Here is a 55786-nt window from a genome sequence, read left to right as displayed (position 1 = left end):
CCCAGGCCGATAGAGCGGACTTGTCGCCAGCAATCCGTCGGCACGGGCGAGCACCTGTCCCATCGCGGCCGTATCGATCGGCTGTTCGGACAGGACCGTCGTCCGCCCGAAATCGGCGCGATAGGGAAAGGCGAGCGCGGCGGGGACATGGAGCACCCCGGCGACGACGACCGCGCCGCCACAGGCGATCCGGGTCGTCCATCGACGAAGGGCCGCAAAACGCGTCATGGTCAGAGATCGACCCCGGCGGCGATAGCTTCGAGCTTGCGGATACGCTCCTTCAGGTCCGCCATCTCGATCCGCGACGCGGCCGAGGCGGCGGGCGGGTAGGGCATGTCGTGGCTGCGTTCGAACTCGCGGTTCTTCAGCTGCAACCAGCCGCGCCAGCCCGCCAGGCCGGCGGTGACGATCATCGCCAGGCCGGCCAGGCCGGCGGTCGCGATCACGATGTAGAGATTGGTGTCGGTCATGATCCGGGCTCCCTGTCCGTATCAATGGTGGCTTAACGGTCGCGCAGCCGCTCGATCTCGCGGTCGAGATCGATGCTCTTGCGTTCGTCGGTGATGACGCGTTCCAGGACCTGGATACGCTCCTTGAGCTGCTGCACCTCGGCACGCAGCGCCTGGGTGTCGCGCGAGGCGTCGCCGCGCAGATGCTCGACCATGTCGAGGCCGGGCGAACGGCGATGCTTGGCCTTGAAGATGCTGGCGACCATGACGATCGCAACGATCAGAACGGTCATGAACTGTCCGCCGGACATAGCGGTAACTCCCCTCTAGATACTTATGTCAGTGTTCGATGCGGACGGGCGTTTCGCCGGGTATGCGCAGGCCGTCGATCTCGTCGCTCAGGGCCAGGCCGCGATCGGTGATGATCCGCTCCAGCACCCGGACCCGCTGTTCGAGCCGTTCGGTCTGGGCGGCATATTGTGCCGCCTTTTCCGCGACCATCGAGGCTTCGGTGGCCAGCTGCTTTTCGCGATACTTGAACCAGGGCCGGACAAAGACGCCGCCGATGATGGCGACCAGGCCGCAGCTGATGCCCATGACGGGGATCAGAAGAGCGATGTTGTTCATCATTCCCCTCCCTCAGCGATCGCGCAGCGCGTCGATTTCGCGCGCGGTCCGCTCGGCGGGGTCGGTGGCGATGCGCTCCAGCACCGCGATCCGCTCTTCCAGTCGAGAGACCTGGCCGACCAGCTTCTGGTTCTCGGCGGTCAGCAGTTCGACCTTGCGGCTCTCTCCAAGGTCGCCCTTGTGAGTCATGCCGCCCCATTCATTTTCCAGGCTATAGCCGTGCTTCGCACGGATCCAGGTGGTGACCACCCACGCGATCATCGAGATCGAGATGATGGCCAGGACGAAACCGGGTCCTCCCGAAGACATAATCCATACTCCCATAGGATAGTTGATATGTGGCCCCGGCGATCAGCGCAGGCTGTCGATCTCGTCGGCGAGCTGGCGATTGCGGCTGGTATAGTGCAGCTCGATATCGGCGAGGCGACGGTCGAGATCGCGGAACTTCGAGCGGACCTCGGCGGTCGAGCGGCGCGGATTGCTGCGCACGCCCTGCCAGAACTTCGCATCCTCGTCCGACTGGTAGAGGCCGATCGGCTTGGCCGTCGCCATCCAGGCGATCAGCATATAGGCGAGCGGGACCCAAGGCATGCCGACCCCGGTCAGGGTGAGCAGGACCGCAGCGACGCGGACCCACATCACATCGACGCCGGTATAGTCGGCGATGCCCGAGCAGACGCCCTTGAACTTGGCATTCTGCTTGTCGAGGTAGAAATTGGTGCGGCTGGCGGTCATCTCAATTCCTCCGATCGAGGCTGTAGTCGGTCTGGCCCAGGCGCGGTTCGGGGCGCCATTCGGACTGAAGACCCGGCTTGAAGTTGGGATTGTCGGCGGCGACGATCCGTTCGACGGTGTTCACCCGGTCCTCCAGGCGGCGCGCGAGCAGGTGAAGCTCGTCGAGCAGCTGCTCGTCCTCATGGGTGATCTTGGGCGCCTGCTTCCACTTCGTCATATAGTGCAGGATCAGCCAGGGCAGCGCGATGAAGATCGTGGTGATCGCGATGCCGGGGGTGATGATATCCTCCATCTCACTCCCCCTTGTTCAGGCGCGCCTTGAGCGCGGCGAGTTCGGCGTCGACCCGGTCCGAGGCGCGCAGTTCGGCGATCTCGTCCTCGAGCGTCTTGGGGTTCGCGCCCAGGCCCAGCGCTTCCGCGCGGCCCTCGGCCTCGTCCACCTTGCGCTCCAGCATGTCGAAGCGGCTGAACGCGTCATGGGTCTTCGGGCCGTTCCACATCTCGCGCAGGCGATAGCGGTTGTTGGCGCTTTCCAGACGGGTCTGGACCGCATTCTGCTTGGTCCGCGCCTCGCGCAGCTTGTTCTGCAGCTTGGCGATGTCCTCTTCCGACGCGCGCAGCGCATCGTCGAGCACCTGGACTTCGGCCTTCAGCTGGTCGGCCATGTCGGCGGCCTTCTGACGCTCGATCAGCGCGGCCTTGGCCAGGTCCTCGCGATCCTTCGACAGCGCCAGCTCGGCCTTTTCGGTCCAGCTGTCCTGAAGCTGGTCCAGCTTCATGATGTGGCGGCGGATTTCCTTCTGGTCGGCGATCGTGCGGGCGGCGGAGGCGCGCACCTCGACAAGCGTTTCCTCCATTTCGAGGATGATCATGCGGATCATCTTCGCGGGGTCTTCCGCCTTGTCCAGCAGGTCGGCGAAATTGGCGGCGACGATGTCGCGGGTGCGGGAGAAAATGCCCATCGGATACTCCTTGATGGCGGCTATTCGGGGATTATGCGGTCGGTGCCTCGATCGCCGCAACCGGGGTCGTGCTGGTGGCGACATGCGCGGGGGCGAGGGCGCCCATCAGGCAGGTGGCGCTCATCACGACGGTGCAGGCGATGGCGGCGATCTGGCGGGTGAAGGTGGTGGCGAACATGGTGGAAACTCCCTGAATTCTTTTGTTTCGGTCCGCTCGTCGGCGGGATGCCAGATGCTTTGCAGGAGGCGTGCCAGTTTCACAAATGGCGGAAATCCAGGGGTTTTTGCAATAGTTGCGGAGAAACAACGATTGCACTCTTGCCAAGCGTTGGGAAAATCCGCCACCTGTTGGGAATGGAGCGAACGAGTCAGGTCATCGGCCAATCGGGGGCCTTTCTGGACGCGCTGGAACGGGCCAGCCGCGCTGCCGCGCTCGACCGTCCCGTGCTGGTCATCGGCGAGCGCGGGACCGGCAAGGAACTGGTCGCCGAGCGCCTCCATCGCCTGAGCGGACGCTGGGACCAGCCTTTGGTGATCATGAACTGCGCCGCATTGCCGGAGACGCTGATCGAGGCCGAGCTGTTCGGCCATGAGGCGGGCGCCTTCACCGGCGCTACCAAGGCGCGGGCGGGGCGGTTCGAGGAGGCGAGCGGGGGCACCCTGTTCCTCGACGAGCTGGGCACGTTGTCGATGGCGGCGCAGGACCGGCTGCTGCGCGCGGTGGAATATGGCGAGGTGACGCGGATCGGCTCGTCACGGCCCCTGCGGGTCGATGTGCGTATCGTGGCGGCGACCAACGAGCATTTGCCCGACAAGGTCGCCGCGCATCAGTTTCGCGCCGATCTGCTCGACCGGCTGTGCTTCGAGGTGGTCACGCTGCCGCCGCTTCGCGCGCGCAAGAGCGATATCATGGTGCTGGCCAATCATTTCGGGCGGCGCATGGCGGCTGAGATCGGCTGGAACGAGTGGCCCGGTTTCGGGGCGGCGGCGACGGATGCACTGATGGAGCATCGTTGGCCCGGCAATGTCCGCGAACTGCGCAACGTGGTCGAGCGTGCCGTCTATCGCTGGGACCGCGAGGGGCCGGTCGATGCGATCGAGATCGATCCGTTCCGCTCGCCCTATCGCCCGCAGGGCCAGTCGCCTGCCGCCGCGCGGAGTGAGCAGGGGAATGCGCCCGCCTCCGCCGAGCCGGTGAGCGACGGCGACGAGGTGGCGGCCTGCGACGTTGGCCCATCCGACTTCAAGTCGCGCGTCGCCCGGTTCGAGCGGGAATTGTTGACCAAGGCCCTGGCCGACAATCGCTTCAACCAGCGGACCACGGCCGAGGCGTTGGGCCTGTCATATGACCAGCTTCGTCATGCGCTTCGTCGTCACGATCTGATCGGAACGGTTGCGTAACCGCGCCGGGGGAGCCATTTGAGGCGCCCGGCGTTGCCACAGGCAAACCCCAAAGGAGCAATCACGATGGCTTTCGAACTGCCGCCCCTTCCGTACGACTATGACACGCTGGAGCCGGTCATCTCCAAGGAGACGATGACCTTCCACCATGACAAGCATCATGCCGCCTACACCAACAAGCTGAACGAGGCGGTGGCAGCCGACACGTCGCTTCAGGGCAAGTCGATCGAGGACATCCTGGCGAACATCTCGTCGGCCCCGGCCGCCGTCCGCAACAATGGCGGCGGTTTCTGGAACCATGACTTCTTCTGGAAGATCATGACCAAGCCCGGCACGACCCAGCCTTCGGGCAAGCTGGCCGAAGCAATCGAGGCGTTCGGCGGTCTCGACAAGTTGAAGGACGAGTTCAACACCAAGGGCGCAGGTCAGTTCGGTTCGGGCTGGGCATGGGTGATCGCGGATGCCGAGGGCAAGCTGAAGGTCACCTCGACCCCGAACCAGGACAACCCCCTGATGGACGTCGTCGCCGACAAGGGCACGCCGATCCTGGGTAACGACGTGTGGGAGCACGCCTATTACCTGACGTACATGAACGACCGTCCGGGCTATCTGAAGGCCTGGTGGGACGTCGTGAACTGGGACGAGGCTGGTCGCCGGTACGAGGCGGCGGTCGCGTAATTCCTACGCCGATCCGTTTCAGATAAGGGAAAGGGCAGCTCCACTGGAGCCGCCCTTTTCTTATTCCTATTCCTCCCCTTGCAGGGGGGGATTTAGGGTTCACTCCACCGGCGGTTCGTCGACCTTCGCGCCTTCCGCATTCAGCCCATGGCGCAACAGCATCGGGATATTCGCGATCGCAAAGGCGATGGTCAGCGGCATCGCGCCCCACAGCTTGAAGCCGACCCAGAAATCCCAGGTCGAATTGCGCCACACCGCTTCGTTCAGCACCGCCATGAAGGCGAAGAAACAGGCCCAGTTGCGCGTCAGCTTGCGCCAGCCCAACTCGGTCAGCCCCGGATAGACATTGCCCAGCACCATCTGGATCAGCGGCCGTCCGGTCGCCAGCCCGAAGAACAGCAGTGCCGAGAACATTGCATAGACGATGGTCGGCTTCATTTTGATGAAGCGCTCGTCGTGGAAATACAGGGTCAGGCCGCCGAACACGACGACCAGCACGCCCGACAGCCACAGCATCGGGGAGATGCGACCGAGCTTCACCTTGCTGACGATCATCGCTACCACGGTCGCGGCCATGAAGACACCGGTTGCGACCAGCACGCGGGTCAGCGGGCCGATCGGCGCCAGGAAATTGACCGCGAAGAACAGGATCAGCGGGCCGTACTCGATGCCCGCCTTCAACCCTGCGCTGGCTTCCTTCTGGGGCGCGCTCATTTGCGGCCCCCTTCGATGCCTGCGATGATCCGGCTGACTTCATTGGCGTCGAAGGGGCGCAGGTCGGTCATGCCCTCGCCGACGCCGATGGCGTGGATGGGCAGGCCGTATTTCTCCGCCGCCGCGACCAGCACGCCGCCGCGCGCGGTGCCGTCCAGCTTGGTCATGACGAGGCCCGTGACGCCCGCCACATCCTTGAACACCTCGATCTGGTTGAGCGCGTTCTGGCCGGTGGTGGCATCCAGCACCAGCAATATGTCATGCGGCGCCTCGGGGTTCAGGCGGCCGAGCACGCGGCGGATCTTGGACAGCTCGTCCATCAGCTCGCGCTTGTTCTGGAGGCGCCCGGCGGTGTCGACGATCAGCACGTCGATGCCGGTCGCAGTCGCCTGCTTCACCGCCTCATAGACGATGCCCGCGGCGTCGCCGCCTTCCTTGCCCGAGACGATCGGCACGCCGACCCGCTCGGCCCAGGTGGCAAGCTGGCCGATGGCGGCGGCGCGGAAGGTGTCGCCCGCCGCCAGCATCACGCCGTAATCCTGCTCCATGAACAGATGCGCCAGCTTGGCGATAGTCGTCGTCTTGCCCGACCCGTTGACACCGATCACCAGGATCACCTGCGGCCGGGGAAAGGCGTCGATCTCCAGCGGGGTGGCGACCTTGGCCAACGCCTTCTCGACTTCCTCGGCGACGACCAGGCGGATGCCCAGATCCTCCATGTTCCGCTCGAAGCTGCCCTCGGCCAGGCGGGTGCGGATATGACCCGCCGTTTCGGGGCCGAGGTCGGAGGCGATCAGCGCTTCCTCGATCTCGTCCAGCGTGCCCTCGTCGAGCCGCGCGGTGCCCAGGCCCGCCAGATTGCCGACCAGCCGGTCCGAGGTGCGACGGAAACCGCCGAGCAGCTTGTCGTGCCAGGAGGAGGAAGAACTCATGCCAATTGTCCGATCAGATGGGTTTCGGTCGCCGCCGTGACCCGAACGCGGGCGATGCTGCCCGGTTCGGCGGCGGGGGAAAAATGAATGTCGGCGAAGTCGGGCGCGTGGCCGCGAGTGCCGGGGCGCTCGACCAGCACGTCGCGGGTCGCACCGATCTGCGTGGCCAGCCAGTCGCGGCGGCGACGCGCGGCGGCATCGCGCAGGCGGGCGGCGCGTTCGCGACGGAGCGGGTGCGGCACCTGCGGCATCCGGGCGGCGGGCGTGCCGTCGCGCGCCGAAAAGGGAAAGATATGGGCGTGGACGATATGGGCATCGTCGATCAGCGCCAGCGTGTCCGCCGCCATCGCCTCATCCTCGGTCGGGAAGCCCGCGATCAGGTCGGCGCCGATCGCGATCTCCGGCCGCGCGGTCAGCAGCCGCTCGACGATGGCGACCGATTGCACGCGGCTGTGTCGGCGCTTCATCCGCTTGAGGATCAGGTCGTTGCCCGCCTGGAGCGACAGGTGGAGATGCGGCATCACCCGTGCCTCGCCCGTCACCAGTTCGAACAAACGGCCGTCGATCTCGATCGAGTCGAGCGACGACAGCCGCAGCCGGGGGAGGGTAGGGACATGGGTCAGGATACGCTCGACCAGCAGGCCCAAACTCGGCTGGCCCGGCAGGTCATGGCCATAGCTGGTCAGGTCGACGCCGGTAAGTACGACCTCCCGATGCCCCAGTTCGACCGCGCGCGCGATGCGATCGATCACCAGCCCGGCGGGCACCGAACGGCTGGGGCCGCGCCCGGTCGGGATGATGCAGAAGGTGCAAGCGTGGTCGCAGCCATTCTGGACCTCGACGAACGCTCGTGCATGGCCCGCAAAGGCCGACACCAGATGCGGCGCGGTCTCGACCACGCGCGACATATCGGTGACCAGCATCGGCTCGGCCGAGGCCCAGCTTTCGGGGCGCAGCTTGTCGACATTGCCCAGCACGCGCGCGACCTCGGGCATGGCGGCGAAGCTGGCCGGATCGATCTGCGCGGCGCATCCCGTCACGACGATCTGGGCGTCTGGCCGCGCCTTGGCCGCGCGGCGGATGGCGACGCGGGTTTGCTTCACTGCTTCGTTGGTCACGGCGCAGCTGTTGACGACGACCAAGTCCTCCCGCCCGGCGGCCAGCGCGCGGATCGTTTCGCTCTCGGCGATGTTGAGGCGGCAGCCCAGACTGATGATCTCGGGCCCGGATGGGGACGACATGGCTGCTGATCTAGGGATGGATGAACGACGTGTCCACGCGGAGGCGCGGGACATAATCGACTTCTGGTTCGCCCTGCCACCCGAAAAGCATTTTGCCAAGGACGACGCGCTCGACCGCGAGATCGCCGAGCGGTTCGGTGTGCTGCGCGATCAGGTGCTGGCGACCGAGGCGATCGGCTGGGGGGACGATCCCGACACGCTGCTGGCGGCGATCCTGCTGCTCGACCAGTTTTCGCGCAACCTGCATCGCGGCTCGGCGCAGGCCTATGCCGCCGATCCGCTGGCGCTGGAACTGTGCCTGGGCGCGATCGATGCGGGATGGGAGGATCGCTATCTCCCTGAGCGGCTGGCCTTTGTCTATATGCCGCTGATGCATGCCGAGTCCCGTGCGATGCAGGATTTGAGCGTTGCGAAATTTACCGAACTGGGACGCGCGGAGAACCTTTCCTTCGCCCGCGATCATCGCGACGTCATCCGGCTTTACGGGCGTTATCCCAGTCGCAATGCGGCGCTGGGTCGGGCCTCGACCGAGGCGGAACGCGACTATCTCAGCCAGCCAGACGCGGGATGGTGAATGAAGAGGGCGAGATGCCCGCGAGCAGCCGCTTTTCCGCCAGCATCTGACGCACCTGCGCCAGATCGAGCGGCGGACCATAGAGTGAGCCCTGTCCGTGCGAGCAGCCGATGTCGCGCAGCCGCATCTCGATATCCAGGTCGCGCACGCCCTTGGCGGCGATCGGCAAGTGCAGACTGTCGCCCAGATGGACGATCGCGGTGACGATGGCGCAGCAATCCGGGTCGGCCGCCATGTTGCGGATGAAGTTCGGATCGATCCGTACCCGGTCGAAGGGCAGGGCACGCAAATGCGCCAGGCTGGAATAACCGCGCCCGAACGCATCGAGCGCCAGGGCGATGCCCTGGTTCTTCAGGCTGATGACGATCGACTGCGCCAGCGCCAGATTGGCGAACAGCGCATTCTCGGTAATCTCGATTTCCAGCCGGTGCGCGGGGAAACCGCACTCGGTCAGCGTCTTGATGACCTTCTGCGCCAGCCAGGCATCCTGGAATTGCGAAGCGGCGAGCGGGATCGACAGGGTGATCGACGGGTCCCAGTCGCGTGCGGTGGCCATCGCCTGCCGCATCAGCGACAAGGAAACCTCGCCCGACAGGCCGCAGGCTTCGGCGACGGGCATGAAGCGTTCGGCGGTCATGGGACCCAGGCTGGGATGATCCCAATAACCCGACACCTCGAACCCGGTCAGGCGCGCGGTGCCCAGATCGACCTGCGCCTCGAACCGGGGCTGGATATCGCCATTCGCCAGGGCGGCGCGCAGGTCGGTGATGATGGCGTTACGCTCGGCCATCGCCTCTTCCATCGCGGGGGCGAACCAGAGCGGCTTGCCGTCGCTGCGCGCCTTGGCGGCGATCAGCGCCAGATCGGCCTGGCGGACCAGCCGGTCGACCGTCGCGGCGCCGTCGTCGATGCGGGTCAGCGCAATGGCGGCGCGCGGCGTCAGTTCCTGATCGACCAGCTTCACCGGCTGGCCGAGTCGCACCGCCAGCCGTTCGGCCAGCCGTTCGATCCGGTCGCGGCCGCGCGGGTCGAAGGGGATGAGGCAGCCGAAGCAATCGCTTTCGAACCGTGCGACGATCGCCTCGGACGGCGCTTCGTCGCGGATGGTCTTCGCAACATGGCGGAGCAGCAGGTCGCCCGCTTCATGGCCCAGCGACCCGGCGATGGCGCGGAAACGATCGATATCGACGAGCATCAGCGCAATGCCGCGCTGGCGGCGCTGCACATTCTCGATCATCGCCTGCCCGACATCGTGGAAATAGCGGCGATTCGTCAGCCCGGTCAGTGGGTCGATCTGCTCGACATCGGGCGAGCGGGCCGAAGACGCGGGAAGGCGCCAATGGACGAGGACGGCAGCGACGGCCGTCGCGGACAGCAAAAGTTTCGCCGGAAGGGTCAGGCCCAGCTGGATCAGGACGATCGCCGCCGCCAGCAACGCGATGCCAATCGCCACCGCCGCGCCCGTAAGGCCCGCAGAAGCAGGGATATTGGCAACAGGCTGGCGCGACCCGGACATGGCATAGCGGTCGCATGTCAGGAGTGTACAATAGGTTAACGCGTGCGCCGGATCGGGGCTGGTTGCGTTCGACTTGCACCCGTCGTCATTTTCTCATAAGAGCGCACCCAAGTTCCGTTTCGGAATGTGAAGGTGAAGCGCCCAAGGGTGCACGCTGGCCGGCGAGGTTTCGCCCGCCGGCGCTTTTGCGTTTGGCGGTGCGACACGGGTTTTTGGGCCGGACTCTCCGGCTCGGGTTTGACGAGGTGAGGCGATGTTCGACAGCTTGAGCGATCGGCTTGGCGGCGTATTCGACCGCCTTCGCGGCCGTGGCGCGCTGACCGAGGCGGATGTCCGCACCGCGATGCGCGAAGTGCGCGTGGCATTGCTGGAAGCCGATGTGGCGCTGCCCGTCGCGCGCGACTTCGTCGACAAGGTCACCGAACAGGCGATCGGCCAGAACGTCCTTCGTTCGATCACGCCGGGCCAGCAGGTCGTCAAGATCGTCCATGACGCGCTGGTCGCGATGCTGGGCGCCGATGCCAGCGAGCTGCTGCTCGACGTCGCGCCGCCCGCCGTCGTGATGATGGTTGGTCTTCAGGGCTCGGGTAAGACCACGACCACCGCCAAGATCGCCCGCCGCCTGTCGAGCGGTGCGATGGGCCGTGATCGCAAGAAGGTGCTGATGGCGTCGCTCGACGTCAATCGCCCCGCCGCGCAGGAGCAGCTGGCGACGCTGGGCACACAGGTCGAGGTGTCGACCCTGCCGATCATCGCGGGTCAGCAGCCGGTCGAGATCGCGCGCCGCGCGCTCCAGGCTGCCAAGCTCCAGGGCTATGACGTGCTGATGCTCGACACCGCCGGTCGTCTGCACGTCGACCAGGCGCTGATGGACGAGATGAAGGCGGTGGCGGAGATCGCCCAGCCGCAGGAAATCCTGCTCGTCGTCGACTCGCTGACCGGCCAGGACGCGGTGAACGTCGCGACCAGCTTCTCGGAGCAGGTGCCGCTGACCGGCGTGGTGCTGACCCGTATGGACGGCGATGCGCGCGGTGGTGCGGCGCTGTCGATGCGCGCGGTCACCGGCAAGCCCATCAAGTTCGCCGGTGTCGGCGAAAAGATGGACGCGCTGGAGGCCTTCCATCCGGAGCGTGTCGCGGGCCGCATCCTCGGCATGGGCGACGTCGTGTCGCTGGTCGAGCGCGCCGCCGAGACGATCCAGCAGGAAGATGCCGAGCGCATGGCCATGAAAATGGCCAAGGGTCAGTTCGATCTGAACGACCTGCGCGGCCAGCTGGCCCAGATGCGCCGCATGGGCGGGCTGGGTGCGCTGGCAGGCATGATGCCGGGCATGAAGAAGGCGCAGAACGCGCTGAACGATGCCGGTGGCGACAAGATCCTGCTTCGCATGGACGCGATCATCACCTCGATGACCGTCAAGGAGCGGGCCAAGCCCGAGCTGGTCAACGCCAAGCGCAAGATCCGCATCGCCAAGGGTTCCGGCACCACGGTGCAGGACGTGAACAAGCTCCTGAAGATGCATCAGGAGATGGCCACGGCGATGAAGAAGATCAAGAAGATGGGCGGCATCAAGGGCATGATGGCCATGCTCGGCAAGGGCGGCCTTGGCGGCCTGGGCAATGCACTGGGCGGTCCGCAGATGGGCGAGATGCTCAACAAGGCAGGTGGCGGTAGCGGCCTGCCGGGCATCGGGGGCATGGGTGCGGGCGGCGGCAAGCTGCCCGAGGGCATGCCGAAACTGCCCCCCGGCTTAGAAAATCTTCTGAAGAAGAAATAACCCCCGCGCCGGACGGAATGGCCGGTAATTTTGAACGTTTAACTCCAAGGACTATATAATGGCTCTCAGCATTCGTCTGTCGCGTGGTGGCTCCAAGAAGCGCCCTTACTACCGCATCGTGGTGGCCGACGCCCGTGCGCCGCGCGACGGCAAGTTCATCGAGAAGATCGGCAACTACAACCCGCTCCTCGCCAAGGACAATGACCAGCGCGTGCAGCTCGACGCCGAGCGTGCGAAGCACTGGCTCGCCAATGGCGCGCAGCCGACCGACCGCGTCGCCCGCTTCCTGGACGCCGCCGGCGTTCGTGAGCGCGCTGCTCGCAACAACCCGAACAAGGCGAAGCCGGGCGAAAAGGCCACCGAGCGCGCCGAAGAGCGTGCCGAGAAGCTGAAGGCCGCTCAGGAAGCCGCCAACGCTCCGGCCGAAGAGACCGCCGAGGCCTAATGGCTTTCGGCTTTGCGCTGCCTCGGTCGATCGCGATCGGGGCAGGGCAAGGCACCGGATACGGGGTCATGCGTTTCCAAAGCTAATGGCTTCAGGAGATATGCGCATGACCCCGCCGACCGAACCCGATCCCCGGACCGCACCCGACGACCATGACGACGCGACCAACCAAGGCGTCTCTGCGCCAGACCCCGCCGAAGGCGGAGACGACGCCCCCAACGGGGACGGCAACTCGCCCAACGGGTGAGCCGCACGTCACGCTGGCCGTCATCATCGGCGCGCACGGCATTACGGGCGAGGTTCGGCTCAAGGTCTTTGCCGACGACCTGTCGGACTATCGCTCGTTCAATGACGGCGCGCTGACGCTGAAGTCGGCGCGTGACGGTTCGAACGGCGTCATCGCACGTTTCGCCGAAATCACCGACCGCAACGCCGCCGAGGCGCTTCGTGGCACGGAGCTGACGGTACCGCGCTCCGCCCTGCCTCCGCTGGAGGAGGGCGAATATTATCATGCCGACATTATCGGCCTGTCTGCGATCGCCAGCGATGGCGAGGAACTGGGCCAAGTCGCGCTGATCGAGAATTTCGGCGCGGGCGACGTGCTCGAGATCGAACGTCCCGATGGCCGCCGGTTCATGGTGCCGATGAACGCGCAGGCCGTGCCCGAATGGGATCAGGACCGCCTGATCGTGGAACGGGCCTTTATCGCCTGATCGGCGAATGCTCGTTCAGCAGGTTGCGGATCGTCGTGGCCGCGACCCCGGCCTCGCCCATGGCGTGGCTGATCTGATCCAGCCCCTTTACCACATCTCCTGCCGCGAACAGGCCGGGGACCGACGTCCGCTGGTGATCGTCGACTTCCAGGCATCCGCTCGGGTCCGCCTTCGCACCTGCCGATACCGCCAGTTCCGACCGGATACGCGAGCCCATCGCCGGATAGACGCTGTCGAAGCGCATCCGCCCGTTCGCCGTGTCGAGCGCGATTTGCTCGCCTTCGATCGCCCAGCCGCCGCAGGGGCCGTCCACGCGTGCCACGCCCGCTTCGTCCAGCGCTTTGGCACATGCCGGGTCGAGGTTATGCGCGGCATCGGGCGCGATCAGCGTTACGTCGCGGGTAAAGCCGCGCAGGAACAGCGCTTCGCGCATGCCATGGTCGCTGGTGCCGATGACGCCGACACGCTTGTCGGTGACCTCATAGCCGTCACAGACCGGGCAATAGCGGATAAGCCCACGCTCCAATGCGGGGTCGTGCACCTCGGGCAGGAGCTTGCGGGGGCGGTGATTGACCACGCCCGTGGCGAGCAGGACGGTTCGGGTGCGATACTCGGCCTCATCGGTGACGACGCGGAAGTGACCATTTTCGGGGTGGATCGCCAAGACCCGGTGCGGCGTGCAATGCGCACCGTAGCGACGCGCCTGATCGTGCATACGTGACAGCAAGGCCTTGCCGCTGATCCCTTCCGGGAAACCGGCATGATTGTGCGTACAGGGAATCATCGCGGCCCGGCTCGATCCGCTGTCGAACATATGGATGCGCAGGTGATAGCGCGCCAGATAGATCGCGGCCGTCAGTCCGGCGGGGCCCGCCCCAATGATGATGCAATCGTCCATGGCGGGGGCAAAGCCTCAATCAGCGCAACGTTCCTTGGCGTCGCGCAGCGCATCATGTATATACGCGATGTATATACGGAGGCTTTATGGGCAAGGATTATCAGGCAAAGGTCTTCCGCTCGGGCAATTCGCTCGCACTGCGCTTGCCCGCTGCGCTGGGGCTGACAGAGGGGACGGAGATGACGCTACGCGAAGAGCAGGGGCGTTACGTGTTCGAGCCCGTTCAGACGCCGCCGAAGACGATCGATCTGACCGGCATCGCAGGCTCTATGCCGTGGCTGAAGGCGATCGAACGGGAAGAACGCGAGTTCGACGATCCCGAGCGGCCCTGGCACCTGCTGAACGATAAGGACGCATAAAGCAGTGCGCTACCTGATCGACACCAATTGCTGCATTTTCCTGTTTGCCGGAGAATATCCGGCACTGCTGGAACGTGTTGCTGCGACACCCGTGGGAGAGATCGGATTGTCCAGCATCGTTTTCGCCGAATTGGCGCTGGGTGTTCGTCACGGCAAGCCGCCGCTGGAACGGCAACTGGAGCAGTTGGCGACGCAGATGCCGATCCTGCCGTTCGACGAGGCGGCGGCGCGCTGCTATGCGACCCTTCCGTTTCGACGGGGACGGTTCGACCGGCTGCTCGGTGCCCATGCCCTCAGCCTGGGCAGTACCGTCATCACCGACAACGAAGCCGACTTCGCCGACATCCCCGGCCTGACTATCGAGAACTGGACGCTGTGACCTTTCGCGCGACGATATTGACGCTCTATCCCGAGATGTTTCCCGGTCCGCTGGGCCATTCGCTGGCGGGGCGGGCGCTGCGCGAGGATCGCTGGGGGCTGGAGACGGTCCAGATCCGCGACTTCGCGACCGACAAGCATCGTTCGGTCGACGATACCCCGGCGGGGGGCGGCGCGGGCATGGTGTTGCGCGCCGATGTGCTGGCGGCGGCGGTGGATTCGGTGGCGGACGATCGACCGGTGCTGGCGATGACGCCGCGCGGGCGGCCGCTCACCCAGCCGCGCGTTCGCGAAATCGCGGCGGGGCCGGGCGTCACCATATTGTGCGGCCGGTTCGAGGGGTTCGACGAACGCCTGTTCGAGGCGCGGGGCATCGAACAGGTGTCGATCGGCGACTATATCCTGTCGGGCGGCGAGATGGGGGCGCTGGTGCTGCTCGACGCTTGCGTTCGGCTGCTTCCCGGCGTAATGGGCGCGGCTTCCAGTGGAGTCGAGGAAAGCTTCGAAAGCGGCCTCCTCGAATATCCGCAATATACCCGACCTGCTGAGTGGGAAGGGCGCACGATCCCTGAAGTGCTGCGATCGGGGGATCATGCGAAAATCGCAAAATGGCGTCATGCCAGGGCTTGCGAGGATACACGGTCAAGGCGGCCGGACCTTTGGGAACGTCATGAGGGCGTTCGGGTCGGTCGCCCTCTGGCGCGCGGCGACGATTGAGGAATAGTGTCATGAACGTGATCCAGCAGATCGAAGCTGAGCAGATCGCCAAGTTCAACGAGACGAAGAAGATCCCGGAATTCCGCCCCGGCGACACGCTGAAGGTCGGTGTGAAGGTCGTCGAAGGCGAGCGCACCCGCGTCCAGTTCTATGAGGGCGTCTGCATCGCCCGCTCGAACAAGGGCATGGGCTCGTCGTTCACGGTCCGCAAGATCTCCTTCGGTGAGGGCGTGGAGCGCGTCTTCCCGCTCTACTCGCCGAACGTCGACTCGATCGAAGTGGTTCGTCGCGGCGCCGTGCGTCGTGCGAAGCTCTATTACCTGCGTGGTCGCACCGGCAAGTCGGCGCGTATCGCCGAGCGTCGCGATCCGCGTCCGGCCAAGGGCACCGCAGCCGCCGAGTAATCGGCGCGGCGGACCGTCCAACGGTTCGACAGGGAAGGGGCGGTGGCACCAAGCGGTGCCGCCGCCCTTTTTCTATGCATTACCCCAATCTCCGTTCAGCCTGAGCGAAGTCGAAGGCCACGTCCCAGCAGTAGTCGCGAGCGGGCCGGACGCTAATTGGATAGGTCATCCCTTGGCCTTCGACTTCGCTCAGGCCGAACGGAGGATGGGACGTTATCCCCCGAAATTGTACAGCCACATCTTGGGCTCCTTGGTCGGCTGCGGCTTGCCGTCCAGTCGCTTGGCGTTGATCAGGGTGACGGGTTTGAAGATCATCTGCCCCTTCATCGCGTCCTGCCCACCGCCCGAGGGCTTGGCGAGGATCTTCTTCACCGTGTCCATCCCCGCGACCACGCTTCCGAACGCGGCATAGCCATCATAGCCCGGTCGCGCGTCCATGCCGGGCGTCGGCCCAACGGTGATGAAGAAATTGCCGCCCGCCGAGGACGGCGTCGTCCCCCGCGCCATCGAGATCGTGGCGTCGAGATGCTTGATCCCGGTCTGGCTCGTCTTCTCCAGCGGGAAGGGGGGCAGGATGCGCCGCGCATCGGTGCGAATGCCGCCCTGTACGAAGCCCTTTTTCGGGTCGCGCTTGTCCCGTGCCGCGCGGTAGAAGCTGGTGCCGTCGAACCGGCCGTCATCGACATAGGCGAGGAAGTTCCTGCTCGTGGCAGGCGCATGGCGCGTATCGAGCGCGACGACGATCGGCCCTTCCGACGTGTTGAGCTGAACCCGGATGGTGCCGGGGCGGGGGACATTCTGGTTGGCGGGGGCGGCTGCGACCAGCAGGGCGAGAAACGGCAACGCATACTTCATAGCGCCCATCCTAGCGGGTGCGAAGGCCGATGTCATTTGCCCGAAGCCCTGCATCACGGCGCTGGCGACATCGCCCCCCAGCCGTTCAGCGCAGGCACCAGGTCGTCCGGCAAGGCCCTCAGCCGTGCGGCGAGGATCGGGGCAAGGAGCGGATGGCCGCGAACCTCGTCCATGAAGCGTGCATCATACCCCCGGCGCCGGAATGCGGGTTGCAGCTCCACCAGCGCCTCTCCGCCATAAGGATCGTCGCGCAGCATCTCCGCATAGCTTTGTGCGGTGAGGGCGACGTCGCGCGTGCAAAGCCCCAGTTGCTTGCGCAGCTTCACGGTCGGATCGATCCGGACACGCCGGTCCTGCGGCTCGGTGATCGGGTAGAGCGGGGCGGCGGCAGCCTTGGCCTCCGCCGTCCGGCCCAGTTGCTGAAGCGCACAGGCGCGTATCCAGGCGAACTGGCGGTCGCTGCCCTTGACCCGAACGTCGCCTGAGAAGATGCCGCCGGGGGCCTGGAAGCGCGCCTCGACCGCATCGATCGCCGCCAGCGCCTCGGCGGGGCGGTGCAGGTCGAGCAGTACCGATGCCCGGCTGGCCTCGAGGTTGAGCTTCACACGGTCGTTCCCCAATGGCGGGATAGCGGCTTCCAGAACGTCCAGCGTGCCCTGGCTGTCGCCGCGAACGTCCCGGGCCTTGGCCAGCCATTGCGACATCGCCGCCCAATGGATCGACCAGAACGAGTTGCCCTGTTGTGGTTCGGCAATGCGGGCGTCTTCCATTAACCGGGTCGCCTCCGCGACCTGTCCTGCCGCCAGCAGGGCATCGGCCAATTGGAAAGTCGGACGAAGACGCGGGCGGACGACCGAGGCGATGGCGCTATCCGCCTGTTTGGTACGCCCCTTTGCGAAGACGGCTCTCGCATCCGCGACCAGGGCCTCGCGCAAGCCGGTAAGCGAGGGGCCTGCCCATGTCAGCAGTTGTGGCCAGATGGCGGCGAGACGACGGTCGGCCAGCACGGCAAGGGCGTCGTCGATAGTGTCGATATCGACCACGCTTTCGCCTTCGGCCGCGCGGATCGTCACCGTCGCATGAGTCGGCGATAGCGGGCGGAATGTCGCCTCACCGGCAAAGGCCTGCACAGTTGGCGCTATCGGCGCAGGGTTTTGCACGATTGCCGCCGCCGACAGAAAAAATGCGATCATCATGGCCCATCTCCCCCTGGGTCGGAGGATGGCCCGATCGCCGTCGGCAGCGCAACCCCGGCTGACGTGCGATCCCTCAGAGCAGGATGACATTATATGGAGTCAATGTGAGCCCCTCCCCTTCAGGGGAGGGGTTGGGGTGGGGCCTTTCCACGAACGCCGCGCTTGCGGAAGCGCCCCACTCCCGGCCCCTCTCCTGAAGGGAGGGGTAGGTCCTTCGGGTCATTAGAGTCTAAAAGCAAAGAGGCCGCCGATCCTGCGACCGGCGACCCCTTTGGTGATCCTCGCGACCCGACCTTACTGGTCGAGGAAGCTGCGCATCTTGCGGCTGCGGCTCGGATGCTTCAGCTTGCGGAGCGCCTTCGCCTCGATCTGGCGAATGCGTTCGCGAGTGACCGAGAATTGCTGGCCGACCTCTTCCAGCGTGTGATCGGTGTTCATGCCGATGCCGAAGCGCATACGTAGCACGCGCTCTTCGCGCGGGGTCAGCGAGGCGAGGACGCGGGTAACCGTTTCCTTAAGGTTCGCCTGGATCGCCGCGTCGACCGGGATGACCGCGTTCTTGTCCTCGATGAAGTCGCCGAGGTGCGAATCCTCCTCGTCGCCGATCGGCGTTTCGAGGCTGATCGGCTCCTTGGCGATCTTCATCACCTTGCGCACCTTCTCCAGCGGCATGGAGAGGCGCTCGGCCATCTCTTCCGGGGTCGGCTCGCGGCCCTGCTCGTGCAGGAACTGGCGGCTGGTACGGACCAGCTTGTTGATCGTCTCGATCATATGAACCGGGATACGGATGGTCCGCGCCTGGTCGGCGATCGAGCGGGTGATCGCCTGACGAATCCACCAGGTCGCATAGGTCGAGAATTTGTAACCACGGCGATATTCGAACTTATCGACCGCCTTCATCAGGCCGATATTGCCCTCCTGGATAAGGTCCAGGAATTGCAGGCCGCGATTGGTGTATTTCTTGGCGATGGAGATGACGAGGCGCAGATTGGCCTCGACCATTTCCTTCTTGGCGATACGCGCCTCGCGCTCGCCCTTCTGCACCATGTTCACGATGCGGCGGAATTCGGTCAGCGCCATGCCGGTCTGCTGCGAGATGTCGGCGATTTCACTGCGGATGCGGTCGACGGTGGCGGCTTCGTTGGTGGCGAAGTTGCCCCACTTCTTGTCGACGCCGCGCACGGTATCGAGCCAGTTCTCGTCCAGCTCGTGACCCAGATAGCGGTCGAGGAAGTCCTTGCGGTTGACCTTGTGCCGCTCGGCCAGGCGCAGCATCTGGCCGCCCAGGGCGGTCAGGCGGCGGTTATAGGCATAAAGCTGGTCGACCAGGAATTCGATCTTGGCGTTGTGGAACTGGACGCTCTCGACCTCGGCGGTCAGTTCTTCGCGAAGCTTGTGGTACTTGCGCTCCTCCGCCGACGACAGCTCGCCGCCCAGCGCCATGGACTCCAGGCGCTGCTGCTGGATTTTCGAGAATTTCTTGTAGATCGCGGTGATGTTGGCGAACTTCTCCAAAGCCTGAGGCTTGAGCGTCTCCTCCATCTGGGCGAGGGACAGGGTATTGTCCTCTTCCTCGTCCTCGGCGCGGGGCCCGCGACGTTCGCCGCCCTCGCCATCCTCGTCATCGACCGAGGGTTCCTCGGGCTCTTCTTCTTCTTTGAACTGCGGACCGGCGTTCTTGGCGCTGATCTCGCCATTGTCGTCCTCGTCCTCCTCGCCCAGATTTTCCGGACCGGCGTCCTTGGACAGCATGGCGTCGAGATCGAGGATCTCGCGAAGCTGCATCGTGCCTTCGTTCAGCGCGGTCGACCAGTCGATGATCGCGTTGAACGTGATCGGGCTTTCGCACAGCCCCAGGATCATCGTGTCGCGACCCGCCTCGATCCGCTTGGCGATGGCGATCTCGCCCTCGCGGCTCAGCAGTTCGACCGCGCCCATCTCGCGCAGGTACATGCGGACCGGATCGTCGGTGCGATCGACGGTTTCCTTCTTCTTCGCCTCGGGCTGCGGGCCGCCATCGGATTCGGCGTCCGTGGTCTCGGCGTCGTCGGCCTCTTCCTCGGACTCGCCGTCCTCGCCCTGTTCCTCATTCTCGACGATATTGACGCCCATCTCGTTCAGGGCGGCCATGATATCCTCGAGCTGATCGGAGGACATCTGGTCCTGCGGCAGCGCTTCGTTCAGCTGGTCGTACGTAATGTAGCCGCGCTTCTTGGCGCGCGCGATCAGCTTCTTGATCGACGCCTCGTTCAGGTCGATCAGCGGCGCATCGCCCGTTTCCGTGGTATCGGTCGTATCCGCCGCCATATTCGCCTTCGCCATCAAATGCCCTCAGGGTTCCGTGCCCGGCCTCTGTCACACCGCTCGCAGGTGATGCAAGCGGGTGAGGGGGCCATGCGTAATTTTCCAGTGCGGGCGTAGGTCGCCCAATATGCCCCGGATATGGGGCGGGAGAGGTGCTGTATCAAGCGGCCTCCCCGGCTTGCTTCTCGGCCAGATCGCGCGCCGCCTCCAGCCAGCGATAGAGTTCGTCGCGCGATTGCGCATGTGCCGCATGGCACCGCGTCTGCTCGGCGAAGCGATCCTCGGTCATGTCGGTCTGGAACGCCTGCACCGCGCGTTCGCGGTTCGCGCGCGTCTCGCTTTCCTCCAGCATGACCTCGATGATCTTTTCCAGGTCGCGGACCGCAATGGCCGGGTCGCTGGCCTTGCTGAAGAAGCTGAACGCGAGGTCGCGGGTATAGTCGCGCGCGTCGATCGGGTGGACGTCGGTCGTCGCCATGATCTGTTCGATCAGGCTTTCCGCTTCGGCGGCGTCCTTGCGGGACAGATGCGGATCGTTGACCGCCGCGTCGAGCAGGTGATGCCGCCAGTCGTTGAGATAGCGGTCGCCCATGTCCAACCGGCTGATTTCGTCCATGTACCGGCACAGGACATGCGGATAGCGCATCAGGCCCAGCAGCACCGCGCGCTTCAGGCTGTATTCGACGCCCCGCCCGACATGGCGATTGGCTTCGGCCACCGCCTGATGCACCGCCGCCGCATTGACCCGCCGGATGCCGAAGATGTCGAAATAGCGCGACATCATCGCGCGCTTGTACTCGTAGGCCAGATCCTTGTGCGGGATCTGCTGCGCCAGTTCCTCCAGTCGCTGCTTCAGCGCGGCGCGGCCCTCGGGCGTGTCGGTCTGCGCCTGGGCGATCTCGGACTGCCAGAGCAGGTCGCTGAGCGGCGTGGCGCGGGAGAGCACCGCCTCGAAGCCCGCCGCACCCTTTTCCTGGACCAGATCGTCGGGGTCCTGCCCTTGCGGCAAGGTGACGAAGGACAGGCTCTTGCCCGGCTGGAGCAGCGGCAGCGCGCGGTGCGCGGCGCGGATCGCGGCCTTCTGGCCCGCCGCATCGCCGTCGAAGCAGAGCGTCGGCACATCGACCATGCGCCACAGCCGTTCCAGCTGATGCTCGGTCAGCGCGGTGCCGAGCGGCGCGACGGCTTCCTCGATCCCGGCCTGGGCGAGGGCGATCACGTCCATATAACCCTCGACCACCAGCACGCGGCCGGACTTGCGCACGGCGGGTGCCGCGCGGTCGAGATTGTAGAGCGTGCGCCCCTTGTCGAAGAGCGGCGTGTCGGGGGAGTTCAGATATTTCGGCTCGCCGTCGCCGATGATCCGGCCACCGAACGCGATCACCCGGCCGCGCGCGTCGCGGATCGGGATCATCAAGCGGCCGCGGAACCGGTCATACGGGTCCTTGCCGTCGACCTTGATCAGCAGCCCGCACTCGATCAGCGCCGGGTCGCCATACTCCTTGAGCGCGGTCTTCAGCTTGCCCCGGCTGTCGGGCGCGAAGCCCAGCCCGAAGGCGCGCGCCGTCTCCGGTGTGACCCGGCGGCGGGTCAGCAACTCGCGCGCATCACCGCCCGACAGGCCGCCCAGCTGTTCGGAAAACCATGCGGCGGCATCGGCCATCGCGTCGTGCAGGCCCTTGGCGCGCTCGGCCTTTTGCGCGGCGCGGCGGTCCTGCTCGGGCATGTCGAGCCCGGCGACCTGTGCCAGTTCCTTGACGGCATCGATGAAGGGCAGGCCGCGCTGGTCGGTCATCCAGCGAATGGCATCGCCATGCGCCGAACAGCCGAAACAGTGGTAAAAGCCCTTATCGTCGTTGACGTAGAAGCTGGGCGTCTTTTCGTTATGGAAAGGGCAGCAGCCCTTATATTCCCGGCCGGCCTTTTGCAGCTTCACCGTCTTGCCGATCAGCGCCGACAGACTGGTCCGAGCGCGTAGCTCGTCAAGGAATTGCGGGGTCAGGCTCATGGCGTCCGCGTGATTATAATTGGTAGCGGGAGATGGGGTTTTTGGCAAGGGGTGGGGTGGGGTGGATGGTCCGGGTTTGCCCTCCCCTCGATCCCCTCCCGCCTGCGGGAGGGGAAGCGCATTTGGTGGAGGACAGTCCTCTCGGCCGGGCGCTACGGGCTCCCCTCCCGCAGGCGGGAGGGGCTGGGGGAGGGCCTTTCCGCAAGCGTGCGCTCGATGATTGCAACGACGCCCTCCAGATTGCCCAGAACGTCGTTGTTCCAGAAGCGGATGACCCGCCAGCCTTGCGCTTTGAGATAGTGGGTGCGGGCGTCGTCGTAAGCTTCGTGTTCGGCATGCTGGCCGCCATCGACTTCAACGATTAGCTTTTCCGACCGGGCGGCGAAGTCGGCAATGTACGGACCGACTGGCACTTGGCGGTTGAAGCGGGCGCCTGCGACCTGACGTCTCGATAGCACGCGCCATAACCGTCGTTCCGCATCGGTCGGATTGAGGCGCAGTTCCCGTGCTTTCCGCGTAGGGCGGTTTTCGCGGAAAGGTCGGGGCCCCTCCCCTCGGTCCCCTCCCGCCTGCGGGAGGGGATGCGCTTTTGGTGGAGGGCAATCCTCGCCATCAGGCGCAACAGGCGCCCCTCCCGCAGGCGGGAGGGGTTGGGGGAGGGGGCTACGCTTGCGATCGAAACCCCGCACCAGCCCCACTCCCTAACCTTACGCCAGCGAAGCCTTCACCAACCCGCTGGCCTTGCTCATATCCAGCACCGCCGCATGCCGAGCCTTCAACTCGGCCATCACCCGGCCCATGTCCTTCATGCCGCTCGCCCCGATCTCCGCCTTGATCGCCTCGATCGCGGCCTTGGTTTCGTCCTCGGTCAGCGTCTGCGGCAGGAAGCGTTCGATTACCGCGACCTCGGCCTTTTCGGCGTCGGCCAGTTCCTGGCGGCCGCCCTGTTCGTACATGGCGATCGATTCGCGGCGCTGCTTGACCATCTTTTGCAGCACTTCGATCACGACCATGTCGTCGTCGGCGGGCGCATCGCCGGTACGGAGTTCGATGTCGCGGTTCTTGATGGCGGCCTGGATCAGGCTGATCGCCGCGCGGCTTTCCTTGTCGCCCGCTTTCATGGCGGCCACCTGCGCGGCCTTGATGTCGTCGCGAATCATGTTTTTTCCGTCTTGTCTGAAAGGCGGGGACGTTAGCCGATGGAACCAATTCCGTGAACCGGTTGACGCGAACGCCCGATGGCCCTAGCGGACGCCACTTAGCGACATTGCAGACATTTTAGCAGGAGTGCCCGCCGATCATGGCCGACGCCAAGCCATTCGCCATGCCCGAAAAGCCTGAAGGCGCCACGGGCGTTCTCGTTCTGGCGAACGGAGACGTGTTATGGGGGCGCGGTTTCGGCGTCGAGGGTGATGCCGTCGGAGAGGTGTGTTTCCACACCGCGATGACCGGCTATCAGGAGATCATGACCGACCCGTCCTTCGCCGGGCAGATCATCACCTTTACTTTCCCGCATATCGGCAACGTGGGCGCGAACCCCGACGATATCGAGGCGGACGCGCCGCACGCGCTGGGCATGATCGTCCGCGAGGATCCGACCGCCCCGTCCAACTTCCGCGCGATGGAGAACCTCGCCGGATGGATGGCGCGGCACAACCGCATCGGCCTGGCGGGCATCGACACCCGCGCGCTGACCCGCCGCATCCGGGCCGCCGGCGCGCCCAACGGCGTGATCGCGCATTCGGCTGCGGGCGAGTTCGACATCGCTGCGCTCCTCGAAAAGGCGAAGGCTTGGCCGGGGCTGGAGGGCATGGACCTCGCCAAGGACGTGTCGACCGAGCTGCATTATGGCTGGGGCGAGACGCGCGAGGGCGGCCTGTGGCGGCTGGGCTTCGGCTATGCCGGTGCCGAGGGCGAAGATCGCCCGCACGTCGTCGCGATCGATTATGGCAGCAAGCACAACATCTTCCGCAACCTGGTTCAGGCCGGGGCGAAGGTGTCGGTGGTCCCCGCCACTGCGTCCTATGAGGATGTGATGGCGCTGAACCCGGACGGCATCTTCCTGTCCAACGGTCCCGGCGATCCGGCGGCGACGGGCAAATATGCGGTGCCGGTGATCCGCCAGCTGCTCGACACCGGCAAGCCGCTGTTCGGCATCTGCCTGGGCCACCAGCTTCTGGGCCTGGCGGTCGGTGCCAAGACGACCAAGATGCATCAGGGCCACCGCGGCGCGAACCACCCGGTCAAGCGCCTGTCCGACGGTCTGGTCGAGATCACCAGCATGAACCACGGCTTCGCGGTCGAGCGCGAGACGCTCCCTGCGAACGCGCGCGAGACGCATGTGTCGCTGTTCGACGGGTCGAATGCGGGTCTGGAACTGACCGACCGCCCGGCCTTCTCGGTCCAGTACCACCCCGAAGCCTCGCCGGGGCCGCAGGACAGCTTCTATCTGTTCGAGCGGTTCGTGGGGTCGCTTCGGTAATGAAGCGGGCGGCTCCCCTCGCGATGTTGGCGGCATTCGCCCTGTTGACAGGGTGTACGGCGCAATCCGGGGGGAAGCCGTTTCTAACTAAAAAAGCTTTCTCGCGTGCCGCGGGTCGGTGTCACGTCGTCTCCAAGGGGGTTTCCCGCCCTAGGAACGGCCAAATTCCCTATGCAAGTTATCGCATTCCGGGGCCGGGCGGCAAAGCCCGATCGGACGAGGGGGAAAGCCGAGCTTGCCTGACGGACGCGCTTCGCGGCTATCGGTACGATTATCTGGGCGAGGAAATTCCTGAGCCCGGCAGTGATGATAGCCCTTATCCAGCATCCCTTTTGAATGGTCATCGCCCAAATGCCAAAACGCACTGACATCTCCTCCATCCTCGTCATCGGCGCTGGTCCGATCGTCATCGGTCAGGCGTGCGAGTTCGACTATTCGGGCACGCAGGCGATCAAGGCCCTGAAGGAAGAGGGCTATCGCATCGTCCTGGTCAATTCGAACCCGGCGACGATCATGACCGATCCCGAGCTGGCCGACGCGACCTATGTCGAGCCGATCACGCCCGCAGTCGTCGCCAAGATCATCGAGAAGGAGCGCCCCGACGCGGTCCTGCCGACCATGGGCGGCCAGACCGCGCTGAACACCGCGCTGGCGCTGTTCCATGACGGCACGCTGGAGAAATTCGGCGTCCAGATGATCGGCGCCGATGCCGAGGCGATCGACAAGGCCGAGGACCGTCAGAAGTTCAAGGTCGCCATGGAGAAGATCGGGCTGGAATCCGCCCGCTCGGCCATCGCGCATACCGAGGCGGAGGCACTGGCGGGGCTGGAGAAGGTCGGCTTGCCCGCCATCATCCGTCCCAGCTTCACGCTGGGCGGCACCGGCGGCGGTGTGGCGTACAACCGCGAGGAGTTCATCGCGATCGTCCGCGCCGGGCTCGACGCCTCGCCGACGACCGAGGTGCTGATCGAGGAATCGCTCCTCGGTTGGAAGGAATATGAGATGGAGGTCGTGCGCGATCGCAACGACAATTCCATCATCATCTGCTCGATCGAGAATATCGATCCGATGGGCGTCCATACCGGCGACTCGATCACCGTCGCGCCCGCGCTGACCCTGACCGACAAGGAATATCAGATCATGCGCAACGCCAGCCTGGCGGTGCTGCGTGAGATCGGCGTGGAAACGGGCGGCTCGAACGTGCAGTTCGCGGTCAATCCGAAGGACGGCCGCCTGATCGTCATCGAGATGAACCCGCGCGTGTCGCGTTCTTCCGCGCTGGCGTCGAAGGCGACCGGCTTCCCGATCGCCAAGGTCGCGGCCAAGCTGGCGGTCGGCTATACGCTGGACGAGATCGAGAACGACATCACCGGCGCGACCCCGGCCTCGTTCGAGCCGACGATCGACTATGTCGTCACCAAGATCCCGCGCTTCGCCTTCGAGAAGTTCAAGGGTTCGGAGCCGGTGCTGTCGACCGCGATGAAGTCGGTCGGCGAGGTCATGGCGATCGGCCGCAACATCCACGAGTCGATGCAGAAGGCGCTGCGCGGTCTGGAGACGGGTCTCAGCGGCTTCAACGATGTGGAGCATCTGGTCGGTGCCCCGCGTGCCGAGATCGAGGCAGCGCTGGCCAAGGCGACCCCCGATCGGCTGCTGGTCGCGGCGCAGGCGCTGCGTGAAGGTTTCACCGTCGCCGAGGTCCATGCGATCGCGAAGTACGATCCCTGGTTCCTGAAGCGGATCGCCGAGATCGTCGCCGCCGAGGCCGAAGTCATGGCAAACGGCCTGCCGCAGGACGCGGCGGGTATGCGCCGCCTGAAGGCGATGGGCTTCTCCGACAAGCGGCTCGCTTATCTGGCGCTGCAATCGGCGAACCTGCGCGGCATGGATCGCGGCATCGCGCGTGGCTCGGGCCTGATCCACGAGGTCGTCAAGATGATGACCGGCGGCGTGACCGAACAGGAGGTGCGCGAGCATCGCCAGAAGCTGGGCGTGCGTCCGGTCTTCAAGCGGATCGACACCTGCGCCGCCGAGTTCGACGCGAAGACGCCGTATATGTACTCGACCTATGAAGCCCCGACCTTCGGCGAGCCCGAGGACGAGGCGGTGCCCAGCGATCGGAAGAAGATCGTCATCCTGGGCGGCGGTCCGAACCGGATCGGGCAGGGCATCGAGTTCGACTATTGCTGCTGCCACGCCTGCTTCGCGCTGGCGGATGCGGGCTATGAGACGATCATGGTCAACTGCAACCCGGAAACGGTCAGCACCGACTATGACACCTCGGACCGGCTCTATTTCGAGCCGCTGACCGCCGAGGACGTGCTGGCCATTCTCGATGTCGAGAAGTCGAAGGGCGAGCTGGTCGGCGTGATCGTGCAGTTCGGCGGCCAGACCCCGCTGAACCTCGCCCGGGCGCTGGAATCGGCGGGTATCCCGATCCTGGGCACCAGCCCCGACGCGATCGACCTGGCCGAAGACCGCGAGCAGTTCGCGGCGCTGGTCGACAAGCTGAAGCTGCACCAGCCCAAGAACGGCATTGCGCGCAGCCGCGAGGAAGCGCTGATCGTTGCCGAGCGCGTCGGCTATCCGGTGCTGATGCGCCCCAGCTTCGTGCTGGGCGGCCGCGCCATGGAGATCGTCGACGGCCCGCAGCAGCTGGAGGATTATATCCAGACGGCGGTGCAGGTGTCGGGCGATGCGCCGGTGCTGATCGACCAGTATCTGCGCGACGCGATCGAGGTGGACGTGGACGCGATCTGCGACGGCGACCAGGTCGTCGTGGCGGGCGTGCTCCAGCATATCGAGGAAGCGGGCGTCCATTCGGGCGACTCGGCCTGCTCGCTGCCGCCCTACAGCCTGTCGGCCGAGATCATCGCCGAGATCGAGCGTCAGGCGGAAGCGCTTGCGCGCGGCCTGAACGTGCGCGGCCTGATGAACATCCAGTTCGCGGTGAAGGACGGCCCAGAAGGCACTCGGGTCTACCTCATCGAGGTCAATCCGCGCGCCAGCCGCACCGTGCCCTTCGTCGCCAAGGCGATCGGCACGCCCATCGCCAAGATCGCCGCGCGCGTCATGGCGGGCGAGAAGCTGGCCGACCTGCCGCAGATCGATCGCCACATCGATTATTATGCGGTCAAGGAAGCGGTCTTCCCCTTCGCGCGCTTCCCCGGTGTCGATCCGGTCCTGTCGCCCGAAATGAAGTCGACCGGCGAGGTCATGGGTATCGACCCCGACTTCACCACCGCCTTCGCCAAGTCGCAGCTGGGGGCGGGCACCGTCCTGCCGACCGAAGGCGCGGTCTTCATCAGCGTGAAGGACGGCGACAAGGAACAGATCGTTCCCGCCGCCCGGATGCTGTCGGAAGCGGGCTTCGCGATCGTCGCGACCGGCGGCACCGCCGATTATCTCGACCGTGCAGGTGTGACGGTCGAGAAGATCAACAAGGTGGCGCAAGGGCGGCCGCATATCGTCGACCGGATCAAGGACGGCGGCATCACCCTGATCTTCAACACGACCGAGGGGTGGCAGAGCCTGAAGGACTCCAAGCCGATCCGCGAAGCCGCGCTCGGCCAGAAGATTCCCTACTTCACCACGGCGCCCGCCAGCGTCGAGGCGGCGAAGGCGATTGCGGCGTCGGCGACCCGTGGTCTTGAAGTACGTCCCCTGCAATCCTACTATTCGCGTTCGCACAACTGATCCCGACATGAGAACATGATGTGCTGGCGGACCGCTCTCCCGGTTTGGGAGGGCGGTCCGTACCGGGAATGCGTAAGAATTGGGGACTAGGAATATGGCGACCGTCGAAAAGATGCCGATGCTCCAGGAGGGCTATGACAAGCTCACCCAGGACCTGCGGCGTCTGAAAGAAGAGCGGCCGCTGATCGTCGACGCGATCGAGGAAGCGCGTGCACACGGCGACCTGTCCGAAAACGCCGAATATCATGCGGCCAAGGAACGGCAGGGTCAGGTCGAGGCGACGATCGCCGACATCGAGGACAAACTGAGCCGTGCGCAGATCATCGACCCGAAGGATCTGTCGGGCGACAAGATCGTGTTCGGTGCGACCGTCACGCTGCTCGACGAGGACGACAAGCCGGTCAAGTATCAGATCGTCGGCCAGACCGAGGCGGACGCCAAGACCGGTCGGATCAGCTACAACTCGCCGCTCGGCCGTGCGTTGATCGGGCGCAAGCTGGACGAAGAGGTCGAGGTGACGGTGCCGTCGGGCGACCGTTATTACGTCGTCAGCAAGATCGAGTTCATCTGACCCGATGAACTGGACAGCGGCACGGGCCACGACGGCCATCGCGGTCGTCACGGCGGCCGTGTCGCTGATCCTCATCGCCACCGGCATGGTGCCGGATGCGGCGGTGGCGGGCGGGTTCATACCCCTGCGCTTCGAGGGGGCGGTCCTTCCGCCCGATTTCGGCTTTGCGGTGCCGACGCTGCTGACCCCGCTCAGCGCGACCCTTATCCATGGCGGGTTCGCGCATATCGCCTTCAATCTGGTGATGCTGGTCTATTGCGGTGCGCAGACCGAGCGCGCGTTGGGGCCGCGAGGCATCGCGGTGCTGTACGTCGTGGGTGCCTATGCCGCCGCGATGGCGCAATATTTTCCCGATCCCGCTTCGCCCATGCCGATGATCGGTGCAAGCGGCGCAATCTCGGCCATCGTCGGGGCCTATGCGCTGCTGTTCGGACGGCGGCGCGCGACCCGGGGTATCGCCGGACTGTCGGCGGAATTCACCCATGTCCTGTGGCTGGCGGCCGGATGGATCGGCATTCAGCTGCTGCTCGGCTATGCGGGCATGGGAATGGGTGCGATCGCGGTCGCCGCGCATATCGGCGGGTTCATCGCCGGGCTGGTCTTTGCCAAGCCGTTGCTGCTGTGGCGCTATCGCAACGCTTGAAGCGAGGGGGACTTTATCCCACCCTCCGTTCCGCCTGAGCGAAGTCGAAGGCCACGCCTGAACCTCGCCCAGCATCGGCGCCATCCCGTGCACTTCGACTTCGCTCAGTGCGAACGGGGTTCTGGAAGGTAGGGCGGAATAGACTTCCGCCCCCAACCCAATCAGTCGAGCGTCGGCTCGAGCAGGCGGTGCAGGTGCACCACCACGAACTTCATCTCGGCATCGTCGACGGTGCGCTGCGCGGCGGCGCGCCAGGCCTTTTCGGCGCTGGCATAGTCGGGAAATACGCCGACCACTTCCAGCCCGGCGGGATCGACGAAATCAAGGGTCTGCGGGTCGCTGACGCGGCCGCCGAACACGAGGTGCAGCTTGCTCATGGTGTCTCCTGAGGATTTGCCCTTTCCCCTAGCGGCAAGCGTCGCGCGATTGAAGACGGTCTTTCGCACTTGCAACGCTTTGTCATGGTCGTTGGGTCATGGTCGTTGGGTCATGGTCATTGGCAGCCGCCGCCGATCCATCCTAGGGGATAGGCCATGACCGATATGCACAATCCCTCTTACGACATCGTTATCGTCGGCACCGGCCATGCGGGGGCGCAGGCTGCCATCGCGTTGCGTCAGGAAGGGTTCGAGGGCACGATCGCGATGATCGGCGAAGAGGACTGGCCGCCCTATGAGCGCCCGCCGCTGTCCAAGGAGTATCTGGCCGGGGACAAGCCGTTCGAGCGTATCCTGATCCGCCCCGAGCGTTTCTGGGAAGAGCGCGCGATCACGTTGCGGTTGGGCGAGCAGGTCGTCGCGGTCGATGCCGAGGCGCGGTGCCTGACCACGGCGGCGGGCATCGTGATCGACTATGGCACGCTGATCTGGGCGGCGGGTGGCCATGCCCGGCGGCTGAGCTGTGACGGCCACCAGCTGACCGGCGTGCACGGTGTCCGCAGCCGCGCCGATGTCGACCGGCTGATCGCCGAACTGCCGGATGTGGCGCAGGTGGTGGTGATCGGCGGCGGCTATATCGGCCTGGAGGCCGCCGCCGTGCTGACCAAGTTTGGCAAGGCAATCACCATCGTCGAGGCGCAGGACCGGGTGCTCGCGCGCGTTGCGGGCGAGGCCCTGTCGCGCTTCTACGAAGCCGAACACCGTGCGCATGGCGTGACGGTGCGGCTTAGCGAGAGCGTGGCGTGTATCGAGGGAGAGGAGCGGATCAGCGGCGTCCGGCTGGCCGACGGTACGGTGCTGGCCGCCCAGATGGCGATCGTCGGCATCGGCATCGTGCCCGCGGTGCAGCCGCTGATCGCGGCTGGAGCGGCGGGCGATAATGGCGTGGCGGTCGATGCGCAGGGGCGCACCAGCCTGCCGCACATCTATGCGGTCGGCGATTGCGCGGCCCATGCCAACGACTTTGCCGACGGTGCCGTCATCCGGCTGGAATCGGTGCAGAACGCCCATGATCAGGCGACGGTGGCGGCGCGCACGATCATGGGGCGCGAGGTCGCCTATCATGCCGTGCCCTGGTTCTGGTCGAACCAATATGACCTGAAGCTGCAAACGGTCGGTCTGTCGATGGGGCATGACCAGGCGATCTTGCGTGGCGATCCGGCCTCACGCAGCTTCTCGGTCGTCTATCTGCGGCAGGGCCGGGTGATCGCGCTCGATTGCGTCAATGCGATGCGCGACTTCGTGCAGGGCAAGGCGCTGGTTGCCGATGGCGCCACCGTGCCGGTCGAGGCGCTGGCCGATGCCGGTCGCCCGCTCAAGACACTGTGGCCGCTGGCCGCGCAATGATCTTTTGAAACAAGCGCTTGCATCACGGCCCCGCGCTATGTCAGACTTAATGCAAAGGTTTGCAGGAGAGGTGTGATGCGCTGGCGGAATGCGATTCTGGCAGGGGTGGGTCTGGCTGCGCTGGCGGCGCCGGTTTCGGCGAAGGTGACCGCACCGACGGGGGCGAAGGTGTTCCGCCTCGATGGCGGTGGCGTCACCTATGCCATGGGGGTGGATGAGAAGGGCTATCTCCAGCCGCTCTATTGGGGATCGGCGCTGGCGGAGGGCGATCCGCTGATCTCGGGCGATCCGGTCAAGACGGGCGACCCGATCGTCCTGAAGGCGCCGGGCGAATTGTCCGGCTTCGACCCCGCCGGATCGGTCACGCTTCAGGAATATCCGGGGCAGGGCGAGGGGCTGGTCAGCGAGCCGGGCGTCAAGGCGCTGTTCGCCGACGGCAATCGCGATCTTGTCCTGAAATATCGCAACCACAAGGCCAGCGGAGAGACGCTGACCGTCGAGCTGGCCGATATCCGGCGGCCGCTATTCGTCACCCTGACCTATACGATCGACCCCGCGACGGGCATCATCGCGCGCTCGGCCAAGGTTCGGAACGGCGATGCCAGGCCGGTGCGTGTCGACCAGTTGGCGGCGGCGGTCCTCTCGCTGCCGGTCGGCGACGATTACCGGCTTCATTATCTGACCGGCCGCCACGCCGCCGAATGGACCCAGAAGACGGTGCCGGTCGAGGCCGCCGCGACCGTGCTGGAAAGCCGTCGCGGATCGACCGGCCATGGCAACAACCCCTGGTTCGCAATCGGCCGCGAAGGGCTGACCAGCGAGGAGCATGGGCCGGTCTGGTATGGTGCGCTCGCCTGGTCGGGCTCGTTCCGGATCAGCGTGGCGTCCGACAATCTGGGCCGGGTGCGGATCGCGGGCGGATACAATCCTTACGACTTTTCCTGGACGCTGAAGCCGGGCGAGACACTCGACACGCCGGTCTTCTATGCGGGCTATTCCGGCGACGGGCTGGGCGGGGCCTCGCGCACCTTCCACAAGTTCGAGGTCGCCAACATCCTGCCGCACGGGACAAGGGCGCGGCTGCGCCCGGTCCTCTACAATAGCTGGGAGGCGACCGCCTTCGACGTGACCGAGGCGGGGCAGATGGCGCTGGCCGAAAAGGCGGCGAAGATCGGCGTCGAGCGGTTCGTGGTCGATGACGGCTGGTTCGGCGCACGCAACAACGATAAGGCGGGACTGGGCGACTGGACCGTCAACCCGACCAAATTCCCCAACGGGCTGAAGCCCCTGATCGACCGGGTGAAGGGGCTGGGCATGGACTTCGGCCTATGGGTCGAGCCGGAGATGGTGAATGTCGACAGCGACCTGTACCGCGCGCATCCCGACTGGGTGCTGAACTTCCCCGACCGCCCGCGCACCGAGGGGCGCAACCAGCTGGTCCTGAACCTCGCGCGCACCGATGTTCGCGATCACCTGCTGACCGTGCTCGACAAGCTGGTCAGCGACAACGACATCGCCTTCCTGAAATGGGACTATAACCGCAACTGGACCGAGGCGGGCTGGCCCGAACGGCCGGTCGCCGACCAGCAGCGCGTCTATGTCGATTATGTCCGCAACCTCTATTTCATCCTGTCCGAGCTGCGGCGGCGGCATCCGAAGCTGGAGATCGAGGCGTGTTCCGGCGGCGGTGGTCGCGTGGACCTGGGCATCATCGGGCTGACCGATGAGGTCTGGCCCTCGGACAATACCGATCCGGCCGACCGGCTGACCATCCAGGACGGTTTCACCCGCGCCTATCCGGTGGCGGTGATGATGGCCTGGGTCACGGACAGCCCCAATTGGGCGAACACGCGCGTGACCAGCCTGGATTATCGTTTCCTGTCGTCGATGCAGGGCGGGCTGGGGATCGGCGCGAACCTAGACAAATGGGCGGACGCGGACTTCGCCACCGCGCGCAAATGGGTCGCGGCCTATAAGACCATTCGCGAGACGGTGCAGCGCGGCGCGCTCTATCGCTTGGAGTCGCCCAGCGGCGACGATGCGACCTCGGCGACCATGTATGTCGGGCAGGACAAAAGGCAGGCGGTGATGTTCCAGATGCTGCATTCGTCGATGTGGCGCGACAATCCCGCCGCCATCCACGCGCAGGGGCTGGACCCGGCACGGGTCTATACGGTGCGGATGCTCGACGGATCGGCCCGACCTGCGGGTGTGCCGGAGCGGGCATCGGGGGCCTATTGGATGAACCGGGGTTTGCGCGCGCCGCTGAAGGGGGATTTTGTCGGCACGGCCTTTGTGTTCGAGGCGGTGGGATAGGCTTGACGCTGGCGGGGAACCGGGTGACCCTGACCTGGGTCAACGGGGGGTGAGTCATGAGGCGAACGATCGCGGCAGTGCTGGCGGCGGCATGTCTGGTGTCTTGCGATCAGGCGCCCATTCGCAAGACAACCGAGAAGCTCGAGGCCTTCGACGTCCAAGAGCCGGACTCGGCTCCCGCGACGGCGGCCGCCGGATCGCAGATCGCCTATAGCTATACCGTTTCCTATGTTTTCGATCGCCCGACGGTTGCGAAGGTGCAGGGCGACCAGCTCGCATTGTGTCGCCGTCTCGGCAATGCCCGCTGTCTGGTGGTGCGCTCGACCCTGCACGCGCCCGGCGTCGGTGGCGATGCGGCCGCTGCCGGTGCCGCTACCGTCGATGAGGCGATGCTACTGGTCGATGCGCGCCTCGCGACGCAATTTAACCGGCGCCTCGACGCTTTGGCGAGGGCGGGCGGCGCACGGCTGTCCGAGCGAGAATCCACGGCGGAGGATGTGACGCGGCAGGTGATCGACGCGAATGCCAAGGTCCGCGCCAAACAGGCGTTGGCTGAGCGATTGCTGACGATCATCCGCTCGGCCAAGGGCAATGTCGGTGAACTGGTGCAGGCCGAACGGGCCTATGCGACCACGCAGGAAGAGCTGGATGCGGCGCGGCAGGAACAGGCCAGCCTGGCGCAGCGCGTCGCCATGTCGCCGGTGACGATCAACTATCTTTACAATGATCTGTCGGAATCGCGGAGCGTCATCGTCAAAAGCCTTCGTTCGGCGGGCGACACGCTGGCGAACAGCCTGGCAGCGATGATCGCGGTCATCGTGGCCGCGCTGTCTTGGCTGGCGGTGGGCGGGGGACTGTGGCTGCTTATGCGTCGTATCGCGCACAAGCGGGGCTGGCGTCGTCCGCGATGGGGGCGGAAGGCGTCCGGGGACATGTCGCCCCCCATGGGCGAATAAGACTTTCGACTGATCGGAGGGGGCGAGATGAACGCGACGGGATGGAGTGTGGTGGCCTGTCTATTGGTGGCGGGTTGTGCCACCACGCCCCCGGAAAAGCCGGTGCTGACCAACCGTGCGCTCGCTCGTGCGGCGACGAAATGCCATGTGAGGTCGCTCGGCGTCCATTATTCGCGAACCGGCAAGCTGCCTTACGGCGACTATCTGGTGCCATTGGCGGAGCGTGACGCTGCGCCCGACGATCAGCCCAGTTTCCATTGCATGTCCGAAGCACTGAAGGGCTATCGCCGCGATTATCTGGGGCTGGTCGTTAAGGACCCCGTTGTCCAACCCCGGAAGTAGCAGCGTTTATTCTTGATGCCGGACGGTCGGGCGGCCGTCGCGGCGCTGCCCTGGCTTTGCGCGCGTTCACGGGTAGGATAGACGAGGAGCGAGCCGATGATCCCGGTCGAGCAGGTTGCGTCAATTCCCGATGCCGCGCCCGTGAAGCGGGAAGCCTCCGCAATGGCAGGCCCGGTCGTCCTGACCCGACGCCCTTGCACTATCGGGCCGACCGATGCCGATGTCGTGGTGTGCGGGCGAACGGAAGACGCGCGGTTCCGTCTTGGGCCGGTGCCGCCGCCACCGCCCGCCGACGGCATGTTGTCCCGCCCCTTGCGTATCCAGATTGCGCCGGGCGTTTCGTTCGGTTTTCAAAAGGGCGGCGGCTTCGGCCTGCGGACCGAGTTCGGGCCGGGCCGGAAGACCGGCGAAGGCGAGTAACGGCATTCCCGGCGAGGAGAGGGTTGGCGACGACCGGTGCCGCCGTCAGCTCGTGACATGCGACACCCCTTCGACATGTCTCAAAAGGGTCAGCACGCCAGCGCGCGTTCCGTATCCTCTCGGGCCTGCTCGACCAGCACGATGGTCGCGGCGCGTGCCGCCGACGCATTGGCGTCGGCGATGGCGGCGAACAACTGGCGGTGTTCGGGCATGGAGTCGCGGGGCAGCTTGGCGCTGCGGTGCTTGTAGAGCGTGGTCCAGCGGACCGCCGCGCCGATGCTGCCCGACAGGCTGATCAGCAGTTCGTTGCCCGTCGCCTCCAGGATGATGTTGTGGAACAGCTGGTCGGCGGCGCGGCCCTGTTCGGTATGGAGGCCGTGTTCGCCCATCGCTTCCAGCGCGGCCCCCATGCGCGACAGCTGGCGCGTGTCGCGCTTGAGGGCAGCCAGTTCGGCGGCGGCGGGCTCGACGATCAGGCGGAGCTGGAACAGGCTGGTGACGAAACCGGCGGGCGGCTCGCCCTCGAACATCCAGGCGAGCAGTTCGGGATCGAGCAGGTTCCATTCCAGCCGCTCGCGCACCCGCGTGCCCGCCTTGGGCTTGCTGACCACCAGCCCCTTGGCGGACAGCATCCGCAGTGCCTCGCGCACCACGGAGCGTGATATGCCGCGTTGTTCGGCGATCTCGACTTCGCCGGGCAGGGTCGATCCGGTGGGGATGCGGCCGGTCACGATGGCGACACCGATGTCCCGCGCCAAGGCACTATGGGCGGGGCCGCGCCGCTTCAAGGTCGTCACTCGGTAGGGTCCTCCCCGGATCGCGGGGCCGCACCCCGTTGTTGTCTGACCATATTATGGGGCGATGCGCCGAAAGGGAAGCGCAAGGCGAGACATGTGCCTTGGTTGCGCTCCAAATGATACCATGTATCATGAACGCTGCCAGTTGCTCCCGACCCCATGTCGCGGCACGATGCGGCATCCACTGATCCATGAGGGGGTCCGTTTTTCCATGCGTTTTCGCCCGTTTCTGCTCGCCGCCAGCGCGCTCGCCGTCCTGACGCCCGCCACCGCGCAACAGGTGCCCGGGACCGGCCCGGCGCCGGTGAAGGTCGTCACCGACTCCACGGTCGGCGACATTCCCGCCCGCTTCACGCCGCCGACCAATGTCGCGGAGCGGGATTACGACAAGCGCGAGATCATGATCCCGATGCGCGACGGGACCAAGCTGTACACCGTCATCGTCGTGCCCAAGGGTGCGGTGAACGCCCCGATCGTCCTGACGCGCACGCCCTATAATGCGGCTGGCCGGGCCAAGCGGTCGGACAGCACGAAGATGATCGAGGCGCTGCCGCTGGCCGACGAGGCGTTCGTCAAGGCGGGCTATATCCGCGTCTATCAGGATATCCGGGGCAAATACGGCTCGGAGGGTGACTATGTCGTCACGCGTCCCGTCATCGGCCCGCTGAACGCAACCAAGGTCGATCACGTCACCGACGCCTATGACACGATCGACTGGCTGGTGAACAAGGCGAACCTGCCCGAATCCAATGGCCGCGTCGGCATGATCGGGTCGTCCTATGAGGGCTTTACCGTCGTCATGGCGCTGCTGAACCCGCACCCCGCGCTGAAGGTCGCCGCGCCCGAAAGCCCGATGATCGACGGCTGGATGGGCGACGACTGGTTCCATTACGGCGCGTTCCGCCTCGCCAATATCGGCTGGATCGGGTCGCAGACCGGCTACAAGGGCGAGGGCAAGGCACCGTCCAGCGGCGGCTACGACGATTACGAGAATTTCCGCCACGGCTCGGCGAACGACTGGGCGAAGAAGTCGGGCTATGACCAGCTGCCCATGTGGCAGCGCGTGGTGCAGCATCCGGCCTATGACTTCTACTGGCAGGGTCAGGCGCTGGACAAGCTGCTGGCAGCCAATCCCTCCAACGTGCCGACCATCTGGGAACAGGGGCTGTGGGACCAGGAGGATATGTACGGCGCCATCACCGCCTGGGAAGCGCTGAAGGCCAAGGGCAAGCTGGGCAACAACTTCCTGGTGATGGGCCCGTGGCGGCACAGCCAGATCAACCGCACCGGCACCAGCCTGGGGCCGTTCCAGTGGAATGGCGACACCGCCAAGCAGTTCCGCGAGGACATGGTCCTGCCGCTGTTCAACCAGTATCTGAAGGACGGCGCGCCCGCCAACCTGCCCAGCGCCGCCATCTACAACACCGGCGAGAATCACTGGGACAAGCTGACCCAGTGGCCGCTCGCCTGCCAGAGCGGGTGCGCCGCGCCGCTGACCCCGCTCTATCTGGCGGAGGACAAGGGGCTGAGCTTCGACAAGCCGGGGACGGGGGCGGACGCCTATGTCTCCGATCCGGCCAATCCGGTGCCGCATCTGTCGCGCCCGGTGAACTTCAACGACGGCCGCTGGGGCGACTGGCTGGTCAGCGACCAGCGGCATGTCGATGGCCGCACCGATGTCGTTACCTACACCACCCCGGTCCTGACCAAGGCGGTGCGGGTGTCCGGCGCGCCGATCGCCGACCTGTTCGCGCGCACGACCGGGACGGACGGCGATTTCGTCGTCAAGATCATCGACGTCTACCCGTCCGAAAACGCGATCGACGAAAAGATGGGCGGCTATGAACTGCCGATCAGCCTCGACATCTTCCGCGGTCGCTATCGCAACAGCTTCTCCAATCCCTCGGCCATTCCGGCGGGCAAGGTGCAGGAATATAAGTTCCGCCTGCCAACCGTAAACCATGTGTTCCAGCCGGGGCACCGGATCATGGTCCAGGTCCAGTCCAGCCTGTTCCCGCTCTATGATCGCAATCCGCAGACCTTCGTGCCCAATATCTTCACGGCCCGGCCAAGCGATTACCGGAAGGCGACGATCACGCTGGAGCGCGGCGGCGCCAATGCCAGTCGCGTCTGGCTGCCGGTCGTGCCGCTCGACCAGTCGGCGGTGGCGGCGCGCTGACCCGTCCGGGGCGGGATGACCTCCCGCCCCGTGGATTTGTCCGAAACAGTCCTTGGAGCCACGGGCCGGTAACGCTATTCTGACGTCCGTGGCTCTCCCACCACCTTCATTCCCGCCTTTGCCGCTGCCTGGCGAAGCGATCGGAGCGGCTGCGGCCAGCCCTGCCGATGCGCAGCGCTATCTGTCGCTCGTGGCGGCGGCGACGGACCGGCTGATGGCCGCCGATGATCCCGCCGCGATGATCGACTCGCTGTTCGCGCTGATCCGCGACGAACTGCATCTCGATGTCTTTTTTCATTTTCGCCGCGATGGTGACGCCGTGCGGCTGGAGACTGCAGGCGGCCTGACCCGGGCCGAGTGGCAGGCGGCGGCCGGTCTGGACATCGGCCCCTCCGCCTGCGGTCAGGCGATGCGAGAGCGGCGTACGCTGCACCTGACCGATATCCAAACCAGCGGAGAGGAGCGGACGGGGTTCGTCCGGTCGCTGGGCGTCCAGGTCTATCTGTGCATGCCGCTGCTGCACGGGGACGAGTTGTTGGGCACGCTCGGCTTCGGGCGGCGTGCGGCGCGGCCGTTCGACCAGGAGGAGCGGCGGCTGTTGCTGCTACTCTGCCATTATGCCGCGCTGGCGCAGCACCGGTTGCGGATCGAGGAGGCGCTGCGGCGCGGGCTCGATACCCAGGCGCAGTTGCTGGCCGAGCTGAACCACCGGGTCCGCAACGCGCTGCAAGTGGCGATCGGTCTCGTCTCGCATGAAGGGCGGGAGGCCCCCGATACCGGCACGCGCCGCGCGCTGATGCGGGCGGCCGAACGGTTGCAGGTGTTGGCGAGCGCGCACCGGCCGCTCTACGCCACTGCCGATCCGGGGCTGGTCGACCTGCCCGCGCTGTTCGCCGACGTGATCGCGCAGCTGCGCGGCGAGACCGGCAATGTGCCGATGACGGTCGACAGCCCGGTCTCGGTGCCGATCGAACGCGCGGTGGCGGCCGCGCTGCTGCTCGATGCGTTGATGGCGCAGGGTGCGGGGGTGCCACGCATCGTCTTCACGGTGAACGGAGCGCCGGGGAACGAAATGCTCCGTATCTCGTTTGAGGCGATCGGATGGGGACGTATCGCCGATGTGGTCGACCGAGATCGATTGGTGGCGAGGCTTTGCCATCAGTTGCGCGCGACGTTGACGAACGAGGATGATGGGTGCCTGATCTTGGTCATGCCGCATGACGGCGGCGCATATGGGGCTCGCCTCGCGTCCTAACGAACTGGCCGATGACGATCGCGGCGACGAAACCCCGCTGAACCTCCTGATTATCGAGGATGAGGCGCTGGTCGCCATGCTGGTCGAGGACGCATTGACGCTGCACGGTCACCGCGTGATTGGCATTGCCGACACCGTCTCCGCCGCCATGGCGTTGGTTGATGAGGAGCGGCCCGACCTTGCGCTTTGCGACGTGAAGCTGGCCGATGGCGATAGCGGGCTGACCGCCGCACAACTGCTCGCCGATCGCGGTATTCCCTGCATCTTCCTGAGCGGCAACTGCCCCGAGCGTGGCGGCCATCCGCTGGTCATCGGCTGCATCGCCAAGCCGTTTCGCGCGGGCAGCCTGGGCGCCGCCGTCCGTGCCGCGCATGTGGTGGCGCAGGGCGGGCGGCCCAGCGATCCGCCCGCCGCGCTGCGTTTCTATGGCGAGAGGATCTGATCGGGGTTCTGATTTTCGGGCGAACCCTCGATCGCCTGTTCCATCTTGTCGAGGATTCGCGCGAACTGCCCGACTTCCTCATCGCTCAGCAAACCGAAGGCCTGAGCGATCAGCGTCCGACGCAGCGGCTCGGTCTGGCGCAGCACCTGCCGCCCATGATCGGTGATGTCGAGCCGTTTCGCCCGCCGGTCGTCGGGGTCGGGCACGCGCACCACCAGCGAGTCGCGCTCCATCGTGTCGATCGCCTGCGTCACCGTACGCGGAGCAAGGTCGAACCAGTCGGCGACATCGGCGGCACGAACCGGCGCATTGTTGGCAATGAAGTGCAGCATCTTGGTGCGCGCTAGTGAAGCGCCTTGCGCGGCCATCTGCCGGTCCAGAAGCCGGTGGAAACGCAGATAGATGCGGCTGTAGCGGAGCGCCAGGGTTTCATAATCGCACATAATATGAGGTAGCTCAATAAATGGTCTTGCCTTATTGTGCAAGTGCGAGCAAATGCACCATCCAGTTCTTTTGATTCCATCGACAGGGAGGCCGGTGTGGCCGACGCAAACCAAGTGAATGAGGGGCAGGACGCCGAACGCCAGGATGCGGAGACGGCGGAGGACAAGACCCCCGTATCGCCCGCCAAGAAGCGGCGCATCCGTGTCATCCTGCTGGTCGTCGCGGCGGTCGCCGTGATCGGGGGCGTTTTCTGGTATGCGAACTACAAGAGCGTCGGCCAGTATATGCAGACGACCAACGACGCCTTCATCCAGGCGGATGCGGTCACGGTCGCGCCCAAGGTCTCGGGCTATGTCGACAAGGTGTTCGTCGGCGAAAACCAGAATGTCCAGGCGGGCCAGCCGCTGCTCCAGATCGACACCCGCGACTATCAGGCGCAGACCGCGCAAATCCAGGCGCAGATCGGTGTCGCCCGCGCCAATGCCGAGGGCGTCCAGGCGCAGATCAAGGAACAGCAGGCCGCGATCGACCGCGCCGAGGCCGATCTCCGCGCCGCGCAGAGCGACGCCGCCTTCGCGCAGGCCGAGGTGACGCGTTACACGCCGCTCGCCGCATCGGGTGCCGAGAGCCGCGAGCGTTTGTCGCAGCTTCAGAACCAGGCGCGTCAGGCCAATGCCAAGGTCGCCGCAGCTTCCGCCGCGCTGGCCGCGTCGCGTCGCCGTATCGGCACGCTCGATGCGCAGGTGCAGCAGGCGCGTTCGCAGGGGCAGGCCGCCAAGGCGCAGCTGGACGCCGCCGAGGTCAATCTGGGCTCGACCACGATCCGCGCCTCGATCGGCGGTCGGGTCGGCAACAAGACGGTGCGCGTCGGCCAGTTCCTGCAGGCGGGCACCCGCACCATGTCGATCGTGCCGGTCAACCAGCTGTATATCAATGCCAACTTCAAGGAAACGCAGCTGGGCCTGATGCGTCCCGGCCAGCCGGTGAAGATCGACGTCGATGCGCTGCCGGGTGTCGAGATCAAGGGCCATGTCGAAAGCGTGGCACCGGGCACCGGCGCGCAATTCTCGCTGCTGCCGCCGCAGAATGCGACCGGCAACTTCACCAAGATCGTCCAGCGCGTGCCCGTCCGCATCGCGGTCGACGCCGATGCGCAGACCCGTGCGCTGATGGTGCCCGGCATGTCGGTCGAGGTGACCGTCGACACCCGCTCGGCCAAGGGCGCGCTGAAGCACATCGCCGAGCGGCAGGACCAGCATAACGAAGCGCGGGAGGGGGCGCAGCGCCGGTGAGCGCCGCCGCCGCCCAGCGGGGCGCCCCTCCGGCGAAGGCCGACCTGACCGCCTGGCTCGCCGTCGCGGCGGGCAGCATCGGCGCACTGATGGCGACGCTCGACATCTCGATCGTCAACTCCGCGCTGCCGACCATCCAGGGCGAGATCGGCGCGAGCGGGACCGAGGGGACATGGATCGCGACCTCCTATCTGGTCGCCGAGATCATCATCATTCCGCTTTCCGCCTGGCTGGAGCGGTTGCTGGGCCTGCGTACCTTCCTGCTGATCGCCTCGATACTGTTCACCGGCTTTTCGGTGGTGTGCGGCCTGTCGACCAATTTGACGATGATGATCATCGGACGCGCGGGGCAGGGCATCACCGGCGGTGCGCTGATCCCGACCGCGCTGACCATCATCGCCACCCGGTTGCCGCGCGAGCAGCAGCCGATCGGGACGGCGTTCTTCGGCGTCACCGCCATTTTGGGACCTGTTATGGGGCCGCTGATCGGCGGCTGGCTGACTGAGAATGTCAGCTGGCACTATGCCTTCTTCCTGAACATCCCGGTCGGCGCGGTGCTCGTCACGCTGCTGCTCGTCGGCCTGCCGCACCAGAAGCCGCATCTGTCCGAGCTGGCCAAGGCCGACTGGCTGGGCATTGCGGGCTTGGCGCTCGGGCTGGGCGGGCTGACCGTCGTGCTCGAGGAAGGGCAGCGCGAGCAGTGGTTCGAGTCGCGTGAGATCATCGAACTGACTATCTTGTCGATCTTCGGCTTCGGCCTGTTGTTCGCCGGGCAGTTCGTCGCGTCGCGTCCGGTTATCCGGTTAAAGCTGTTGCTCGACCGCCAGTTCGGCAGTGTGGTGATCATGGGGATCGTGCTGGGCATGGTGCTCTACGGCACCTCTTATGTGATCCCGCAGTTCCTCGCCTCGATCGCAGGCTATAATGCGTTCCAGGCGGGCAAGGTCGTGCTGTTGAGCGGCATCCCCAGCCTCATGATGATGCCGTTCACCCCGATCCTCATCAAGAAGGTCGACATCCGTATCGCGGTTGGGCTGGGGCTGAGCATCATGGCGCTGAGCGCCGGGATCGACACGGTGCTGACCGCCGATTCCACCGGCAGTTCGTTCACCGACAGCCAGTTGTTGCGCGGCGTCGGCACGATCCTGGGCATGGTGTTCCTGAACCAGGCGGCGATCTCCTCGGTGCCGCCGTCTCAAGCGGGCGATGCGGCCGGGCTGTTCAGCGCGGCGCGCAACCTGGGCGGTTCCTTCGCGCTGGCGGGCATCGCCACCGTGCAGGACCAGCGCAGCTTCCTGCACGAGCGTCGGTTGGAGGAATCGCTGTCGGCCAATTCGGGGTCGACCCAGGGCTGGATCGATGCGCTGACCCAGCAATTCGGCAGCGCCGATGCCGCGCTGCGCATGATCGGTAATACGATCCGGCAACAGGCGCTGGTCATGACCTATAACGACCTGTTCTTCATCCTGTGCGTCGGCATCATCATGGTGATGCCGCTTGTCCTGTTCCTCCGCCCGCTGCCCAAGGGCGGCCCCGTGGCGATGCATTGAGAACCATGATGCGCAAGCAGTTTTCCCTCATCCCGCTCCTCCTGCTGGGGGCCTGCACCGTCGGGCCGAACTATGCCGGGCCGCCCAAGGCCATCGGTTCGGCCGCGACCCCGCCCGCCGGGTTCGCGCGTACCGACAATACGCTGGCGACGACCGCACCCGCGGTCGCCGACTGGTGGACGACGCTGAACGATCCGATGCTCAACTGGCTGGAGGAGCGGGCGCTGGCGTCCAATCCGAACGTCGCGGTGGCACAGGCGCGATTGAAGCAGGCGCGGTCCTCGCTGCGACTGGAGCGCGCCAATCAGGCGCCCAATGCCAACGCCAGCGCGACCTATCTCCACGCCAATCTGCCCGAACTCAACCTCGGCGGCGGTGGCGGAGAGCAGGGTGGCGCCAATGGCGGCGCGTCCGGCGGTTCGGCGAGCGGCTCGGGCGGTGGCACCAATGTCGACTTCTTCAACCTGGGCTTCGACGCCAGTTGGGAGATCGATCTGTTCGGCGGCCGTCGTCGCACCGTCGAGGCCGCGCGCGCCAGCGCCGATGCGGCGGAAGCCAATGTCGCCGATGCGCAGGTCTCGCTCAGCGCCGACGTCGCCCAGGCCTATGTCGGGCTTCGCGACGCGCAGCAGCGGCTGATCTTGGCGCGCGAGGCGTCGAAGATGCAGCGCGACACGCTGAACCTGACGCTCCAGCGGTTCAACAACGGCACCGCCTCGCAACTGGAGGTCGAGCGGTTGCGCAATCAGGTGGAGAGCACAGACGCGCAGATCCTGCCGCTATCGTCCTCGGTCGAGACCTATCTCAATGCGCTGGCCATCCTGATCGGCGAGGCACCCGGCACGCTCGACCAGCGCCTGACCCAGGCGGCGCCGGTGCCGTTGCCGCCGGCGCAGGTGGCGGTCGGCGATCCGACCGCGCTGCTCCAGCGTCGCCCCGACATCCGCGCGGCCGAGCGCAATCTGGCGGCCCAGACCGCCAGGATCGGCGTGGCGGAGGCGGCGAAGTTTCCGCGCCTCAACCTGATGGGGATCATCGGCATCGGCGGCACCTCGCTCGACTCGCTGACCGATCTCGACAATCTGGTGACGCTGGGCGCGCCGATGCTGCAGTGGAATGTGCTGAACTTCGGTCGCGCCAATGCCCGGGTCGGCCAGGCCGAGGGCGCGCGCGACGAGGCGGAGGCGCGTTATCGCGGTGCAGTCCTGTCGGCGCTGCGCGATGCCGAGGATTCGCTGTCGCGCTTCCGGGCGCGGCGCAACACGGTGGCGACGCTGGCACGGGCCAAGGCGTCGGCGGATCGCTCGGCGGTGCTGATGCAGCAGCGCTATCGGGCGGGGGCGGCCACGCTGATCGACACGCTGGACGCGGAACGGCAGCGGGTGGCGGCGCAGCAGTCGCTGTCGCAGGCGGTCGCCGGGCTGACGAATGATTACGTCGCGCTGCAAAAGGCGCTCGGCCTGGGTTGGCGCGCGCCGTCGGGGGCTTAGTTCCCAATTCCTCCCCTGCAAGGGGAGGTGGCAGTCCGCAGGACTGACGGAGGGGTGTCACCATCAGCGGGGACACCCCTCCACCAGCTTCGCTGGTTCCCCTCCCCTTGCAGGGGAGGAATCAGAAGCGGTCAGGCCCCCGCCTTTGCGATCCGTTCGCGCGCTTCGCGTTCGATCGTTTCCAGTTCGTCGACCGTCTGGACCAGCGCGGTCATTTGCTGGCGCAGTTCGTCGACCCGTTCGCGGCAGCGTTCGGCCAGCACGCGCATCTGTTCGACATGCTGCGGATCGGCATCGTACAGCCGCAGGAACTCTTCGATCTCGCGCAGGGAAAAGCCCAGTCGCTTACCGCGCAGGATCAACTGCATCCGCCCCGTCTCGCGTTTGGAATAGACGCGCGCGGTGCCGACACGGCGCGGCTCGATCAGTCCGCGATCTTCATAGAAACGCAGCGTGCGCGTCGTCACGCCCAAGCTGTTCGCGACATCCTGGATGCCGCGAAGCTCCTCGTTTTCCCCCACCGTCTATTCCCCCACGGGCCGCGCCGCCGCAGTGGCGGCTTTGGCCAATTCTTCCTCAACCAGTTCCTTTTTCGACAATTTGCCGATCAAGGTCTTGGGCAGGCTTTCGCGGATTTCGACCTCTCGGGGAAGTTCGATCTTGCTGACCTTGTCCTGTAAAAAGGCACGCAGCTCTTCGGGCGTGGCGTGATGATCGGCGGCCAGCTTGACGAAGGCCTTGGGCGACTGGCCGCGATAGGGGTCGGGAATGCCGATGACGACGGCTTCGGCGACCGCGGGATGCTCGTACAGCGCTTCCTCGATCATGCGCGGATAGACGTTATAGCCCCCGCACAGGATCACATCCTTGATCCGGTCGACGATGAACAGATAGCCGTCCTCGTCCAGATAGCCGACATCGCCGGTACGCAGCGCGCCGTGGATAAAGACCTGTTCGCTCTCGCTCGGCTTGTTCCAGTAACCGGACATGACCTGCGGGCCGCGCGCGCAGATTTCACCGACCTCGCCCGGCGGCATCAGCCGGTCGGGATTGTCGCGGTCGCGGATCTCGATGATCGTACCGGGGAAGGGGATGCCCGCCGATCCGCCCTTATTCTCGCCGATCAGCGGGTTGCAGGTGATGATCGGCGACGCCTCCGAAAGACCATAACCCTCGACCAGCTTGCCGCCGGTCGTGTTCTCGAACGCCACGCGCACCTCGGCGGGCAGGGGGGCGCCACCCGAAATGCACGCCTTGATCGCCGACAGGTCGACCTTGCGTGCCTCCGCGACGCCCGCAATCGCATTATAGATGGTGGGGACGGCGGGGAAATAGGTCGGCTTGCCGCGCGCGATCGTCTTGAGCACCTGGTCCAACTCGAACCGGGGGAGCAGGATCATCTCCGCGCCGACCCGGATCGCAAAGCTGAGCACGGTGGTCAGCGCGAAGACGTGGAAGAGGGGAAGCACGCCCAATATGCGTTCCTCGCCGATCATCTCCTCGCCGCCGGTATGGATGACCATCGCATCGGCATTGGCGACGAGATTGGCGTGCGACAGCATCGCCGCCTTGGGGCTGCCGGTGGTGCCGCCGGTATATTGCAGCACCGCCACATCATCGGGCCTCGCCGAGATCGGCGTCAAAGCGCCGCCGCGCTTCATCATCTGCGCAAAGGTCAGGTGGCGGGGCGAGGGGCCGGGGGCGGCGATCATCGCGCGCTTGAGCAGGCGATAGGCCAGCCCCTTGATCGTCGGCAGCGCGCCCGCGACCGGACATGAGATGACATGGCGCAGGCCGAGTTTCTCGGCTACATGGCTGACGCGGCCGTAAATGTCGGGAATGTCGCAGGTCGCGATGATCTCCGCGCCCGAATCCTCCAGCAGGTGGCACAGCTCGCGCTCGACATAGAGCGGGTTGACGTTGACGACGATGCCCCCGGCCTTCAGCGTCGCGAAGTAGAGCACGGGGTAATAGATGATGTTGGGCAGGCAGAGCGCGACGCGGGTGCCCTTCTTCACCCCCAGCGCCTGGAGCCCGGCGGCGGCCTTGTCGACCATCGCGCCCAGTTCGTCATATCGGGTGATTCGGCCCATGAAATCGATGGCGGGCCGAGACCCATGCCGCCGTACCGTGGTCTCGAACATGTCGGTCAGCAGCCGCGGCTCGAAGACCAGAGGGCGTCCCATCGCTTGACCCGGTACACCGCCTGTCGTGGTTTCCCCGATGGCTCCTGCCGTCATCGCGTCGCTCTCCTATATCTTTTTTCGACCATACCCGGTTGTCGATTGCGGTCGAGTTGCTTATTGTGTTGACGTATAGGGTAGGTAACGCACCTTAACGTTAGGCCGCAAGCCCATAAAGAGAGGATTGGATGACCAACATCGTGATCGCAGGCTATGCCCGCTCTCCCTTCACCCAGGCTGGCAAGGGCGCGCTCGCACGGGTTCGTCCCGATGACCTGACCGCGCAGGTGATTCGCGGCCTGATCGAACGGACCGGCGTCGATGCTTCGGAGATCGAGGACATCATCCTGGGCTGCGCCTTCCCCGAGGGCGAGCAGGGCATGAACGTCGCGCGGTTGATCGGCCTGCTGGCGGACCTGCCGCTGTCGGTCGGCGGCATGACGGTGAACCGCTTCTGCGGATCGTCCATGTCGGCCATCCATATCGCCATGGGCCAGATCCAGATCGGCGCTGGCGAGGCGTTCATCTGCGCCGGTATCGAGTCGATGAGCCGGGTGCCGATGGGCGGCTATAATCCGCTGCCCAACCCCGAACTCGCCGCAGCCCGTCCGGGGGCCTATATGGGCATGGGTCAGACCGCCGAGAATGTCGCGACCAAGTACCAGATCACTCGCGCCGAGCAGGAAAAATTCGCGGTCGCCAGCCAGAAAAAGGCCGCCGAGGCGCGCACCGCCGGTCGTCTGGCCGATGAGATCGTGCCGATCCACACCAAGGCGGGCGACGTGACCGAGGACGGGCTGATCCGCCCCGACACGACCGAAGAGGTGCTGTCCGGCCTGAAGCCAGCCTTCGACAAGGAAGGCACCGTGACCGCAGGCACCGCTTCGCCGCTCACCGATGGCGCGGCCGCCGTGCTGGTCACGTCGGAGGAATTCGCCAATCGCCACGGCCTGAAGATCCTAGCCCGCATTAAGTCGGTCGGCATTTCGGGTTGCGAGCCCGAGACGATGGGCCTCGGCCCGATCGGCTCGTCCAAGAAGGCGCTGGAGCGGGCGGGCATCTCGGCCGGCGACCTCGACGTGGTCGAGATCAACGAAGCCTTTGCCAGCCAGGCGATCGCCTGCATTCGCGACCTCGGCCTGAAGGACGAGACGATCAACAAGGACGGCGGCGCGATTGCGATCGGCCATCCGCTGGGTGCGACCGGCGCGCGCATCGTCGGCAAGGCGGCGGCGCTGCTGGCGCGCGACGGCGGCCAATATGCGCTCGCCACCCAGTGCATCGGCGGCGGGCAGGGCATCGCGACTGTGCTGGAGCGTGCATGATGGCTGACACGATCAACAAGGTTTGCGTGATCGGTGCAGGGGTGATGGGCGCAGGCATTGCGGCGCAGGTCGCCAATGCCGGTGTGCCCGTCCTGCTGCTCGACATCGTGCCCAAGGACGGCGCCGATCGCGACGCCATCGCCAAGGGTGCCGTCGCCAAGATGCTCAAGACCGAGCCTGCGCCCTTCATGTCGCCCGCCGCCGCCAGGCTGGTGGAAACGGGCAATATCGAGGATCACCTGGCACGCGTCGCCGAATGCGACTGGATCGTCGAGGCGGTGGTCGAGCGGCTGGACATCAAGCAGGCGCTTTATGCCCGGCTGGAAGAGCTGAAGCGTCCCGGTACGGCGGTGTCGTCCAACACCTCGACCATCCCGCTCGGCCATCTGGTCGAGGGGCGGTCGGAGCAGTTCAGACAAGACTTCCTGATCACCCATTTCTTCAACCCGCCGCGCTATATGCGGCTGATCGAGATCGTGACCTCGCAGCACACCGATGCCGGTGTCGCGGCCAAGGTCGAGCAGTTCGTCGATCACCGCATGGGCAAGCGGATCGTCCGCGCCAAGGACACGCCCGGCTTCATCGCCAACCGCATCGGCACCTATTGGCTGGCGGTCGCGATCAACGCGGCGATGGACCAGGGGCTGACCGTCGAGGAGGCCGACCAGATTGGCGGCCGTCCGATGGGCGTGCCCAAGACCGGCATTTTCGGGCTGATCGATCTGGTCGGCATCGACCTGATGCCGCTGCTCGCCAAGTCGCTGTCCTCGACCCTGCCGGAGGGTGACGCCTATTTCGACACGATCCGTCCGTTGCCGCTGATCGACAAGATGATCGCGGAGGGCTTTACGGGCCGCAAGGGCAAGGGCGGCTTCTACCGCCTCGACCGCAAGCCCGACGGCACCAAGGCCAAACAGGCGATCGACCTGAAGACCGGCGAATATCGCGCTGAAAAGAAGCCGGAACGTCTGCCGGGCCGCGCCGAAAAGGATCTGGCCGCGCTGGTCGCGACGCCGGGCAAGGTCGGTGACTATGCCTGGGCGGTGCTGGGTCCGGTGCTGTCCTATGCCGCCGGGCTGGTCGGCGAAGCGGCGGACGATGTGGTCGCGATCGATGACGCAATGAAGCTGGGCTATAACTGGAAGTTCGGTCCGTTCGAGCTGATCGACCGCATGGGTCCGGGCAAGCTGGCCGAGCGGCTGCGTGCCGAGGGCAAGAAGGTGCCCGCCCTGCTTGAGACGGCGGGTGACCGCCCCTTCTACCGCGTTGTCGATGGCAAGCGTCAGTATCTGACCGCAGGCGGCGACTATGCCGATGTCGTCCGCGCGGAGGGCGTGGTGCTGCTGGAGGACATCAAGCTGCGCTCCGAACCGCTGCTCAAGAACGGTTCGGCAGCGGCATGGGACGTCGGTGACGGCGTCGTGGCGTTCGAGTTCACCGGCAAGATGAACGCGCTCGACGAGCAGGTTCTGTCCCTCCTTCAAAAGACCATCGCGCTGGTGAAGAGCCAGTATAAGGCGCTGGTCATCTATAACGAGGGCAGCAACTTCTCGGCCGGTGCCAATCTGGGTCTCGCCATGTTCGCGGTGAACATCGCCGCCTGGGGCGAGGTCGACAAGCTGGTCGTCGCGGGGCAGCAGGCGTACAAGGCGCTGAAATACGCGCCCTTCCCGGTGGTCGCGGCGCCTGCGGGCATGGCGCTGGGCGGCGGGTGCGAGATCCTGCTCCACGCCGATGCGATCCAGGCCCATGCCGAGAGCTATATCGGGCTGGTCGAGACCGGCGTCGGTCTGGTCCCCGGCTGGGGCGGAAACGGCGAACTGATCGACCGTCTCGCCAAGTCGCCCAAGATGCCGAAGGGGCCGATGCCCGCCGCCATGAAGGCGTTCGAGACGATCTCGACCGCGCAGGTGTCGCGCTCGGCCGCGCTGGCCAAGGACTTGGGCTATCTCCGCAAGGACGATGGCATCACCATGAACCGCGACCGGCTGCTGGCCGATGCCAAGCAGAAGGCGCTGTCGCTGGTCGAGGGCTATCAGCCGCCCGAAAAGCCGGTCTTCCGCCTGCCGGGCGCGGCCGGACGCGTCGCGTTCAACGGCGCGGTCGCCGACTTCGCCAAGAAGGGCGTCGCCACGCCCTACGATGTGGTGGTCGCGGGCCGTCTGGCGAACATCGTAACCGGCGGCGAGGCCGACATCATCGACGAGGTGAGCGAGGACCAACTGCTCAAGCTGGAACGCGCCGCCTTCATGGAAAGCGTCAAGGATGCGCGGACCCAGGCGCGGGTCGAGCATATGCTCGAAACCGGCAAGCCGCTGCGCAATTGATCGGGAGAGGATAATCCCATGCAAGTCTATAACGCACCGCTGCGCGACATGCGTTTCGTCCTCCACGAGCTGTTCAAGGAGGACGAGTTCGGCCCCGTCGCAGGGCAGGACGAATTCGGTCCCGAACTGTACGACGCGATCCTGGAAGAGGCCGCGCGCGTCACGCAGGAGGTCCTGCTGCCGCTCAACGCCACCGGTGACATCGAAGGGTGCAAGCTGGAAAACGGCGTCGTCCGCACGCCCGCCGGTTTCAAGGAAGCCTATAGCCAGTTCTGCGAAGGCGGCTGGGCCGCGCTCGCCTCGCCGGTCGAATATGGCGGGCAGGGGCTGCCCGAGGCGGTGAACAAGCTGGTCGAGGAGATGATCTGCGCGACGAACCTGTCGTTCAGCCTCTATCCCGGCCTGACCCATGGCGCGACCACCGCGCTGATGGGCCATGGCTCGGAAGACCTGAAGAGCTTTTACTTGCCCAAGATGATCTCGGGCGAATGGTCGGGGACGATGTGCCTGACCGAGGCGCATTGCGGCACCGATCTGGGCCTGCTGCGCACCCGTGCCGAGCCGCAGGAGGATGGTTCCTATCTGCTGACCGGCGGCAAGATCTTCATCTCGGCTGGCGACCATGACCTGACCGACAATGTCATCCATCTCGTTCTCGCGCGCACGCCCGACGCGCCCAAGGGGGTGAAGGGGATCAGCCTGTTCCTGGTGCCGAAATATCTGCCCAAGGACGACGGCTCGGTCGGTCCCGCCAATGGCGTCAGTGTCGCGGCGATCGAGCACAAGATGGGCCTGAAGGCGTCGGCCACCTGCCAGCTCGAGTTCAACGACTCCAAGGGCTGGGTCGTGGGCGAGCTGAACAAGGGCCTGGCGGCGATGTTCACCATGATGAACACCGAGCGTGTCTCGGTCGGCATCCAGGGCCTGGGCATCAACGAGGTCGCGTACCAGTCGGCGGTCGCTTACGCCAAGGACCGCTTGCAGGGCCGGGCGCTGGGCGGGGCGGCGCGTCCCGACCTGCCCGCCGATCCGATCATCGTCCACCCGGACGTACGCCGGATGCTGATGACCATGCGTGCCTATGCCGAAGGGTGTCGTGCACTGGGGCAATGGGCGGCGCGTGGTCTGGATGCCGAAGCCCATGCGATCAACCCAGCCGACCAGTCGCGCGCGGCCGACTTCGTCGCGCTGCTGACCCCGGTCGTGAAGGCGCTGTTTACTGACCTCGCCTTCGACGCGGCTAATATGGCGGTGCAGGTCCATGGCGGTCACGGCTATATCCGCGACCATGGCATCGAGCAGTTCGTCCGCGACGCGCGTATCGCCCAGATCTATGAGGGCACCAACGGCGTCCAGGCGCTCGACCTCGTGGGCCGCAAGATGCCCGCGCATATGGGCCGGTACATGCGTCCCTTCTTCCATGCCGTGTCGGAGCAGGTCGAGGCGCTGACCCGCCACGACGACAAGGCGATCACGGCTTGGGCGGCGGGTATGCAGCAGGCGTTCGGTGCCTTGCAGCTCAGCACCGGCATGATCGCGCAAAAGGGCATGAAGGACCCCGAGGAGGCGGGTGCGGCCGCCACCGACTATCTGCGCCTGTTGGGCCTGGTCGGCATGGGGCACTGCTTCCTGAAGTCGGCGCGGATCGCGACCGAGCGATTGGCCGAAGGCACCGACGAGGCGGGCTTCTACAAGGCCAAGCTGGCCACGGCCGGGTTCTTCTTCGACCGCATCCTGCCGCAGGCGACGGCGGCGTTCCTGGCGATCAAGTCGGGCAAGCGCTCGACCATGGCATTGGAACTGGAGGCGTTTTGAGGTGACGCGATGCCGGTTACACTTGATTGCGGTTAACCGGCATCGTAGGCATGACGTGTTGTTCTCCTATGCGTCACATGGTGGACGTATAGGGTAATGAAGATATTCGGGAGCGACCGGCTAGAAAGCCGGCGCTTCGGCCCCGACAAGCGGGTGTGGAGAGGAGAAGAGGCATGTTGTTGACCCTGACGGCGATGGCCCTTGCAGCGGCCGGTGTGAATGCGGACTCGGTGGTCGGCCGCTGGCAGACCCAGACGCGCGGCGGCGTCGTCGAAATCCAGAAATGCGGCTCTTCGGTCTGCGGTCGCGTCCTAACCTCGGAAAAGCTGCGCACCAACCCCGCGCTGACCGACCAGAACAACCGCGATCCCAAGCTGCGCAACCGTCCGCTGAAGAACCTGCTGATCCTGCAGGGCTTTTCGCAGGATGGCGCGGCCTGGAACGGCGGCACGATCTACAATGCCGAGGATGGCAAGACCTATAGCGCCAAGCTGACGCCCGAGGGGCCGGACACGCTGAAGGTGCGCGGCTGCGTCTTCGTACCGCTCTGCAAGACGCAGACCTGGACCCGCATCCGCTGATCTTTGCCCAACCAGATAGAAATTCCCGGGGAGTATGCTCATGAACAAGTCCCTCAAGGCGCCGCTTCTGGCCACCGCCATCCTGTCTTCGTCCTTCGCCTTTGCAGGCGCGGCGCACGGTCAGGCCTTCTACCTTCAGGAACAGTCGACCCGTGGCCAGGGTCGCGCCTTTTCGGGTGAGGGTGCCGACACCGGCGCGTCCTCGCTCTGGTGGAACCCGGCCGCGATCGCGGGGATGGAGCGTGGCGAGGCGGTGCTGGGCGCATCGGCAATTATCCCCAAGGGCGATGTCGTCGACAATGGCACGCTGATCCGTCGTCCGGGCCAGACGACCTTCCAGCCGGTCGGTGGCGACCGGGTGTCGAGCGACCCCATCAATCGCGGCATCGTGCCGTCGGGCGCGGTCGCCGTTCCGCTGAACGACCGGGTCGCGGTCGGCCTGGCGGTCACGTCGCCCTACAGCTTCACGACCGAATATGACGCGACCAGCTGGGCGCGGTACAGCGCGCTGAAGACCGAACTGCGCACCATCGATATCCAGCCCTCGGTCGGCGTCGCGCTGCTCGACTGGCTGCGCGTCGGCGGCGCGCTGAACGTCCAATATACCAAGGCCGAGCTGGGCAACGCACTGCCCAACCTTTCCTCCGCTTTGCCGGATGGCTTTCAGCGGCTGAAGGGTGACGGCTGGGATCTGGGATGGACCGCAGGTGTCCAGTTGCACAATGACTGGGCGACGGTCGGCATCAGCTACAAGTCGCGGATCAAGCATAACCTGAAGGGCAGCCTGGAAGTAGGCGGCCTGCTCGGCCCGCTCGCTGCGCAGAACCGCACGATCGATGGTGCGACCGCAACCTTCTACACGCCCGCCCAGATCATCGTCGCGGGTCGCTTCCGCGCCACGGACAAGCTGACGCTGAACGCGCAGGCGGTGCGCTTTACCTGGGCCGATTTCGACGCCATCCGCCTGGGCGCGCCGATCAACACCGCCATCCCGGAGAATTACAAGAACAGCTTCTCGCTGGCGGGCGGCTTCGATTACGCGGCCACGGATCGCCTGACCCTGCGTGCGGGCGCGCAGCGTGGCATCACGCCGACCCAGAACGGCAATCGCGACGCGCGCGTGCCCGATGCGAACCGCTGGAACTATTCGATCGGTGGTTCCTATCAGGTGACCCCGCGCTTCACGCTGGATGCGGCGGGCAGCTATATCGACTTCGCCAATGCCAGCATCGATCGCCGCACCGCCGCCTATGCGGGGACGGCCGTTCAGACGCCCATCCTGACCAATGGTCAGGTGCAGAATGCGCGTGCGTTCGTGGCGTCGATCGGCGGCCGCTTCAGCTTCTGATTGAGAGAGTGGACATGAAGATCGTCGTGCCCGTGAAGCGGGTGTTGGATTATAACGTAAAGCCGCGCGTGAAGGCGGACGGGACGGGCGTCGATCTGGCGAACGTGAAGATGTCGATGNATCCGACGGATAGGGACATGAAGATCGTCGTGCCCGTGAAGCGGGTGTTGGATTATAACGTAAAGCCGCGCGTGAAGGCGGACGGGACGGGCGTCGATCTGGCGAACGTGAAGATGTCGATGAACCCGTTCGACGAGATCGCGGTGGAAGAGGCGATCCGGCTGAAGGAGAAGGGGGCGGCGACCGAGGTCGTCGTCGTCTCGATCGGCGAGCCGAAAGCGGCGGACACGCTACGCACCGCGCTCGCCATGGGCGCGGACCGGGCGGTGCTGATCACCGCCGACCAAGCGCCCGAGCCGCTCGGCGTCGCCAAGCTGCTCGCCAAGGTGGTCGAGGAGGAACAGCCGGGCCTCGTCATCCTGGGCAAGCAGGCGATCGATGGGGACAACAACCAGACCGGCCAGATGCTGGCGGGGCTGCTCGGTTGGGCGCAGGGCACGTTCGCCTCGAAGGTCGAGATCGACGGCCAGACGGCCAACGTCACCCGCGAGGTCGATGGCGGTCTGGAGACGGTGGCGCTGACCTTGCCCGCCATCGTCACCACCGACCTGCGCCTCAACGAGCCGCGCTATGCCAGCTTGCCCAACATCATGAAGGCCAAGTCCAAGCCGATGGCGACCAAGACCGCCGCCGACTACGGCGTCGACGTGTCGCCCCGGCTGACGATCACCCACGTCGCNCCCAACATCATGAAGGCCAAGTCCAAGCCGATGGCGACCAAGACCGCCGCCGACTACGGCGTCGACGTGTCGCCCCGGCTGACGATCACCCACGTCGCCGAGCCCGGCAAGCGCCAGGCGGGCGTCAAGGTCGGCTCGGTCGACGAACTGGTCGAGAAACTGAAAGCACTGGGAGTGGCCAAGTGAAGACGCTGGTTTGGGTCGAGCATGACGGCGGGTCCGTCAAGGATGCCACGCTGGCGACCGTCACGGCGGCGGGCAAGCTGGGCGAGGTCCACCTGATCGTCGCCGGGCAGGGCGTCGACGGCGTGGCGCAGGCCGCCGCCAGGATCGCGGGCGTGGGCAAGGTCCATGTCGCCGACGACGCGGCCTATGCCAACGCGCTGGCCGAGAATGTCGCGCCGCTGATCGCCGAGCTGATGGGCCATCACGACGCCTTCCTCGCGCCGTCGACCACGACGGGCAAGAACATCGCGCCGCGTGTCGCCGCGCTGATCGACGTGATGCAGATCAGCGACATATTGTCGGTCGAGGGACCGGACAGCTTCACCCGGCCGATCTATGCGGGCAACGCGATTGCCACGGTGAAGACCAGCGACACCAAGCTGGTCCTGACCGTCCGCACCACCGCGTTCGAAAAGGCAGCGGCCGAGGGCGGCTCGGGCGAGGTCGAGGCGGTCGCCGCAACCGGCGACGCGGCCAAGTCCCGCTTCGTCGGCGCGGAAAAGGCCGAGAATGCCCGGCCCGAGCTGACCAGCGCCAAGATCATCGTCTCGGGCGGCCGCGCACTGGGGTCGGAGGATCAGTTCCATGCGCTGATCGACCCGCTCGCCGACAAGCTGGGCGCCGCCGTCGGCGCGAGCCG

Annotated in this window: 55 protein-coding genes and 4 pseudogenes (1 of these 59 cut by a window edge); 34 read left to right on the top strand and 25 right to left on the bottom strand. The window is 65.7% G+C overall.

The window, feature by feature from the left end; translation table 11 throughout:
• The 9 genes in view from ASF14_RS08080 to ASF14_RS21840 are tightly spaced (at most 46 nt apart) and all read right to left on the bottom strand, a layout consistent with a single transcriptional unit that may run on beyond the window.
• Positions 1 to 228, bottom strand: the 5' end (the start) of a protein-coding gene (locus ASF14_RS08080; protein ID WP_056433948.1) for a hypothetical protein. It extends 441 nt beyond the left edge of the window; 228 of the gene's 669 nt are visible here — the first part of the coding sequence; it begins with the start codon at positions 226 to 228; the stop codon falls past the left edge of the window.
• Positions 229 to 230: 2 nt separating this feature from the next.
• Positions 231 to 470, bottom strand: coding sequence for a hypothetical protein (locus tag ASF14_RS08075; protein WP_042483743.1), 240 nt, complete (start codon positions 468 to 470; stop codon positions 231 to 233).
• A 32-nt stretch (positions 471 to 502) separates the two neighbouring features.
• Positions 503 to 742: a hypothetical protein gene (locus ASF14_RS08070; protein ID WP_056434531.1), complete on the bottom strand. Its 240-nt coding sequence runs from the start codon at positions 740 to 742 to the stop codon at positions 503 to 505.
• A 46-nt stretch (positions 743 to 788) separates the two neighbouring features.
• Positions 789 to 1079, bottom strand: a complete 291-nt coding sequence (locus tag ASF14_RS08065) for a hypothetical protein (protein WP_056433945.1) — start codon at positions 1077 to 1079, stop codon at positions 789 to 791.
• Positions 1080 to 1088: 9 nt separating this feature from the next.
• Entirely contained in the window at positions 1089 to 1385 is a 297-nt protein-coding gene (locus ASF14_RS08060) for a hypothetical protein (protein ID WP_056433942.1), read from the bottom strand.
• Between the two features lie 42 nt (positions 1386 to 1427).
• The gene (gene pspC / locus ASF14_RS08055; protein ID WP_056433939.1) at positions 1428 to 1811 is read right to left on the bottom strand and encodes an envelope stress response membrane protein PspC; all 384 of its coding nucleotides are present in this window, start codon (positions 1809 to 1811) and stop codon (positions 1428 to 1430) included.
• A gap of 1 nt (position 1812) precedes the next feature.
• On the bottom strand, positions 1813 to 2103 hold the full coding sequence (gene pspB / locus ASF14_RS08050; RefSeq protein WP_056433936.1) for an envelope stress response membrane protein PspB: 291 nt from the start codon (positions 2101 to 2103) through the stop codon (positions 1813 to 1815).
• A 1-nt stretch (position 2104) separates the two neighbouring features.
• The gene (gene pspA / locus ASF14_RS08045) at positions 2105 to 2773 is read right to left on the bottom strand and encodes a phage shock protein PspA (protein ID WP_056433933.1); all 669 of its coding nucleotides are present in this window, start codon (positions 2771 to 2773) and stop codon (positions 2105 to 2107) included.
• 31 nt (positions 2774 to 2804) lie between these two features.
• Positions 2805 to 2951 (bottom strand): hypothetical protein, encoded by a 147-nt coding sequence (locus ASF14_RS21840; RefSeq protein ID WP_168371510.1) that lies wholly within the window; start codon positions 2949 to 2951, stop codon positions 2805 to 2807.
• A gap of 176 nt (positions 2952 to 3127) precedes the next feature.
• On the opposite strand from ASF14_RS21840, the gene pspF reads away from it, so the two are divergent.
• Together pspF and ASF14_RS08035 are read left to right on the top strand one after the other, a co-directional pair.
• Positions 3128 to 4174 (top strand): phage shock protein operon transcriptional activator, encoded by a 1047-nt coding sequence (gene pspF / locus ASF14_RS08040; protein WP_056433931.1) that lies wholly within the window; start codon positions 3128 to 3130, stop codon positions 4172 to 4174.
• A 66-nt stretch (positions 4175 to 4240) separates the two neighbouring features.
• A complete protein-coding gene (locus ASF14_RS08035) occupies positions 4241 to 4852 on the top strand; it encodes a superoxide dismutase (protein ID WP_056433929.1) in 612 nt (203 codons plus the stop codon).
• A 99-nt stretch (positions 4853 to 4951) separates the two neighbouring features.
• Here ASF14_RS08035 and ASF14_RS08030 read toward each other — a convergent pair whose 3' ends face one another.
• Genes ASF14_RS08030 through mtaB form a run of 3 tightly spaced genes read right to left on the bottom strand, consistent with a single transcriptional unit; the run spans position 4952 to position 7739 of the window.
• Positions 4952 to 5566: a septation protein A gene (locus tag ASF14_RS08030; protein ID WP_056433927.1), complete on the bottom strand. Its 615-nt coding sequence runs from the start codon at positions 5564 to 5566 to the stop codon at positions 4952 to 4954.
• Positions 5563 to 6498, bottom strand: coding sequence for a signal recognition particle-docking protein FtsY (gene ftsY, locus ASF14_RS08025; protein WP_056433924.1), 936 nt, complete (start codon positions 6496 to 6498; stop codon positions 5563 to 5565). Before ftsY ends, ASF14_RS08030 begins: the two co-directional genes overlap by 4 nt.
• Positions 6495 to 7739, bottom strand: a complete 1245-nt coding sequence (gene mtaB / locus ASF14_RS08020) for a tRNA (N(6)-L-threonylcarbamoyladenosine(37)-C(2))-methylthiotransferase MtaB (protein WP_056433921.1) — start codon at positions 7737 to 7739, stop codon at positions 6495 to 6497. Before mtaB ends, ftsY begins: the two co-directional genes overlap by 4 nt.
• Between mtaB and ASF14_RS08015 the strand changes: the two genes are divergently transcribed.
• Positions 7738 to 8313, top strand: a complete 576-nt coding sequence (locus ASF14_RS08015) for a DUF924 family protein (protein WP_056433918.1) — start codon at positions 7738 to 7740, stop codon at positions 8311 to 8313. The genes mtaB and ASF14_RS08015 overlap by 2 nt on opposite strands.
• On the opposite strand, the gene ASF14_RS08010 is transcribed toward ASF14_RS08015, so the two are convergent.
• Positions 8288 to 9829, bottom strand: a complete 1542-nt coding sequence (locus tag ASF14_RS08010) for a putative bifunctional diguanylate cyclase/phosphodiesterase (protein WP_082442144.1) — start codon at positions 9827 to 9829, stop codon at positions 8288 to 8290. The genes ASF14_RS08015 and ASF14_RS08010 overlap by 26 nt on opposite strands.
• Positions 9830 to 10082: 253 nt before the next feature.
• Between ASF14_RS08010 and ffh the strand changes: the two genes are divergently transcribed.
• From ffh to rimM, 3 genes are all read left to right on the top strand, one after another.
• Positions 10083 to 11606, top strand: coding sequence for a signal recognition particle protein (ffh, locus tag ASF14_RS08005; RefSeq protein WP_056433912.1), 1524 nt, complete (start codon positions 10083 to 10085; stop codon positions 11604 to 11606).
• 58 nt (positions 11607 to 11664) lie between these two features.
• Positions 11665 to 12051: a 30S ribosomal protein S16 gene (rpsP, locus tag ASF14_RS08000; protein ID WP_007404083.1), complete on the top strand. Its 387-nt coding sequence runs from the start codon at positions 11665 to 11667 to the stop codon at positions 12049 to 12051.
• A 152-nt stretch (positions 12052 to 12203) separates the two neighbouring features.
• Positions 12204 to 12764, top strand: coding sequence for a ribosome maturation factor RimM (gene rimM, locus ASF14_RS07995; protein WP_236696988.1), 561 nt, complete (start codon positions 12204 to 12206; stop codon positions 12762 to 12764).
• On the opposite strand, the gene ASF14_RS07990 is transcribed toward rimM, so the two are convergent.
• Positions 12754 to 13662, bottom strand: a complete 909-nt coding sequence (locus tag ASF14_RS07990) for an NAD(P)/FAD-dependent oxidoreductase (protein ID WP_056433909.1) — start codon at positions 13660 to 13662, stop codon at positions 12754 to 12756. The genes rimM and ASF14_RS07990 overlap by 11 nt on opposite strands.
• 86 nt (positions 13663 to 13748) lie before the next feature.
• Here ASF14_RS07990 and ASF14_RS07985 point away from each other — a divergent pair, with 86 nt between their 5' ends.
• From ASF14_RS07985 to rplS, 4 genes and pseudogenes are all read left to right on the top strand, one after another.
• Positions 13749 to 14021 carry an AbrB/MazE/SpoVT family DNA-binding domain-containing protein gene (locus ASF14_RS07985; RefSeq protein WP_056433906.1) on the top strand — a complete coding sequence of 91 codons (273 nt, stop codon included), beginning with the start codon at positions 13749 to 13751 and terminating at the stop codon, positions 14019 to 14021.
• 4 nt (positions 14022 to 14025) lie between these two features.
• Positions 14026 to 14400 carry a type II toxin-antitoxin system VapC family toxin gene (locus tag ASF14_RS07980; RefSeq protein WP_056433904.1) on the top strand — a complete coding sequence of 125 codons (375 nt, stop codon included), beginning with the start codon at positions 14026 to 14028 and terminating at the stop codon, positions 14398 to 14400.
• Positions 14397 to 15112, top strand: a pseudogene (gene trmD / locus ASF14_RS07975) (tRNA (guanosine(37)-N1)-methyltransferase TrmD); the annotation flags it as partial. The gene ASF14_RS07980 and the pseudogene trmD, both read left to right, overlap by 4 nt.
• 15 nt (positions 15113 to 15127) lie before the next feature.
• The gene (gene rplS / locus ASF14_RS07970; protein WP_042483560.1) at positions 15128 to 15520 is read left to right on the top strand and encodes a 50S ribosomal protein L19; all 393 of its coding nucleotides are present in this window, start codon (positions 15128 to 15130) and stop codon (positions 15518 to 15520) included.
• A 213-nt stretch (positions 15521 to 15733) separates the two neighbouring features.
• Here rplS and ASF14_RS07965 read toward each other — a convergent pair whose 3' ends face one another.
• The 6 genes from ASF14_RS07965 to ASF14_RS07940 all read right to left on the bottom strand — a co-directional run bounded on the left by ASF14_RS07965 (position 15734) and on the right by ASF14_RS07940 (position 23043).
• Positions 15734 to 16375, bottom strand: a complete 642-nt coding sequence (locus ASF14_RS07965; RefSeq protein ID WP_056433901.1) for a peptidylprolyl isomerase — start codon at positions 16373 to 16375, stop codon at positions 15734 to 15736.
• Between the two features lie 53 nt (positions 16376 to 16428).
• On the bottom strand, positions 16429 to 17571 hold the full coding sequence (locus tag ASF14_RS07960; protein ID WP_056433897.1) for a hypothetical protein: 1143 nt from the start codon (positions 17569 to 17571) through the stop codon (positions 16429 to 16431).
• 294 nt (positions 17572 to 17865) lie between these two features.
• The gene (rpoD, locus tag ASF14_RS07955) at positions 17866 to 19893 is read right to left on the bottom strand and encodes an RNA polymerase sigma factor RpoD (protein ID WP_056433895.1); all 2028 of its coding nucleotides are present in this window, start codon (positions 19891 to 19893) and stop codon (positions 17866 to 17868) included.
• 142 nt (positions 19894 to 20035) lie between these two features.
• Entirely contained in the window at positions 20036 to 21883 is a 1848-nt protein-coding gene (gene dnaG, locus ASF14_RS07950; protein ID WP_056433892.1) for a DNA primase, read from the bottom strand.
• Positions 21884 to 22035: 152 nt separating this feature from the next.
• Positions 22036 to 22341 carry an endonuclease domain-containing protein gene (locus tag ASF14_RS22205; protein ID WP_236696987.1) on the bottom strand — a complete coding sequence of 102 codons (306 nt, stop codon included), beginning with the start codon at positions 22339 to 22341 and terminating at the stop codon, positions 22036 to 22038.
• 249 nt (positions 22342 to 22590) lie between these two features.
• Positions 22591 to 23043, bottom strand: a complete 453-nt coding sequence (locus ASF14_RS07940; RefSeq protein WP_007404070.1) for a GatB/YqeY domain-containing protein — start codon at positions 23041 to 23043, stop codon at positions 22591 to 22593.
• 140 nt (positions 23044 to 23183) lie between these two features.
• On the opposite strand from ASF14_RS07940, the gene carA reads away from it, so the two are divergent.
• From carA to ASF14_RS07920, 4 genes are all read left to right on the top strand, one after another.
• Complete coding sequence (gene carA, locus ASF14_RS07935) at positions 23184 to 24365, top strand: glutamine-hydrolyzing carbamoyl-phosphate synthase small subunit (protein ID WP_056433884.1); 1182 nt, start codon at positions 23184 to 23186, stop codon at positions 24363 to 24365.
• Positions 24366 to 24716: 351 nt separating this feature from the next.
• A complete protein-coding gene (carB, locus tag ASF14_RS07930; RefSeq protein WP_056434524.1) occupies positions 24717 to 28061 on the top strand; it encodes a carbamoyl-phosphate synthase large subunit in 3345 nt (1114 codons plus the stop codon).
• Positions 28062 to 28155: 94 nt separating this feature from the next.
• Positions 28156 to 28632 carry a transcription elongation factor GreA gene (gene greA / locus ASF14_RS07925; RefSeq protein WP_042483476.1) on the top strand — a complete coding sequence of 159 codons (477 nt, stop codon included), beginning with the start codon at positions 28156 to 28158 and terminating at the stop codon, positions 28630 to 28632.
• Between the two features lie 4 nt (positions 28633 to 28636).
• Positions 28637 to 29275, top strand: coding sequence for a rhomboid family intramembrane serine protease (locus tag ASF14_RS07920; RefSeq protein WP_056433881.1), 639 nt, complete (start codon positions 28637 to 28639; stop codon positions 29273 to 29275).
• A gap of 161 nt (positions 29276 to 29436) precedes the next feature.
• Here ASF14_RS07920 and ASF14_RS07915 read toward each other — a convergent pair whose 3' ends face one another.
• A complete protein-coding gene (locus ASF14_RS07915) occupies positions 29437 to 29652 on the bottom strand; it encodes a DUF4170 domain-containing protein (protein WP_056433879.1) in 216 nt (71 codons plus the stop codon).
• 156 nt (positions 29653 to 29808) lie between these two features.
• Between ASF14_RS07915 and ASF14_RS07910 the strand changes: the two genes are divergently transcribed.
• From ASF14_RS07910 to ASF14_RS07890, 5 genes are all read left to right on the top strand, one after another.
• Complete coding sequence (locus ASF14_RS07910; RefSeq protein WP_082442143.1) at positions 29809 to 31059, top strand: NAD(P)/FAD-dependent oxidoreductase; 1251 nt, start codon at positions 29809 to 29811, stop codon at positions 31057 to 31059.
• Positions 31060 to 31134: 75 nt separating this feature from the next.
• Positions 31135 to 33375, top strand: coding sequence for an alpha-galactosidase (locus ASF14_RS07905; RefSeq protein WP_082442142.1), 2241 nt, complete (start codon positions 31135 to 31137; stop codon positions 33373 to 33375).
• A gap of 56 nt (positions 33376 to 33431) precedes the next feature.
• The gene (locus ASF14_RS07900; protein ID WP_082442141.1) at positions 33432 to 34331 is read left to right on the top strand and encodes a DUF4349 domain-containing protein; all 900 of its coding nucleotides are present in this window, start codon (positions 33432 to 33434) and stop codon (positions 34329 to 34331) included.
• A 27-nt stretch (positions 34332 to 34358) separates the two neighbouring features.
• A complete protein-coding gene (locus tag ASF14_RS07895; protein ID WP_156361094.1) occupies positions 34359 to 34673 on the top strand; it encodes a hypothetical protein in 315 nt (104 codons plus the stop codon).
• 96 nt (positions 34674 to 34769) lie between these two features.
• Positions 34770 to 35093 (top strand): hypothetical protein, encoded by a 324-nt coding sequence (locus ASF14_RS07890; protein ID WP_056433871.1) that lies wholly within the window; start codon positions 34770 to 34772, stop codon positions 35091 to 35093.
• Positions 35094 to 35182: 89 nt separating this feature from the next.
• On the opposite strand, the gene ASF14_RS07885 is transcribed toward ASF14_RS07890, so the two are convergent.
• Positions 35183 to 35890 carry a FadR/GntR family transcriptional regulator gene (locus ASF14_RS07885; protein WP_056433867.1) on the bottom strand — a complete coding sequence of 236 codons (708 nt, stop codon included), beginning with the start codon at positions 35888 to 35890 and terminating at the stop codon, positions 35183 to 35185.
• A gap of 211 nt (positions 35891 to 36101) precedes the next feature.
• Here ASF14_RS07885 and ASF14_RS07880 point away from each other — a divergent pair, with 211 nt between their 5' ends.
• The 3 genes from ASF14_RS07880 to ASF14_RS07870 all read left to right on the top strand — a co-directional run bounded on the left by ASF14_RS07880 (position 36102) and on the right by ASF14_RS07870 (position 39766).
• Complete coding sequence (locus ASF14_RS07880; protein WP_156361093.1) at positions 36102 to 38069, top strand: CocE/NonD family hydrolase; 1968 nt, start codon at positions 36102 to 36104, stop codon at positions 38067 to 38069.
• 118 nt (positions 38070 to 38187) lie between these two features.
• The gene (locus ASF14_RS07875) at positions 38188 to 39324 is read left to right on the top strand and encodes a GAF domain-containing protein (RefSeq protein WP_056433865.1); all 1137 of its coding nucleotides are present in this window, start codon (positions 38188 to 38190) and stop codon (positions 39322 to 39324) included.
• Positions 39287 to 39766: a response regulator gene (locus ASF14_RS07870; protein ID WP_056433861.1), complete on the top strand. Its 480-nt coding sequence runs from the start codon at positions 39287 to 39289 to the stop codon at positions 39764 to 39766. The genes ASF14_RS07875 and ASF14_RS07870 overlap by 38 nt, the downstream gene beginning before the upstream one ends.
• On the opposite strand, the gene ASF14_RS07865 is transcribed toward ASF14_RS07870, so the two are convergent.
• Entirely contained in the window at positions 39748 to 40209 is a 462-nt protein-coding gene (locus ASF14_RS07865) for a MarR family winged helix-turn-helix transcriptional regulator (RefSeq protein ID WP_056433858.1), read from the bottom strand. The genes ASF14_RS07870 and ASF14_RS07865 overlap by 19 nt on opposite strands.
• Before the next feature lie 96 nt (positions 40210 to 40305).
• Here ASF14_RS07865 and ASF14_RS07860 point away from each other — a divergent pair, with 96 nt between their 5' ends.
• From ASF14_RS07860 to ASF14_RS07850, 3 genes are read left to right on the top strand one after another with little or no spacing between them, the layout of a single operon-like run.
• Positions 40306 to 41502 carry an HlyD family secretion protein gene (locus ASF14_RS07860; RefSeq protein WP_056433855.1) on the top strand — a complete coding sequence of 399 codons (1197 nt, stop codon included), beginning with the start codon at positions 40306 to 40308 and terminating at the stop codon, positions 41500 to 41502.
• Entirely contained in the window at positions 41499 to 43052 is a 1554-nt protein-coding gene (locus tag ASF14_RS07855; RefSeq protein WP_056433852.1) for an MDR family MFS transporter, read from the top strand. The genes ASF14_RS07860 and ASF14_RS07855 overlap by 4 nt, the downstream gene beginning before the upstream one ends.
• Before the next feature lie 8 nt (positions 43053 to 43060).
• Complete coding sequence (locus tag ASF14_RS07850; protein WP_056434517.1) at positions 43061 to 44542, top strand: efflux transporter outer membrane subunit; 1482 nt, start codon at positions 43061 to 43063, stop codon at positions 44540 to 44542.
• A 131-nt stretch (positions 44543 to 44673) separates the two neighbouring features.
• Here the strand turns inward: ASF14_RS07850 and ASF14_RS07845 are convergent, their stop codons facing one another.
• Together ASF14_RS07845 and ASF14_RS07840 are read right to left on the bottom strand one after the other, a co-directional pair.
• Positions 44674 to 45063 (bottom strand): MerR family transcriptional regulator, encoded by a 390-nt coding sequence (locus tag ASF14_RS07845; protein ID WP_056433848.1) that lies wholly within the window; start codon positions 45061 to 45063, stop codon positions 44674 to 44676.
• A 3-nt stretch (positions 45064 to 45066) separates the two neighbouring features.
• On the bottom strand, positions 45067 to 46728 hold the full coding sequence (locus ASF14_RS07840; protein WP_236696986.1) for a long-chain-fatty-acid--CoA ligase: 1662 nt from the start codon (positions 46726 to 46728) through the stop codon (positions 45067 to 45069).
• Positions 46729 to 46913: 185 nt separating this feature from the next.
• On the opposite strand from ASF14_RS07840, the gene ASF14_RS07835 reads away from it, so the two are divergent.
• From ASF14_RS07835 to ASF14_RS07805, 9 genes and pseudogenes are all read left to right on the top strand, one after another.
• Entirely contained in the window at positions 46914 to 48050 is a 1137-nt protein-coding gene (locus tag ASF14_RS07835; protein ID WP_056433842.1) for a thiolase family protein, read from the top strand.
• Entirely contained in the window at positions 48050 to 50377 is a 2328-nt protein-coding gene (locus tag ASF14_RS07830; RefSeq protein ID WP_056434515.1) for a 3-hydroxyacyl-CoA dehydrogenase/enoyl-CoA hydratase family protein, read from the top strand. Before ASF14_RS07835 ends, ASF14_RS07830 begins: the two co-directional genes overlap by 1 nt.
• A gap of 18 nt (positions 50378 to 50395) precedes the next feature.
• Positions 50396 to 52192, top strand: a complete 1797-nt coding sequence (locus ASF14_RS07825; RefSeq protein WP_056433840.1) for an acyl-CoA dehydrogenase C-terminal domain-containing protein — start codon at positions 50396 to 50398, stop codon at positions 52190 to 52192.
• Between the two features lie 173 nt (positions 52193 to 52365).
• Positions 52366 to 52773, top strand: coding sequence for a DUF2147 domain-containing protein (locus ASF14_RS07820; protein WP_056433839.1), 408 nt, complete (start codon positions 52366 to 52368; stop codon positions 52771 to 52773).
• Positions 52774 to 52807: 34 nt separating this feature from the next.
• The gene (locus ASF14_RS07815; RefSeq protein ID WP_172839673.1) at positions 52808 to 54121 is read left to right on the top strand and encodes an OmpP1/FadL family transporter; all 1314 of its coding nucleotides are present in this window, start codon (positions 52808 to 52810) and stop codon (positions 54119 to 54121) included.
• Between the two features lie 14 nt (positions 54122 to 54135).
• Positions 54136 to 54240 (top strand): annotated as a pseudogene (locus ASF14_RS22530) (electron transfer flavoprotein subunit beta/FixA family protein); the annotation flags it as partial.
• An 18-nt stretch (positions 54241 to 54258) separates the two neighbouring features.
• Positions 54259 to 54920, top strand: a pseudogene (locus ASF14_RS07810) (electron transfer flavoprotein subunit beta/FixA family protein); the annotation flags it as partial.
• 1 nt (position 54921) lies between these two features.
• Positions 54922 to 55107: pseudogene (locus ASF14_RS21415) on the top strand (electron transfer flavoprotein subunit beta/FixA family protein); the annotation flags it as partial.
• The coding region (locus tag ASF14_RS07805; protein ID WP_056433836.1) for an electron transfer flavoprotein subunit alpha/FixB family protein at positions 55104 to 55786 on the top strand (683 nt) is incomplete at its 3' end. The pseudogene ASF14_RS21415 and the gene ASF14_RS07805, both read left to right, overlap by 4 nt.

It is taken from the genome of Sphingomonas sp. Leaf257, assembly GCF_001422185.1.
Lineage (GTDB): Bacteria > Pseudomonadota > Alphaproteobacteria > Sphingomonadales > Sphingomonadaceae > Sphingomonas > Sphingomonas yabuuchiae.
This window is presented reverse-complemented; position numbering and strand designations above follow the sequence as displayed.

Coding starts and splice junctions, on each gene's coding strand:
- ASF14_RS08075 (WP_042483743.1), bottom strand. CDS start 470: ATGACCGACACCAATCTCTACATCGTGATCGCGACCGCCGGCCTGGCC.
- ASF14_RS08070 (WP_056434531.1), bottom strand. CDS start 742: ATGACCGTTCTGATCGTTGCGATCGTCATGGTCGCCAGCATCTTCAAG.
- ASF14_RS08065 (WP_056433945.1), bottom strand. CDS start 1,079: ATGATGAACAACATCGCTCTTCTGATCCCCGTCATGGGCATCAGCTGC.
- ASF14_RS08060 (WP_056433942.1), bottom strand. CDS start 1,385: ATGTCTTCGGGAGGACCCGGTTTCGTCCTGGCCATCATCTCGATCTCG.
- pspC (WP_056433939.1), bottom strand. CDS start 1,811: ATGACCGCCAGCCGCACCAATTTCTACCTCGACAAGCAGAATGCCAAG.
- pspB (WP_056433936.1), bottom strand. CDS start 2,103: ATGGAGGATATCATCACCCCCGGCATCGCGATCACCACGATCTTCATC.
- pspA (WP_056433933.1), bottom strand. CDS start 2,773: ATGGGCATTTTCTCCCGCACCCGCGACATCGTCGCCGCCAATTTCGCC.
- ASF14_RS21840 (WP_168371510.1), bottom strand. CDS start 2,951: ATGTTCGCCACCACCTTCACCCGCCAGATCGCCGCCATCGCCTGCACC.
- pspF (WP_056433931.1), top strand. CDS start 3,128: ATGGAGCGAACGAGTCAGGTCATCGGCCAATCGGGGGCCTTTCTGGAC.
- ASF14_RS08035 (WP_056433929.1), top strand. CDS start 4,241: ATGGCTTTCGAACTGCCGCCCCTTCCGTACGACTATGACACGCTGGAG.
- ASF14_RS08030 (WP_056433927.1), bottom strand. CDS start 5,566: ATGAGCGCGCCCCAGAAGGAAGCCAGCGCAGGGTTGAAGGCGGGCATC.
- ftsY (WP_056433924.1), bottom strand. CDS start 6,498: ATGAGTTCTTCCTCCTCCTGGCACGACAAGCTGCTCGGCGGTTTCCGT.
- ASF14_RS08015 (WP_056433918.1), top strand. CDS start 7,738: ATGGCTGCTGATCTAGGGATGGATGAACGACGTGTCCACGCGGAGGCG.
- mtaB (WP_056433921.1), bottom strand. CDS start 7,739: ATGTCGTCCCCATCCGGGCCCGAGATCATCAGTCTGGGCTGCCGCCTC.
- ASF14_RS08010 (WP_082442144.1), bottom strand. CDS start 9,829: ATGTCCGGGTCGCGCCAGCCTGTTGCCAATATCCCTGCTTCTGCGGGC.
- ffh (WP_056433912.1), top strand. CDS start 10,083: ATGTTCGACAGCTTGAGCGATCGGCTTGGCGGCGTATTCGACCGCCTT.
- rpsP (WP_007404083.1), top strand. CDS start 11,665: ATGGCTCTCAGCATTCGTCTGTCGCGTGGTGGCTCCAAGAAGCGCCCT.
- rimM (WP_236696988.1), top strand. CDS start 12,204: ATGACGACGCGACCAACCAAGGCGTCTCTGCGCCAGACCCCGCCGAAG.
- ASF14_RS07990 (WP_056433909.1), bottom strand. CDS start 13,662: ATGGACGATTGCATCATCATTGGGGCGGGCCCCGCCGGACTGACGGCC.
- ASF14_RS07985 (WP_056433906.1), top strand. CDS start 13,749: ATGGGCAAGGATTATCAGGCAAAGGTCTTCCGCTCGGGCAATTCGCTC.
- rplS (WP_042483560.1), top strand. CDS start 15,128: ATGAACGTGATCCAGCAGATCGAAGCTGAGCAGATCGCCAAGTTCAAC.
- ASF14_RS07965 (WP_056433901.1), bottom strand. CDS start 16,375: ATGAAGTATGCGTTGCCGTTTCTCGCCCTGCTGGTCGCAGCCGCCCCC.
- ASF14_RS07960 (WP_056433897.1), bottom strand. CDS start 17,571: ATGATGATCGCATTTTTTCTGTCGGCGGCGGCAATCGTGCAAAACCCT.
- rpoD (WP_056433895.1), bottom strand. CDS start 19,893: ATGGCGAAGGCGAATATGGCGGCGGATACGACCGATACCACGGAAACG.
- dnaG (WP_056433892.1), bottom strand. CDS start 21,883: ATGAGCCTGACCCCGCAATTCCTTGACGAGCTACGCGCTCGGACCAGT.
- ASF14_RS07940 (WP_007404070.1), bottom strand. CDS start 23,043: ATGATTCGCGACGACATCAAGGCCGCGCAGGTGGCCGCCATGAAAGCG.
- carA (WP_056433884.1), top strand. CDS start 23,184: ATGGCCGACGCCAAGCCATTCGCCATGCCCGAAAAGCCTGAAGGCGCC.
- carB (WP_056434524.1), top strand. CDS start 24,717: ATGCCAAAACGCACTGACATCTCCTCCATCCTCGTCATCGGCGCTGGT.
- greA (WP_042483476.1), top strand. CDS start 28,156: ATGGCGACCGTCGAAAAGATGCCGATGCTCCAGGAGGGCTATGACAAG.
- ASF14_RS07920 (WP_056433881.1), top strand. CDS start 28,637: ATGAACTGGACAGCGGCACGGGCCACGACGGCCATCGCGGTCGTCACG.
- ASF14_RS07915 (WP_056433879.1), bottom strand. CDS start 29,652: ATGAGCAAGCTGCACCTCGTGTTCGGCGGCCGCGTCAGCGACCCGCAG.
- ASF14_RS07910 (WP_082442143.1), top strand. CDS start 29,809: ATGACCGATATGCACAATCCCTCTTACGACATCGTTATCGTCGGCACC.
- ASF14_RS07905 (WP_082442142.1), top strand. CDS start 31,135: ATGCGCTGGCGGAATGCGATTCTGGCAGGGGTGGGTCTGGCTGCGCTG.
- ASF14_RS07900 (WP_082442141.1), top strand. CDS start 33,432: ATGAGGCGAACGATCGCGGCAGTGCTGGCGGCGGCATGTCTGGTGTCT.
- ASF14_RS07895 (WP_156361094.1), top strand. CDS start 34,359: ATGAACGCGACGGGATGGAGTGTGGTGGCCTGTCTATTGGTGGCGGGT.
- ASF14_RS07890 (WP_056433871.1), top strand. CDS start 34,770: ATGATCCCGGTCGAGCAGGTTGCGTCAATTCCCGATGCCGCGCCCGTG.
- ASF14_RS07880 (WP_156361093.1), top strand. CDS start 36,102: ATGCGTTTTCGCCCGTTTCTGCTCGCCGCCAGCGCGCTCGCCGTCCTG.
- ASF14_RS07870 (WP_056433861.1), top strand. CDS start 39,287: ATGACGGCGGCGCATATGGGGCTCGCCTCGCGTCCTAACGAACTGGCC.
- ASF14_RS07865 (WP_056433858.1), bottom strand. CDS start 40,209: ATGTGCGATTATGAAACCCTGGCGCTCCGCTACAGCCGCATCTATCTG.
- ASF14_RS07850 (WP_056434517.1), top strand. CDS start 43,061: ATGCGCAAGCAGTTTTCCCTCATCCCGCTCCTCCTGCTGGGGGCCTGC.
- ASF14_RS07840 (WP_236696986.1), bottom strand. CDS start 46,728: ATGGGACGCCCTCTGGTCTTCGAGCCGCGGCTGCTGACCGACATGTTC.
- ASF14_RS07835 (WP_056433842.1), top strand. CDS start 46,914: ATGACCAACATCGTGATCGCAGGCTATGCCCGCTCTCCCTTCACCCAG.
- ASF14_RS07830 (WP_056434515.1), top strand. CDS start 48,050: ATGGCTGACACGATCAACAAGGTTTGCGTGATCGGTGCAGGGGTGATG.
- ASF14_RS07825 (WP_056433840.1), top strand. CDS start 50,396: ATGCAAGTCTATAACGCACCGCTGCGCGACATGCGTTTCGTCCTCCAC.
- ASF14_RS07820 (WP_056433839.1), top strand. CDS start 52,366: ATGTTGTTGACCCTGACGGCGATGGCCCTTGCAGCGGCCGGTGTGAAT.
- ASF14_RS07815 (WP_172839673.1), top strand. CDS start 52,808: ATGCTCATGAACAAGTCCCTCAAGGCGCCGCTTCTGGCCACCGCCATC.